Genomic DNA, 57671 nt, shown 5'->3' on the forward strand with positions numbered 1-57671 from the left:
ATGAGCGATAAAAGCATGCTTACCAACTCTACAGAACTGATGAACACCAACATTCGAACTAATTATAACAAAATCATCAATATGAACATGCCCTGCTAAGCCAACGCCATTAACTAGATTTATATAATTACCTACTTTACAATCATGTCCTATATGCACATAGCACATAATAATATTATTACTTCCTATCGAAGTTACACCAATTTCCTTAGATGTTCCACCATGGATTGTTGCACACTCTCTAATAATATTATTATCACCTATAGTAACTTGTGAAAACTCACCTTTCTTATAAGTATAATCAATAGGATCATCTCCAATTGACGCATATTGAAAAATACGATTATTTTTACCAATAATTGTATTATCACCAATAGTTACATGACTTTTTAGTTCTGTACCTTCGCCAATAACAACATTTTCTCCAATAACACAGAATGGCCCTATTATAGCACTATCTGCTATCTTGGCACTTTCATGTACTACTGCCAAACTATGTATCACGATTAATAATCCTTATATGCTGCCATTAATTGAGCTGAACAAACTACTTGCCCATCTACTTTTGCTACAGACTCTGCCGTACAAATAATATTTTTCTGTTTTACCATTCTTGATTCAATTATTAGCACATCGCCAGGCACTACAGGTCTTTTAACTCTAACTTTATCAATACCAGCTAGCATAAAAGTTCTTCTACCTCCACCAGCTTTTGCTACTACATGAGCAAATAAGGTTTCAGCCATTAGTTCACCTAATATGGCTGTTGCTTGAGCCATAGCCTCAACAATCAAAACCCCAGGCATTACAGGAAAATCAGGAAAGTGTCCATTAAAGAAGTCCTCATTTATTGTCACATTCTTTTGAGCTGTAATAGATCTTTCTTCAATATTCCAATCAACAATTTTATCTAAAAGGGCAAAGGGATATCTATGAGGTAAAATCTCCCTGATTCCCATGATATCAATCTGCTTGTTATTTTCATCAAAATGGCTCATTAAACAATCCTTACTTATTTTAATTTTTCTTCTAATTCTTTTACTTTTGCCATTAGTTTATCTATCTTAGATAACTTAGCTACAAATCTACCCCACTGAATCCTTGGTTTAGCTTCAAATGCTGCATAATACATGCCTGGTTTAGTTATAGATTTACCTATATTTGAAGCACCTCCAATTACAGCATTATCACAGATAGTTATGTGCCCAGTTATTGCAGATTGTCCACCAATAAGACAATTATTGCCTATTTTTGTACTTCCTGCAACAGCGGTAACTCCTGCCAGGGCAGTATTTCTACCTATAGTTACATTATGAGCTATCTGTACTAAATTATCAATACGAGCGCCTTCTTTAATGACCGTATCATCAATAGCTCCTCTATCAACTGTAGTGCCTGCTCCAATCTCAACATTGTTTTCGATAACAACTCTACCTAGTTGAGGAATCTTTGTCCAACTACCATCTTCATCTCGAGCATTACCAAAGCCATCACAGCCGATTGTAGAGTTTTGATGAATTATACAATCAGAACCAATCTCAACATCATGAGCTATTGATACATTACTTTTTATAATTGTAGCTTTGCCTATTCTAGTGCCGTCATGAATTGTAGCACAAGCACCAATAGTTACATCATCTTCAAGCACTACATTTTCACCTATCACAGCATTTGCATCTATTGTTACATTCTCACCTATAACTGCACTTGACGCTATTACTGCTTTACTATGAATCTTACCATTAGGCTGCGGCGACTTATCAAACAACTCCATAACTTTTGCCAAAGCCATATATGGATTAGATAAAACCACAGCATTAGTATTACAATAGTCTAATGCCTCTTCAGTTATCAAAACTGCTGATGCTTTTGTTTCAGATAAATCTTTTAAATACTTTGGATTAGTACAAAATGAAATATCACCTTCACCAGCCTGAGATAAAGTTGCAATCTTTTTTATCTCAACACTGCCATCACCCTTAACTACACCATCTAAATTCGATGCTAAAAAATCTAAACTATACATTCAGAAAATTCCTCTAATTAGAATCCTTGTTCATTAAAGTAATTACATCACTTGAGATATCATCAACACCATTTACATAAGCAAGAGCTTGTGTTGTCATTACAGCATTATAACCTTTTTGTTTAGCTATAGTTTTCACAGCACTGTCAAATGAAGCTTGGAATTTTTTAGCTAACTTATCTTTTGCTTCGCTTTCTTTTTTCTGTAGTACCATTGCTTTTTCTCTAAAGCTTTGTTCTTCTTTCTGGATCGCCTGTTGCTTTTGAGTTAATTCTTGCTTAGTCATCGTAGCCGAATTTTGTTGTAATGTTTGCATCTGCTGAACGATGCTATTTTGTTCTTGCTTTAACTTAGTAGCTTCTGGTTTAAGATCATTCTCTAGCTTTTTAACACTAACAGATCCTAAATCAGAATCATTAAAAATCTCAATCGGGTTAACTACAGCCATTTTTGTATCAGCATAAGCTCCCGTGAAAGCTGCCGTTATAACAGATAGTGATAAAATTATTTTTTTCATACTATTTAATCTCCTTGATTATTTTAATATATTTTAAAAATTTTGTCCCAGTGAGAACTGGAACTGCTGAGTTACATCTCCTGCCTGTACATTGAAAGGCTGAGCAAATGAAACTGCTAAAGGACCCATTGGTGAATCCCATCTAAATTCAACACCTACTGAATATTTCAGGTTAGTAAATGATGGTGAAGTTGGATGCGGTGGCGTTGGAGATAATACTCCAGGTATATCATAAGTAAGATATGTATTACCCAAATCAAAAAAGGCACCTACTCTCATTTTCGAACTATCCTTAACAAAAGGTACTGGAAACAGTAAATCATAATTGTTATAAATATTAAGGTTACCACCAATTGAGTTCCCTGTCGAGTGTGGATCGGTAGCTAAGTTCATATCACGTGCACCTAATGAACCTTGTAGGAAACCACGTACACTTCCCCAACCACCACCATAGAAGTTCTCATAAAATGGAAGTTCTTGAGTTTTACCGTAACCTCCACCATAATCAACACCTGCTCTAATTTGTAGGGCCGACTGATCTGTATTTGGAATTGCTATATTATAAGTACCAGAAACTTTTACTATATATGCTTGAATATTACTCACGCCAGGTATGTTTATAGAACCATTTAATCCAAATGATCCACCTGCTGTAGGGAATATATATCTATTTGAATTATCATACGTCCAGCCTGCTGTAAGTGCAGTTTCATAGAAACTATTGGTCCCTTGCTGTCCAGTAAACCAATCTACAACTGCTGATTGATATCCATCAGATTGCTTAACTTTATTATTTGCAAATGTAAGTCCACCACTAAAATTACTAAAAGTTGATACTGGTACACCATATATTAATCTAGCACCCCATCTATCTAACTGGTATGCTGCAATTGCATTTGTTTCTGCAAAGTTTGAGCGACTGACATATGCTGAAATACTTTGACTAATACCTGAAGTAGTAAAATATGGATTAATATAGCTTACATCTAAATTTTGGTAAGGAACAGCTAACTGAGCATTTACATTAAATGTGTTTCCTGTACCAAAAACATTTGGCATATTTAGCCTACCACCAATCATAAATCCATATAGATCTGAATATCCTAAACTACCACTGACAGAGTTAGCATTTCGCTCTTTAATATTATAATTAATATTAACCAAATCATCAGAACCTTTTACAGGAACAAGCTCCATATCAGCAGAACCTACATAAGGTAGCTGTTCTAGTCTTCTTTGTGATTTATCTATTTGTTTTTTATTGTATTGGCTTTGCTCATAATATTGTAACTGTCTACGAAAAACATAATCATTCGTTACATTATTGCCAAAGAAATTAATCCTATTTACATAAACTTTCTTACCTGCATCAACAACAAATTTAAATGAAACTGTTCTTTTCTTTTTATCAACACTTGGGATCGGATTAACTGTAACAAAAGCATAACCTTTACTACCGAGTAAAGTTTTTATCGCATCGACACTTTCAACAAGTTTTTTCTTAGAGAAAACTTCACCTTGCTTTAACTTAATTAAAGACTCAATTTCAGATTTTGGCAGTAGAAACTTACCTGTTAATGAAATACTACCTACCTTATATACCTTACCTTCAGTAACACCAAAAGTTATGTATGAATGCTCGCGATCTTTTGACATTGAGGCTTGTTTAGATTTAACTTTAAAATCTAAATAACCTCTATCTAAATAATAATTAGTTACTCCTTGAACAGATTGCCCCATCCCTTGAGGAGAATAATCATCAAATTGAGCTAAAAAACCCCATAAGTTCCATATAGAAGGAACCGCAAAAGCTACACTACTTTTTAGATCACTATCATCAAACTTTTTATTACCAATAAAGTTTATAGCACTGATCTTAGCTGGCTCACCTTCTTTAATATCTAAACTTATATCAATTCTATTATTTGGAAGTTTTCTTATATGCTCTTCAATCTTAGCACCATATAATCCCATTGATGAATATTGATTCAATAAAGACTGCTTTAGCAGGAACATTGTATTTGGATTATAAACGTTACCAACATAAATACCTGCATCAGTGAAAACTTTCTGCAAATCTTCTTTTTTAAGCTTCTTATTACCACTAAAAGTAAAGCCTGAAATAATTGGCCGCTCTTTTACATTAATAAAGAGATTACTTCCTTTACGATAGAGGTTTACACTATTAAAAAATCCTGTCCCATAAAGATTGTTAATAATCTGGTTTGTATCTTCAGGTGTGATATAGCTACCTTTCTTATAACCTATGCGGCTTTTAACTACCTGACTTTGTAAGCCTTGCAAACCTTCTATAGACACATTATTTAAGACAAAGCTACTATCATCTGCTAAGCCATTTAATGCAATCCCCATAAGAAGAGAGGCTAATACAAACTTCTTTCTAAAAAAAACCACTCTAATTTACCCCAAAATAGAATCCACATATTCACGAGTTTTTTTATCAATTTCAAAAACTTCTTCTATACTACATGGATTCTTAAAACTCAATTTCTCTGTTACTTCTTTATTTAATCTAATAATTTCTAAATATTTAATTTTACCACTTAGAAAAGCATCTACTAATTTTTCATTCGCAGCATTAAAAACTATATTGGCCGCATATTTTTTAGCTTGAAGATTATCAAAAACGATCTTTAAAGCTTCAAATCTTTTAAAACATGCTTTTTTAAAAGTTAATTCTTGTTTTGTAAAGTCAAGCTCCTCGACATTTACAAAGCCTCTAGTTGGATAATATAAAGCATTTGCAATTGGAGTCCTCATATCCGGAACGCCTAATTGAGCTAAATAACTACCATCAACATATTTCACCATCGAGTGAATTACACTTTGAGGATGAATCAAAACGCTTATTCTATCAATTTCAACATCAAAAAGCCAATATGCTTCGATCACTTCTAAAGCTTTATTTACCATTGTTGATGAATCAACGGAAATTTTCCTTCCCATATCCCAGTTTGGATGTGCACAAGCTTGTTCTGGTGTCACATCAACAAGCTCATCTAGATTCTTATCTCTAAAAGGTCCACCAGATGCTGTCACAACTATATGACTAATATCTGAAGTATATTTTTTTGTATTATTATCAATGCATTGAAAAATTGCATTATGTTCACTATCAACAGGTATTAGTTGAGCATTATTCTTCTTTACCTCATTAACAAGCAAATGACCAGCTGTCACCAAAGACTCTTTATTTGCCAAGAGTATTTTCTTGCCTGCTTTAGCTGCTGCAAAAGTAGGTTTAAGACCTGCTATCCCAACTATAGCAGACATAACAATATCAACATCGCAAGAGCTAGAAACTTTTTCAAGTCCTTCATCGCCAACTAAAATATCAACATTAGAAACTATTTTTGCTAACTGTTGTTTTTTACCTAAGCTTGGAACTACTGCATATTTAGGCTTAAATTCCTGACAAAGTTTTGCTAACTTCTCAATATTACTAAAAGCAGTTAATGCAAAAACCTCGAATTCTCGACTATCTCTAATGACAGCAAGAGTACTATCACCTATAGACCCAGTTGCTCCTAATACAGTAACCCTACTAACTTCAGACATATTATTCACTTTCTAATAGGTTATCTTGTGAAGATTCTTCTTCTGCTATTTCTTCATCTTCAAGACTCTCATCATCTTGCTTAACCACTTTTAAACTAATAAGTCTTTCATTATTTCTTAGGTTTATTAATCTAACACCCTGAGCAGAACGACCACATTCTCTAACCTGATCAGAAGATGTTCTAACTAAAGTACCATTATCTGTGATTAAAACGATATCTTCATCATTGCCAACAAGTACTGCAACCACAACTTTACCATTACGTTCTGAAGTTGATATTGCGATGACACCTTGACTCGCTCTTTTAGTTTTTCTGTACTCAGAAACAGCAGTTCTCTTACCATAACCATTTTCTGTAGCTGCCAATACAACTCCTTCATCAGGATTTGTAACAATCATAGATACTATTTTTTGCTTAGGCTGTAAACGCATACCAGTCACGCCCGCAGCAGAACGTCCCATAGCTCTAACATCTGACTCATCAAAACGAATAGCTTTACCTGCATCTGAGAATAGCATAACTTGCTTATTTCCATCAGTAAGAGCAACGTATGATAACTCATCACCATCGTTTAAACCGATTGCTATCTTACCTGTTGATCTTGGTCTAGCAAATTGAGATAAATCAACCTTTTTAACCCTACCTAACTTAGTAGTCATAAATACAAACCAACCTTCTTCAAATTGTGAGATAGGCATCAAGGCTGTAATTTTTTCATTTTTCTCTAACGGTAAAATATTATTAATTGGTCTACCTTTAGAAATTCTACTTGCAACAGGAAAATCATAAACTTTCGACCAGTAAACTCTACCTAAGCTAGAAAAACATAGCATAGTATCATGAGTAGAAGCTAGCATTAACTTAAAGATACTATCTTCTTCTTTAGTCTTAGTTGCTGATTTTCCTACTCCACCACGTTTCTGTGCATTATACATACTAAGAGGTTGTGTTTTAACATAACCATCCATAGAAAGTGTTACAACCATATCTTCTTCAGCGATTAAGTCTTCTCTTGTTAAGTCAAGCCTAGAGGTAATTATTTCTGACTTTCTTTCATCTCCATAATTATCTCTAATCTCAACAAGCTCTTCTTTAACCACTCGAATCAACTCATTAGTATCACTTAAGATACCAATCAAATATTTAATTCTTTCAATAAGTTCTTTAAACTCATTTGTAATTTTATCTTGCTCAAGTCCAGTTAATCTATGCAGTCTTAAAGCTAATATAGCCTCAGCTTGCTCTTGAGTTAAGTTATATGAGGTATCTACTTGAATACCATAATGTGACGCTAAAGTTTCTTTACGATACATTTTCACATCAACACCTTCAAGCATACTTTTTACTAAAGTACCATTCCATGATCTTGCCAGCATTGATTCTTTAGCATCTGCTGGAGATGGTGATGCTTTAATAAGCTCGATCATCTCATCAATATTTGCTAATGAAAGTAATAGTCCTTCTAATATATGAGCTCTTTCTTTTGATTTTCTTAGCTCAAAAATTGTTCTTCTAGTAACAACTTCTTTTCTATGCTTAATAAACTGTTCTAAAATCTCTTTAAGATTTAAAAGCTTAGGTCTATTGTCACTAAGAGCAACCATATTAATACCAAAACTACACTGAAGTTGAGTCTGAGAATATAGGGTATTTAAAACAACATCAGGAGACTCGTCTCTTTTAAGATCTACAACAACCCTAATACCGTCTTTATCCGACTCATCTCTTAGCTCTGAAATTCCCGTTACTTTCTTATCCTTAACTAACTCAGCTATTTTTTCAACAAGCTTAGCCTTGTTTACCTGGTATGGAATCTCTGTTATAACTATTTGTGACTTACCTGAGGCTTCATCTTCATGGATATCCGCTTTTGCACGCATAATCACACGACCACGCCCTGTCTTATAAGCTTCTAAAATACCATCTGTACCATTTATATATGATCCAGTAGGAAAATCTGGAGCTGGTATATATTGTATAAGATCTTCTATTGTAAGCTGTGCGTTATCAATAAGTGCGATAGTACCATTTATAACCTCAGTCATATTATGAGGTGGTATATTTGTCGCCATACCAACAGCGATACCTGAAGAACCATTAACCAAAAGATTTGGTACTCTAGTTGGTAATACATCAGGAACTAACTCTGTATTATCATAGTTAGGAGAAAAATCGACTGTTTCTTTATCTATGTCTATCAAAAGCTCATGGGTCAGCTTTTGCATCCTAATCTCTGTATAACGCATTGCTGCTGGAGAATCTCCATCAACAGATCCAAAGTTACCTTGTCCATCAACAAGTGTATAGCGTAATGAAAAAGGTTGCGCCATTCTAACGATAGTATCATAAACTGCTGTATCACCGTGTGGATGATATTTACCTATAACATCACCGACAACCCTAGCAGACTTTTTATATGGTCTATTGTAATAGTTTGATAGCTCATTCATTGCAAAAAGTACACGACGATGCACTGGCTTCAAACCATCTCTAACATCTGGCAGAGCTCTACCGACAATTACACTCATTGCATAATCAAGATATGACTGTCTTAATTCTTTTTCTATATTTATAGATGATTCTTTAGTAGCTATAGACATTACTTACCGCTTTTAATAAAGATAAAACATATAGTCGATATTCTATCACATCAAGAAGCAAAAAAGTATCCCTTAACAATGAACAAGAAATACTTCCTAATCCAGTTTCCAATCAATCTGTTCTAAGTTATTTTCAGACAAATAGTTATTACATTTATTAAAATGGTCACAGCCTAAAAACCCTCTATGGGCAGATAATGGAGATGGATGTGTTGACTCTAAGATTAAATGCCTTGAACTATCAATAAGATTTTTTTTCTTGCGAGCATGAGATCCCCACAGCATAAAGACAACATGCTCTTTATGTTGTGAAATTTTTTCAATAACAGTATCAGTAAATATTTGCCAGCCAATATCCTTATGAGAGTTTGCTTTATGGGCTTCTACAGTAAGAGTTGTATTTAAAAGAAAAACGCCTTGTTCCGCCCATTTTGTCAGGCATCCATGATTAGGGATTTCAAACCCTTTTACACTATTTGATAGCTCTTTATACATATTGCGTAAAGATGGTGGCACATCGACACCTTTTTGCACAGAAAAAGCCAAACCATGCGCTTGATTATAGTTATGGTAGGGATCTTGGCCAAGGATAACAACTTTTAGATTATCTAAATTAGTATATTTAAAAGCATTAAATATATCTTCTTTTTTAGGGAAAAGAACCTTACCACTATTCGTCTCATTAGCCAAAAAATCCAGTATCTGTTTGAAATAAGGTTTTTGTTTTTCTTCTACTAAAATATCTGACCAACTCATTACTGGTTCCTCATAAGATCTATACTAACCCCACATACTTAATAGCTTTTTAGCCTTAGTACTGCCCATCTCACTAGCAGTTTCTAACATTTGCTTGCCCTTTTCTTTATTTGAATCAGACACTAGGCCTTGGACATTCTCCTGACCGTACTGAGTAAATAACTGTTCTGCTATTTTTTTAACATTATCACTATGAGGTGCCTTAGGATCGTAGTGATCCGTAAACATTTTGGCATATTTAGAGCCTTCGCCTAAGTTGCCTATTTTCATATTTGATAGAGCTGTAACACCAACAGCATAAAGATCAGTAGGATTTGCCAAGGGCTTACAGTAAGTTATAGCATCCATATACTGCTTATTCTGCCACGCATTCATACAGCTTTTCATTGCCGTTTCTGTAGTTGCAAATGCACTTAATGAGGTCGTTACTAAAATAGTTGATAATAATATTTTTTTCATGATTTAATATGATATAAAAGTTGAACACAAAGTTTAGTATATCAAATCATTTATGATTTTTAAGACTTGCATTTTGAAAAAACTCATTGTGAATCAAAAATCTACCATTTTGAAAAATGGTGGGTGCAGAGGGGTTCGAACCCCCGACCCTCGCCTTGTAAGGGCGATGCTCTCCCAGCTGAGCTATGCACCCGATTTTGAAAAAAGATCGAAAACTTTAATGGCGGAGAGGAAGAGATTCGAACTCTCGATAGGGTTTAACGCCTATACTCCCTTAGCAGGGGAGCGCCTTCAGCCACTCGGCCACCTCTCCTAAACCATGTGAGAAACTATTATATCTAGATAAAACATAGTGTCAAGAGCAATATAGTATTTTTCAAGGCAATTATTTAATATAGGAGACTAGGTGAATTTTCTGAGCAAAATAGTTTGAAAATCATTATAATATTTAAATCAACGTAAAATTTTCTAATTAAATATATAATTAAGATGCGAAAAATTCTAGTTACTAACGCCCTTCCTTATGCAAATGGAGACCTACACTTAGGTCATATGCTTGGCTATATACAATCAGATATTTGGGTTAGATTCCAAAAGCTACAAGGAAACAAATGTATATTCGTCTGTGGTAGCGATACTCACGGTACACCAATTATGCTAAAAGCAAAAAACCTCGGCATAACTCCTGATGAATTAGTAGAAAAATACTCAAACAATCACCAAAAAGATTTTGCTGATTTTGAAGTTGCTTTTGATAACTATCACTCTACACATAACTCTTTAAACAAAGAAATTGTAGAAGATATATACGATAAATTAAATAGCCAAAACCTCATATCAAAAAAAGAAATAGCTCAGGCATACGACCCTGAGGCTAAAATGTTTTTGCCGGATAGATTTGTAAAAGGTACATGTCCAAAATGTAAAGCCGAAGATCAATACGGGGATAGCTGCGAAGTTTGTGGTACCACTTATGATCCAACCGAATTAATAAATCCAAAATCTGTTGTATCTGGTAAAGCTCCTATACAAAAAAATTCAGAACACTTCTTCTTTGACTTACCAGCATTAGCAACCGATATAGAGGACTGGATAAAATCTAATAAAAACTTACAGCCTGAGGTTGCAAATAAGTTAGCTGAGTGGTTTGACCAAGGCCTACAAAGCTGGGATATCTCACGTGATGCACCATATTTTGGTTTTGCAATACCTGGAACTAATGAGCAGAAATTCTTCTATGTTTGGCTAGATGCTCCTATGGGTTATATTGCAAGCTTTAAAGATTTTTGTAGCAAAAATGATGTTGATTTTGATGAATATTGGGGAGATAACTCTAGCCAAAGTGAGCTTTATCACTTTATTGGTAAAGATATTATTTATTTCCATGCATTATTTTGGCCAGCGATTCTAGCTTCTACAGGTTATAAGACTCCAACAAGTGTATTTGCTAACGGTTTTTTAACTGTAAATGGTAAGAAAATGTCTAAGTCTCGCGGAACTTTTATCCAAGCGAGAACATATTTAGATAGCCTTGAACCTAGTTATCTAAGATATTACTTCGCATCTAGACTAACATCCCGTATAGATGATATAGACTTAAATCTAGAAGAGTTTGTTACCAAATCAAATTCTGATATTGTTGGGAAGGTAGTAAATATTGCTAGCCGTTGTGCTGGATTTGTTTATAAAAAGTTCAATGCCACTTTAGCTGATGAGGTTTTTGATAGGGAACTAGAAAAAGAATTTGCTGAGAGCCACAATACTATAACTCAAGCTTTTGAAAAAAGAGAATTTGCAAATGCTGTACGTTTGATAATGGCTCTAGCTGATAAAGCTAATCAGTTCATTGACCATCATAAACCTTGGCAACTAGCTAAAGAAGAAGGTCAAGAGCAAAAGGTTCATCAAGTTTGCTCGCAAGGTATAAATATGTTTAAGGTTTTAGTTTCATACCTTAAGCCAATTATCCCCAGCATTGTCGCAAAAGCTGAGAACTTCTTAAATGTAGAGCTTTCTAACTGGAATGATGCTCCAATATTTTTAAGAAACCACAAGGTAAATAAATTTAAACCTCTTGCTACTCGTATAGAAAAAGAGAAAGTTGACAAAATCATAGAGGACACTAAAAGTATGTTAGCAAAAGAACAAACTACACAACCAAAGAAAGAAGAGCCTAAAATTGATATAGCTGATGAATGTAGCTTTGATGATTTTATGAAAGTTGATCTTCGTGTAGCCAAAATTGCTGAAGCTTCACATGTTGAAGGCGCTGACAAATTACTCAAGCTAATACTCGATTTAGGTGGTATTAGAAAACAAGTTTTTGCTGGTATAAAATCCGCTTATAATCCTGAAGATTTGGTTGGAAAGCATACCGTAATGGTTGCAAACCTTGCTCCTAGGAAAATGAAATTCGGAGTTTCTGAAGGTATGGTACTGGCAGCTGGAGATGGTGAAGGAATATATATATTAGAGCCGCACGAAGGTGCTCAACCAGGCATGCGTGTCAAATAAATATTATAGTTATGAAAAAATCTTTCTATATAGTAATAGTTCTTTTAATGTTTTTTTTAGCATTATTAAACTATCTTGATCGTTCGACTTTAAGTATTGCAAATACAGAAATTGCAAATGCTTTTAACCTAAAGCCTACTGAAATGGGTATTCTACTGTCAGCATTTATGTGGCCATATGCTCTAGCAAGCCTACCAGCAGGATATTTAGTCGATCGCCTTGGCATAAATAAAGTGATGCTAACAAGTATGATTGCATGGTCTGTTGCTTGTTTACTTGGTGGTTTAGTGATTGGCTTTTACTCAATATTATTTACCAGACTCTTATTAGGAGTTGCTGAAGCACCTTTTTTCATAGTTGCGACAAAGATAATTCAACAAAACTTCCCTACCTCACAACGTGGACTTATATCCTCAATTGTCTCACTAGGTCCAAGACTTGCTAATATCCTAGCTCCATTAGTTCTAGTTGCACTTATGTTATTGATAAGTTGGCGTGGAATGTTTATCCTACTTGGAGTTGTTGGGTTAGCTGCTGCTCTATTATGGCAACGCTTACAAAAGAAAGGGGTATTAAAAGAGCCGCAACATTTTAGCAGAACTCAAAAAGTATCGTTTAAGCAAGCTTTAAAAAATAGAAATGTTATTTTCTTATGTATAGGAAACCTTTGTTCATCCTATGCATACTGGCTATTTTTAACATGGCTACCTTATTATTTTATAAAGGTAAAAGGCTTAAGCTTATCGCAAATGAGTATTGCCACATCCGCCTCATTTATTTCTGGTGTCGCATCAGTTATGCTTGGTGGGATAATCTCAGACTTTATGATAAAACGCAACTTTTCTGCAGTCCATTCACGTTTAACCCCAATAATTATTGGTTGCTTAATTGCCTCTATAGCTATCCTTACTCTACCATATATACAAAACATCTTTTTAATTGTTATTGTCATTGGTATAACAATATTTTGTTTGGGCCTTAGAGTTTCACCAACTTGGGCTCTTGTGGCGGATATTTCACCGAGACATTTAGTAGGTACTATTGGTGGTGCACAAAATTTTGCCAACTTTATTGGTGGTGGACTAGCTCCATTAATAACTGGCATAATTCTACAAGCCACAAACAATAACTTCCTTATCGTCTTCATCTTCAGTGGAATAGTTTGCCTATTTGGATCAGCTATATATATGCTAATTAGAAATCGTAGAGTTATTTAACTATACTCTAATCAATAATCTCTACTTTAATCTTACCTTTAGTAACACTATTTAACTCTTCTAAAAAACTCTCTTTATCTATCCTACTGATTTGAACCATTAAAATGACAATATCTGAATATTGCTGACTCAGCACCTCTACATTATGATGCCTTATAGCTACATCCACATTAGCTGTTTCACTATATCTATGCTTTATCTGAACATAACAGCTAGGCTCTACATCTATAATATCTACTATATCTAAAGCCTCTTTAGCTGCTTGGCCATAAGCTCTTATTAATCCACCAACACCAAGTTTAGTTCCACCAAAATAACGTACAACTATTACTAAAACATTTACTAGCCCACTACCCTGTATATGAGCGAATATCGGTTTACCGGCTGAACCACTAGGCTCTCCATCATCACTAAACCTAAACTTATTATTTTCAATAAGTGCATAAGCCCAGCAGTGATGATTTGCATCATTATATTTTTCCTTAATAGTCGTGATACTCTCTAAGGCTTCCTTCTCGTTTTCAATACGAAAGACATAAGTAATAAAGCGAGATTTCTTTATAGGTTCGATCTCAAGCTGTATATTTTCAGATATAGTTTTATAAGAATTCATTTATTAATATTTTATTTTTCTAAATAAATTATAAATCTATACTACCGGCACCTTGCCTTAATATTTGATAAGGTAACTCTAGCATCTCTACAACAGTTGTTGACTCATAACCACAATAATCAGATTCTATAACCGCATCAATATTATGCATAACTTGATCATCAAGCTCAGAGCAGTCTGTAACTACATAGTCCTGCCCAGGCAAAATAAAAGTACTAATGACTAAAGGCTCTCCAATCTCAGCAGATATAGCCTTAGGAACATAATGTTCACTAACTCTGATTCCCACTGTATTTTTAGACTTAGTAACAAGTAATGATGATACTTTTTTTGTAGCATTTAAAATAAACGTATATGGACCAGGAGTATATCTTTTTAATAGCCTATACGCATTATTATCAACCTTTGCATACTCCGATATTTCAGACAAATCTTTACATGATAATGTAAAGTTATGACTATTATCTAGATCTCTTATTTTTATAATTTTATTAATTCCTTTTTTTGACTTCATCTTACAAGCTAGGGCATAGCCCGAATCAGTAGGAATAGCAATAACCCCATCATTTTCTAAAATATTATCAATATCTTTTAGCTCTAAATCATTATTACCATAACTATATAATTCAATTAATCTCTTCATAATCTCTACAACAACCGTTATACTTCTAGGACATTATACAATACTTATTATTAATAAAAATGAATAAAATGATTAATGATTTGCTTCCAGCAATCGTATTTTTCACAGTTTACAAATTTTATGATATCTTTTTTGCCACTGCTGCTTTAATTATCGTAACCCTAGCTCAAGTTGCTTGGGAGTATATTGCTCATCGCAAAGTTGCTAAAACACAAATCATTATTGCTATACTTGTTGTAATATTCGGTGGTGCAACATTGTATTTCCACAATGAAGAATTTATTAAATGGAAAGTCAGTATTATCAACTGGTTAATGGGTGTTGGTTTAATAATAAGCACATATACGATGAAAGAGACTCCTATGCAAAAGATTCTCAAAGAAAATATTGAACTTAAAGAACATAAGTGGAAAGAACTTAATAATATGTGGGGAGCTTACTTTACAGTTCTTGGTACATTAAACTTATTTGTAGCATATTTTTTTTCAACAAATGTTTGGATGAACTTTAAGCTTTTTGGTTTATTAGGTATAACCTTTATCTTTTTGATAATCCAATCTATTTATTTATCCAAACATATTAAAAAATAATTTTTAGTTTGCAAAGAATTCTTTTACAAATGTATAATAATAGCACAATAAGAAATTTTTAGAAAAATGAGCGAAAATAACCCTGAGATTAATACAAATGTTATCTCTAAAAAATCCACATGTACATATAAAAGCTTTTTAGGTTGTGCCTGCCTAGTATTTATATTGGCTGTTTTTAGCTTAACAGAACTAACTATACTAGTTGGAATATTTATGTTATTTATATTTTTCTACGTAGCTATTGTAGTACTTGGTGGCATATATTTATTATTTCTTACGATCATGAAACTATCGGAATATTTAAAAGAAAAAAAGAAAAGTAAAAAATAGAATAAGATACCGATTTTAAACCTTCACTCAAAGCTAGCTTAGATGCTTAACTACAAAAAGTATTAAACATCTAAATCAAATTAAGTAACGCTAATTATTTGAATATTGTTTCTATAATAACTTAAAAATAATAATTAAATCATCCTACACCCAAACCAGTCAGGCTTTAAATCATATTTTTTATCATCTTTATGTAAATGTATATGTTTCCCATTAATACTATTAAGCTCTAAAAGATCATCAATATTCATAAGGTCATCTTTGTGTTGACGGATAGTATTTTTTAAAAGAACTTTTTGAGCTTTTTTTCTAGCCTCTGTTTGATTAGTGGCAACAAATAATCCAAATTCATGCAGTTCATTTAATCTATTCTCATCATAACCACCAAGATTAACAAAATATAATTTTTCATCATAATTCTGAGGGATATCTTCAATAGATACTCTATAACCGTCGACTCCTTTAACAGACTTATAACTATCTAGATGCAACCTATTAGTTGTACCAAACCAGTTCTTTTTAAGTTGCTCATATGTATCTTCGATACTATCACCAACTACAAACTGTACATCATGTAATTCAATATTTGCTTTTGGAGCTCTACCTCCTAAGTATACTATAAATAATTGATTCATTATAAACACTCCTTACTTTAACAATTTTCCTATAAATAATATAGATTTAAGTATTTATATTCTTTTAAAAAGATCGCCTTCTTTTATAACAACTACCACGTTATCTTGATTTTCAAAACATTTCGCTATTCCATCTAAAGGATTCGACTTAACAGCAATAATATCTGCATAATAGTTCTCTTTAATTTTACCTATTTTATCTCCCATATTTAAAAGCTCTGCATTTACTGATGTAGTAGAGCATAGAAGCTCATATGGAGTCTGTGCCGACTCATGCAATGCTAAACCTTCTAATTGTCTAGCTTGCTGCACCTCTCCAAGTAAGTCAGTTCCAAACCCTATTTTAATATTATGCTTCTTAGCTAATTTAATCGATCCTAGTCCATATTTTTGAACTTCCTCAAGTTTTTTTATAACATTTGCATTTAAATATTTCTCCTTACTCAGCAACTCCTTCATTGCTTTAAAGATCATTAACGTAGGCACTAAAAAAGCTTCTTTTTCTTTCATTAATATAGCAGTTTCTTCATCAAGCATATTGCCATGTTCAATTGATCTAACACCTGCCTCTAAACATCTCTTTATTGCCACAGGATGATATGCATGAGCCATAACATAAGTACCATGGTCTCTAGCAACATCAACAATCGCTTTCATTTCCTCAAATGAGTACTGACAACCATCAATCCGATCTGTTGGAGAGTTCACTCCTCCAGATGCCATAATTTTTATTTGACTAGCACCTTTTCTTAACTGCTCTCTTGCTGTTTTTTGAACAGCTGCTACTCCATCACATATCGTACTAATATTACTTCCCGATTGATGACAAAAACATGGCTCAAAATTTTCAGATTGATCCCTAAAATCCCCATGACCTCCTGTTTGACTTAGAGCTTTACCAGAATATAAAAGCCTAGGTCCTTTAACTAACCCTTGGTTTAGCACAAATGCTAGACCCTCTCCAGCACCACCTGCATCTCGAACTGTAGTAAATCCTCTAGAAATCATATTTTCCATAAATTGCTTAGCTCTAATTGATACTTCTTCATCAGGGATATTTATATTAGCTACTTGAGGCCGAGCTGCAGTAACATGAACATGAGCATCTATAAGCCCAGGCATTACATAATACTTACTCATATCAATTGATTTTATGTTTTCAATAAATATATTTTTCCCTATTTTTGCTATTTTTTTATCTTTAATAAGAATATCGACAAGTTCACTTGGCGATTTATGATCAGCATCTATTATCTTACAATTTTTGAGTATTAGCGTGTTAGATTTATTAATTAGTTTTTCCATTTTCTTGCTCTTATCTTTTTTTATATTATGTAATAGTTTTATCAGCCATATATGCTCCTAATAACTTAGTTGTATCAATTATAGGTAAAGGACTGTTTTCTTCTTTTATAACCAATGGCAACTCTGTACAAGCTAAAGCTATAGCATCACAAGAGTCTTTATATTTCTCAACAATCATAAGTAATTTATTTTCTACTTCTTCTAAATTATCAAAATATACAAGCTCATTTTCAATAAACTTATTTATAATATTAATATCCTCAGATGATGGATATGTTATTCTATATCCATAAGATTTTGCTAACTTATCATATAGTCCACCTTCTAGAGTCCATTTAGTTCCTAAAAACAAAACATTTTCATAATTATTTTTAATTATAAATTCAGATGTTACATCTAAAATACTATATATAGGTGTTGATATACTTTCTTTAACGTTATCTATCACATAGTGCATAGTGTTAGATGGAATAACAATATGATCAACATTATTTGATTCTAACTTACGTAAATCTTGTATAAGCAAATCAGTTAATAAATCAGTATTTTGATTTATCCAAGCTTTTTTAAATGGAGTTAAGTTTGCTTGAAAAATAACTATTTCAGGATTATCCAATAACTCAGAACTATTAACATGCTCTATAATTGCTTGATAACACATTATAGCTCCTGGAGCTGTAATTGCGCAAATACCAATTCTTTTCATTATAGTTCTCCAATAGGTTTTTTAATATTTATTAATGGAGATATATCCTCTATCTGTATATTAAGAGAGTTCGCAATCCTTCCTACACAACAGTAAAAGCTTATTGATATGATTAACTCAAAAACTTCTTGCTTAGTAAAGTAGTTATGTAGTTTTTTAAGAGTAACTTCACTTAAGTTAGCATTTTCTTCAATCTCATCTGCAGCATTAACTACCAACAGCTCTTTTTCCTGTAATTTAGCATTAGGCTTATCAGATAAAATAGCATCTATAATTGATTGTGGCACTTGATTTTCTTTTGCCAAAGAAATATGGTGATGCTTCTCATATATGCAATTACCCTTATACGCCTGTCTTAATATAGCTATTTCCCGAAAATAAGGAGATATTTGTGATTTATATATAGTTGAGATTAGATCTGTGAATGGAATTACCATATCCGGCTTATATCCTAGTACTCGAAAAATATTAAGAGCAGGAATATCTAACAATCTCTTTTTTGCACCTTCTGGTAAATTACTGATATCAGGTATTGAATACTCACTATCACTATGATGCTCTTTATTGTATAAGTGAGTATTCGTATGACTCCATTCACCTATTAAGTCAAAGCCATATTTATCAATACTGTTAGCCTTAATTTCAAAGATTATTCCATTACAATCTTTAAAAAAAGTCATGTATTCTTCCACACCATTACTTTGATCATAGATATTTGGTCCAAATACTATTTCTACATTATTTTTATCAAACTTATCCAACATATCAAAATATTCTTGATTTGTTATAAATGCACCAAAATGAGCTGATGGTAAAGTACCATTTTGATTAGTTTTTGGTATTTGAACTTTAATATCAGATGATTTAACCATAGCAGAAGAGCCTACTTCATGAAATGCGATATGCTGATCAAAGAAGTCAACAAACAACTCTGATGGCGAAAAGTCTAGCGATCTAAATCCTAGACTCGTATAGAATTTTTGCGTTTCTTTTTTATTTTTCATTGGAAGTGCTATATGTACTTTATGTTCAAAAGCTTTCATAGTATTTCTCCTTTGTTTTTTGCACAATCTTAAATTAAATTGTGTCTACACTAGTGATTATATAACTAGATATTTTCAAAAATAAGACTTCATACCTTTAACTTCTGTTAAAAAAAATTTGACTTACTATAATTAAACAATTGTTTAGAAATATTTTACAGAATGAGACTTGGAAATGTTAAAACAGTACTGTAACATTGAATTACAAGAAAACGAGCTTTAAGGAGTTCAAAATGAATAAAATTAGCACAAAAGAATCAATGTATAAATTCTACAATGCCTTTTCTGATCCTAATTATTCTTCTGAAAAAATAATTGAAGAGTGTGTTGCTGATAACTTCATGATGTATACAAATAACAAGACTCTAAATCAACAGGATTTCTATCAGCACATGAAATTTATACGCTCTAATATACGTGTTGCTATCTCTATTGAGCACCTTATTGTTGAGGATAACTATACATACGACATACACTCAGCTTTTGGATTCACAAAGGATGATACACCAGTACATCTAAAATATATTGCCAAAACGTTCTTTAACGAAGATGGTAAAATGGAAAGAATTGAGTCTATGTCTTATCCTATTACTGGAGATATGTCTCATATCAATATATCAACAAACTTAGTAAAAACTAAATAATAATAACATTTAAAAGAATATATAGTTGATAAGTCGTTTAAAATAGAATTCAAAAGTCTCAGAAGATTTACTTAACTAAACCTGCCGCATAAGTACGGGCACCTATTAAGCCAACATCAGTATTAGTTATTATGTGAATTGGAAAGTCTTTCATCATATTAGACATTCTTCCCTTATCTCTAAACTTCTCGAGAAACTTACTTTCTTTTATTTGTTTAATAAGTCTAGGAGCTATGCCACCAGCAATATATAACCCCCTAAATGGCAAGCTTGTAAGCGCCAAATTTCCTGCCACAGAACCATAAATACTTAAAAAGATATCTATAGTTCTCAAAGCAGAGGGTTCTCTGTGCTCAATTGCATATTTAACAATAACCGCTGCCTTATCTGAGTCTGAAACACTAAATAACTCTCTTCTTAATCGCATACATTCAGGCTGATCATATAATGGATTACGCACAACATACTTATAAATATTGTAGATACCATAACCACTACAGAATCTCTCTGGTGAGATTCTATGAAAAGTTTTACGCATAAATTTAAATAACTCTACTTGCTCATCATCAACTGGAGAAAAATCAACATGACCACCTTCAGTCTTATAAACTCTAGGAGTATGATCCTTATCATAGCTAACTAAACACATTCCTAGACCTGTACCAGCTCCAATAACAGCACAAAGAGTATCTTCATCTTTTTGACCATCTTGGATAGTTATAATATCCTTATCTTTATCAAGCGATTCTATCCCATACCCTATTGCTTCAAAATCATTTATCACTTTGACCATGCTTTTATCAACACCTAGACTCTCTGATATATATTGCTCAGAAACCATCCATGGCAAATTAGTAACCTCTACTTCACCATTTGATACAAAGCCCGCAACAGCTAAACATGCAGAGTCAATTTTCCCAACCAAGTCAACCTCAGAGAGAAACTTTTCTATAATAGCTGATAAACAGTTATAGTTAGCTCCTTTATATTTTCTAATAGCTATACTTTCTGTTACACCATTTTCTAAAAAAGAAACCTCTAATCTAGTATTAGTTCCACCAATATCTCCAGATAATATATACATTTTTTTATACTCCCATTTAGTAGTATCTTGTCAATACAAATAAATCATATTCTGCTATAATGAAGCAATAACTTAATATCATAATTTTTAGTTTAAATGTCTAAAGAGAATAAAACAACTGATTTTGGCTTTGCAGAAGTGCCTTGGGAAGAGAAACAAAAGAAAGTCGCTGGAGTATTTCATTCAGTAGCAGCTAAGTATGACTTAATGAATGACCTAATGTCTTTTGGCATACATCGGATCTGGAAAAAACAAACTCTTGCAAAGACAGGGGTTCGTAAAGGAGATAAAGTCCTTGACCTTGCTGGTGGAACAGGTGATTTAGCATATAAATTTTGCCAAATGGTCGGCGCACAAGGTAAAGTTGTTTTAAGCGATATTAACTCTTCTATGTTGGAAGTGGGTAAAGAAAAGCTTACTAACAAGGGATGTGTTGGTAATATCGAATATGTCCAAGCCAATGCCGAATGTTTGCCTTTTCCTGATAACTATTTTGATTGTATAACGATCTCTTTTGGACTTCGAAATGTCACAGATAAAGCAAAAGCGCTAGCATCTATGTGTCGAGTGTTAAAACCAGGTGGCCGTCTTTTAGTTTTAGAGTTCTCTAAACCTATAGTACCTTTACTATCGAAAGTTTATGATGAATACTCCTTCAAAGCATTACCATTTTTAGGCAAGATTATTACTCAAGATGCTGAAAGCTATAAATATCTTGCTGAGTCAATCCGTAAACATCCAGATCAAGAAACCCTAAAACAAATGATGTTTGATGCTGGTTTTGATAATGTTGAATATCAAAATATGACCGGTGGAATTGTAGCATTACATATTGGATATAAGTATTAAAATGATACAAACAATAAATAAAGCTCTTAGTTTTTTGCCGAAGCTCGATCCTCAAGCAAGTGCTTTGTTATCGCCACTAAAAGATAAAGCTTTAAGTGTAGTTATTAGTGACCTTGATTATACTATTTCGCTAAAAGTAGAAAATAATAACCTACATGCTACAAATGAGCTTACAGATAATATTTTAAAAGGGAAACTAGCATATATTCTCGAGCTTGTCTTCAATAAAAACTTACAGGAACTAATAATTGCTGAAAAGCTTGATTTCCAAGGTAGCCTAAAAGATCTAAATGAATTTAATACATTTTTAAATGCTATTGATATAGATGTGGTTTATAAAATTTCTAGCCTGACTAGCCCAGAGTTCGCTAGTGTTATAACTAAGCCTTTTGATAAAGTTAAAGAATACCTAAAAACCTCTCGTCAAGAAACGATTATAGACATTAAAGATTATCTAACTGAAGAAAAAAGAACTCTAATTTCTCAAAATGAAATCAATATCTTCTATAAGCATGTACAAGAGTTAAAGCAAGCTACAGATAGAGTAGAAGCTAAGCTAAAACTATTACAAGGCTCATAACATGATTAGAAAGTTTTTAAGAGTTATATATATTTTTTATATTATAAATAGATACTGCTTACTTAATGAGCCTATCCATGCTACAAATATAAAACTCTTACAAGCTCTGCTATTACTAAATCCTTTTTATTATTCAAGAAGAATTCGTAAGTTAGAACATGGAGTGCGTATCAGAGAGGCTTTAGAGAAGTTAGGTCCAATATTTATAAAATTTGGTCAAGCTCTATCAGTTAGAGCAGACTTACTTCCTCCAGAAGTTATAAAAGAAGTTGCTAAACTCCAAGATAACGTCCCTCCTTTTGACAGTAATATAGCTACTACCCAAATTGAAAAAGCTACTAAGCAATCTATTAGCGATATATTTAAAAATTTTGATAGTTCTCCTCTAGCATCAGCTTCGGTTGCACAAGTTCATAAAGCTACGCTTAAAAATGATGAAGAGGTAGTTGTTAAAGTATTACGCCCAGGAATTGAAAAAATATTAAAGCTTGACACCTCTTTAATGTTAATATTTGCCAAAGCTTTAAATCAATTAAAAGAGATTCGCCGCTTTAAACCAGTAGAAATTGTCAAAGAGATTAATCAAAGTTTTTTTGATGAGTTAGATCTTGTTCGTGAAGCATCAAATGCCTCTCAAATCCGTAGAAATTTTGAGAATTCTTCTATCCATTACGTGCCTAAAATATACTGGGAATATACAAGTTCAACTGTAATGGTAATGGAAAAAGTTGGTGGTGTAAGAGTATCAGATATAGAAACCCTAGATGCTTTAGGTGTTGATCGTCGCCTACTAGCTCAACGTGGTGTTGAAATTTTTTACTCTCAAGTATTCGATGATTGTTTTTTCCATGCTGATATGCACCCTGGCAACATGTTTATTGATGTGTCAAACCCAGCAGATCCGAAGTATATTTCTATTGATTTTGGAATTGTGGGAACTCTAAATCGTGATGACCAACGCTATTTAGCAGGTAACTTCTTAGCATTTTTCAAACGTGATTATAGAAAGGTAGCTGAGCTTCATATTGAATCTGGCTGGGTACCAAGTGATACTAGAGTTGATGTACTTGAGTCTGCTATTAGGACTGTATGTGAACCAATATTTGAAAAGCCTATGCGTGAAATATCATTAGGATATACCTTAATGCAGCTTTTCTCAGTTGCAAGACGTTTTAACATGAATATCCAACCTCAATTAACTTTGTTACAAAAGACTCTTTTTCATGTTGAGGGATTAGGCCAAAGACTTTGTCCTGAACTAAATATATGGGAAACATCTCGCCCTATCTTAGAAAAATGGATGAAAGAGCAAATGGGATTAAGAGGTTTTTATCATCGTTCTATCGAAAATATGCCTAGAGTTAGTGACAAACTTCCTGAATTACCACGTATGGTTTTTGACATATTACAACAAACACAAACAAACCTAAAGCAAGTAACATCTAGCCAATATAATACCTCTTCAAAACCAAAGAAAAAGTACACATTTGCATTAGCAACAGGTATTATCCTAACAGGCTTAGGTGTTATATATACTTTACATAATGATTTGTCGCCTCTAGTTAAGCTACAAGGATTTATAGAAAATCATAGCACTGGATTTATTGTAGCAGGTATAGCATGTTTAATTTATTATGGCTTTAAAAAGGAGAAATAAATGTCTAACTGTATTTTTTGTAGAATTATTGCTGGTGAGATACCGTGTAAAAAGGTTTATGAAGATGAGAACGTATTAGCTTTCCATGATATTAATCCAGTAGCAGATGTTCATGTTTTAGTTATTCCTAAGAAACATATTACCAGCTTAAATGAACTATCTACTTCTGATGAGGGGCTTATAGGAAAATTTATGCTAAGTATTCCTAAAGTTGCTAAACAACTAGGACTAAAAGGTTTTAAAACAGTTTTTAATACCGGGAAAGAAGGCGGACAAACTGTTTTTCATATTCATGCTCATATTCTTGGTGGCACTATTCATTCTATGCCTCAATAATACTCTTTATTCTTATTCTTAAGCAAAATTCATAACCGGTGGAGGAAAAGAAGCATTAGCAACTCCTCCAACCTGATGCAATTCAGATCCAAAACTTACTGTTATTATACTTATCATCAATCCTGTCATAATAGTTATTTTTTTCATAATCTTTAACCTTTTACAATACTCTTTTCTAATCTTATGTGAGTATTATGGCAGGCATCTACTATAAATAAAAATATATAGTATTTATTTAATCAATAAGTTTTTCTTATGCTGAATGGAATTTTCTGAATCCTTGAATATATTCACTATTCAGGACGCACTAATGTCATTATAGATATTTTTTCTATTTGGCTATTCTTCTTGATAGTTTGAATAAACTCCTGCATTGTTGAGCCAGTAGTCAAAACATCATCAAATACTAACAGATGCTTAGCAACTACTGGCTTCTTTAAAACAAATACACCCTTAATTTGCTCAAGCCTTTTTTGCCTTGTAGATCTAGACTGTGATCTTGTATATCTAGCTCTTGAGTAGTTCTCAAAAGTCTCAGGAATATTCGTATATTGAGACAACTGCGTAATTAAGACTTCAGCTTGATTAAATCCTCTATATAAATATCTAAGACGATGTATAGGAATAACTGCTAAGGCATCAACATCTTGTAAATGCTTTTTTGTAATATTGTCCCACCAATATTTAATAACTGTTGAAAAAACATTTGCTGATAATAAATCTTTTTGAAACTTAAACTTTTGTAGAAGATGCTTAACTTCTGCAGAATACTTAAGCAAATGATAATAATCATACTCCTGACCCAAATCAACTTGTTGTTTTTGAAAGTTTAAATGACTTAATAAACTTTCAAAACAATAACTACAAACAATATCATCTGAACTTTGTTTACACAAAAGACAATTTTGCTTAAAAAGCAATTTATATCTTGGAAGCATACTTGGCAATAAAACTTTTTAATTGATCTATTTCAAGACCTTTAGAGTATAGATATCCTTGACCAATATCACAACCGTATTGGGTAACTAATTTCTCTAATGACTCGTCCTCAACTCCTTCAGCAACAACTCGAATACCTAATTTTCGTGCTACTTCAATAATAGCCTCTACAATAATATTATTCTTATTACTATTCTTTTCAGCTAACCCAAAGATAAATGATTTATCAATCTTTAATGTATCAATATCATGCTCAACTAATCTTTTAATTGAGGAGTGATCAACACCAAAATCATCAATTGCTAATCTTATACCATTCGGTTTGAGAAGCTTAGAAATTATCTTTATATCTGAGCTTTCAATATTTTCAATAAATGAACTTTCAGTTAGCTCAAATTCCATTACATTATTTTTAATATATGAGCTTGATGCTACAATATTTACAAGTTCTTGAATATGTTCTTTAAAATTTCTAACTCTAGGGGATATATTAACTGAAATACTAACACTCTCAAGCTCAAGACTATCTAAATCTTTTATAATCTTATTAAACACATACATGTTTAATTCTTCTGATAAAGAAAGTAACTCTATTCTTTCAACAATCTCTGCTGTTGTAAAATCATTATCTGAATACCTTAATAACGCCTCAAACCCTTTTAGTTTTTTAGTTTTTAAGTCAAACTGAGGTTGATATACAAAATAAAACAACTCTTCTTTAAAACCACTATGAATAGTATTTACTAAATTATCTAGCCTATCACTCTCTTGTTTTAGATCCTGGTCAAATAACACATAGTCAAGCTTTTGCGTCTTACTTTTATATAGCGCTAAGTCTGCATATTTTAATAGCTTAGTTATACCTATACCACTATTATATCTACAAACTCCAATACTCATTGAAGTAAGTAGTCTTTCATTATCACGAGAATATGGTATGTCTTTTAGATCACTTACTCTTTGAGCAATTTTTTTAATCTCACTATCATCTTTTATATTATTACAAACTATTACAAATTCATCTCCACCTAGTCTTGCTACCACATCCGTTTTTTTAACTATAGATTTCAGCCTTGCAGCAAGCTCTCTAATAACATAATCACCAAAATCATGACCATATTTATCATTTATCCCTTTAAAATCATTACAATCTATCATAATGATGTAAAAATCTTTTTTAACTATATTATTTTCACTATCATATAGGCTTATTTTTTTCTCTAAAAATTGAGTTACATAAAAACGATTATAAATTCCTGATAGAAAATCTTTATTAGCCATATCTTTTATATATGCCATATCTCGATTAGATTCTATCAACATTGAAATCACATATATCATTTTAGACAATTCTTTGATTATATTTTCATCATAGCCACTATCCCTATTAGCAATGCCAACCATACCTATACATTTGTTATTTTTACCAATAATAGGAATTCCAGCATATGATCTTAAAGGCGGATGCCCCGTAGGAATACCAGTAGATTCAGGATGATTTGCAGGATCATTTGTAACAAGAGTTTTACCTGTTTTTATTGTATATCCAAATAATGTATCTAAATTTGTAAACTCTAATCCTTCCTGCCTTTTACTTTTATAAAGATCTTTGGTCTCTTTATTCCAAGATATATCTGTTATAGCGTATGTTCTTAAGTATTTATTATCACCAGAGTCTTTAAATATCCCACCAATAAAACCATATTCACTAGATGTATAATCAAGTAAAAAATGTAATATATATGAGAAAATTTTTGAGCTTTTCGTTTGCTTAATATGTAGTTCTTGTATTTTTGAGATAACTCTTACATATTGCTTTGACTTATACTCTTCTGTAAGATCCTTTATTGTACCTACAAAGACTTTTTCGCCATTATTTATCATTTCAGAAACTGCTAGCTCTATGGGAAAAATTGTGCCATCTTTTTTCATCCCTTGAACAGTTCGAGATGAGTTAATAATATTTTTTTTGTTAGTTTTAAGGTATTTTTCAAGATACTTATCATGCTTTGTCGAATATCTCTGAGGCATTAAGACTTTAACATTTTTATCTATAATCTCCTCAGAATCATATCCAAATAAAGTCTCTACAGCAGGGTTTACATAAGCTACATTACCCTCTTGATCTATAATAATAACACCATCAAAAAGAGTTGATAATAGCTTTTTTAACAGAGGATTTGTTTCAATATCTATTCGCACACAGAACCTTCCTTTAAAACTCTAACCAAAGCTAACTATCTAACATAATAAGCTTACTCATATAATAAATAATATCTTCATATACGATTTACATCAATCTCCACAGGTACATTATTAATATTATATTCCTCTGGGATTTCTTGCGTTGGCTTTACAATAATAACAACTTTTGATTCTTTTGAATCAAACATACTTGTATCATTATTCATCTCAGCAAATACAGGTCTGGAATCAACAACTCCCTTAAATTTTGCTCCATCTTGGAAACGTATAGTAACCTTAGTCCCTTTTGAAACATATGAGACAAACTCAGAATCTAAATATGCCCGAATAAAAGGCTTATCAAATAGTGAGAGTAAAGCCAATTCTTGACCTTTTTGCACAAACTCACCTTTATAAACATAGACTCTATTAACTACAGCATCAACATCTATTTTTATATCAAGACTTTTTATTTTTTCTTCTAAAATACTCTTCTGTAAATTAAGTTGCCTTAATATTTCGGCATAATTGTTATCTTTTTCCAAAGAATACTTTTGTTTCTCTACTAGAACATTACCAAAATCCATCTCAGCATTATGTAACACCTGTGATGATTGCTGAAGCTCGATAATATTAATAATATTTTTCTTTCTTAGCTGAACCATAGCATTATAAAACTTCTCATTAATATCAACATATTTTTTAGCTATAGCATACTTATGCTCTAGAGCTTTTAGATCCTTTTTATATAACTTATCTTGTAAGCTTTTTACATCTTTTATCTGACTTTTAATCTCATTAAGTTCAGTATTTAGAAGAGGCGATGACATTATAAAAACTTCTTCACCATTTTTAACAAGCTTTCCAGGATGAATATTATTTTGCTTGATAAAACCATCTTCATGAGCTCGAATTAGATACTTCTCAGTAACGACTGTACCATCTGCAACTATAAACCAGTTGCTACTAAAAATCATCCAACCTATATATATCAAAGGCGAGATAACTATGACGACAACCATATACCATTGTAACTTTGAAATGTTTTTCTTCACAGGAGATGCTTGGGTCTGCATTATCTGTTTATTTTTTGGTGGTTTGAACTTCATATTTACACTCTTACTTAACCTTTTTATTAATCCAAGTTGGAGCCATGGTACTATCTCTATGTGTTTTTATAAAAAGTTCACTTAATACAGCAACCGTTGCAACAAATTTTAAAAATATCGAATAAAAAGGCATCAAAGGAATCATGTACCACATTGCCAAATCCTGCTTTTTTCTTTCTGAAACCAAAACTATAAATGTCATAAATAAGAAAGCAGTAATTACTAGATAATAAAAATATACCGCAATATAGATCGGAATAATAATATAAAAGGGAAAAATAATCATGCTATATATTAAGCTAATAACTATTGCAATTGGTTGTACCGCATGAAAAAACAAACCAGAGAAAACTGTAATTAAGAAAGTTTTCCAGCCCAAGTATCTAGGTAATAATCTCTTAAGATGCCTTCTTATATATATAAAATAAGTATCTCCATCCCAACGCATTCTCTGCTTAATTAATTCCCAAATTTTCTCAGGAACTTCAGTATGAGCAATACTATCTTGAGAATGTGCTATCCTAAAATTAGGATGTCTTTTGAAAAAAAACTGTAATCTAAGTGTCAAATCAAGATCTTCAGCAGAACCATTTCTCCATAGTGTAGTCTTTTTTAACAATGATTTTCTAAAACAACCATAAGCACCAGATATATTATTTACACTATTGGCATTAGATAAAGCAATGCGCGACATATGTATCCCAAGCATATACTCTATGCCTTGCATGCGTGTAAGGATATTCTTTTTTATATTTCGTGCTCTGAGAGTTCCTGAGCATGCTATCACATTTGGATCTGCAAATTGTTGTACCATATTACTAATCATATCATTATCACATGAGGTATCGGCATCAAGAGTTATAACTAACTCACCCGTACTTATCTTAAAACCGAGATTTGATGATGAGGCATAGCCACCTCTTTGCCATTTTGGAATAACTTTTAGTGATCTCATAGGTATAGCTGTAAAATCCTTTTTATAGCTCATTGCCACATCAAGAGTTTCTTTATTAACACTAGCTCCATCTATTATAATTAAAACTTCAATATGTCCTTTATATAGCTGCTCCTCAAGACTTCTTAGCGTTATTAAAATATCTTTGCCTTCATTATATGCTGTGATGATACAACTAACCTTAGGATAATATGGTGCTCTATGGTCCGGACTAACAATCTGTCTAAAATAACTAGCCACTATGCTTAAAAATATGAATATATTAAAAGGTATTTCCAAGAATAAAACAAAACCAAAACCAAAAATAAAAAGCTCCCCTGGATTTGAAAATATCAATAAAGTTTGTTGATAAAATACATATAATATATCCAAAAATTCACCTTTTGTTTGCTAAATCCTTCAATAAAGTCTGTGCTTTTTTAGCCGTATCAATAGCTGTTGAGTGAAAAGTCTCAACCCGTATTGATTTTTCAGCTATCATATCTTCTGATACATTTATTTTCCTTAGTTTTTGGGCAACTATCTCAGCTCCTGATATATTTGTACCTGGAAGCCAAACCCATATGTTCTGACTATCTACTCTAGTTAACATATCTGTTTTTCTAAGGATATCTCTTAGTTTCTTTGATATATTAGATATCCCTATCATGGTAATATAGTCAAAGATATTTATATGTAGCAAAGAAAATTCATATGCTGAATTTCGCTTCTGCATCGAGCAAGCCCATTCAATCAAACTATAAAAAAACTCTGTTGCAATATAGTTAACATCATCAAATATCGACATCGAATACTCAAGCAAATTCATTTTTATAAAATGATGGGCTTTTTTTGTCAGATCATAGTTACTAACCCTTTGCTTTATCATTTTTTCAGTTAATGTTTTAAAACCACAATCCAAGCATTCTGTTATAACCTCAGGCTCCACAAAGATACTTCCACAGTCATTACATGAGTAACTTTCTAATGGCCTATCATAGTCATGTCCAATATGCTTAAGTTTTGTTTTACACTGAGAGCAAACCAGCTCATCATCTAACATAAACTCCCTCTCTGGCGCAATATTACCACAAGTATAACAATGTAAAAAATCTGCTAGAAGTATATTTTCACTTTTACAATCTGGACACCTTTCTGAAAATAGCGCTCTGGCAGAGTGACAACTACTACAACAAAAAAATGATTTAACAAAATTCTTAGATTTAATAATCTGTCTTTCTGCAAGCTCTTTTATCCAACCAAAGTAGTCAAAATCTTTTGTTTGACAAAAAACATCAATAATAGGGTAACTAAAAAACGACTTCCTTGATAAGTCACTTCGAACATCAAGTGTTAACACACTCCTTCTTGTATATAGATATATCAAAAACCTAGCTTGCCAATCTTGCTTTATGTTGTCTTTTTTTTGAGAGATCTCTTCTATAGTACTAATCTCAGCATTAACCATTTCAATAAATTCTGCTAATGCTGCACAAGTTGTAAATACAGTTGCTGTATAATCAACAAAACTAGCATCAACACAAAAAACTGGCTTTAGGTATGTATAAATACTGGCTCTAATTCTCTTTATAATATGCAAGAATTCTTCTAGATTATTTGTATTTAAAACAAAAGCATCAATATCTTCAAAAGACTCATCAATTTCATCATCTAAAGAAACTGCCAGCACCTCGCAGCTAGATAACTCTTGGCTAAGTTTTTCGCTTATTTTATCTAGTGTAACAACCTTAATTATATTCTCCATATATAGAAAAAAAGTCTCTTGTTATATTAATAAACAGTATATTTTTTGCCAAATAATGTAAATGCTTTTTATATTTTTAAACAAAATAACATATAATGTAGTTAAGTAATACATATTCTTAGGATAGTCTATAATGTATTTACCCCAAAGAAGAGCGCAAACAATTGTTAGCCTAGTTGTTCTTGTTATAGCTAGTGTTGTTATATTTGGTTGGCTAACTGGTAATGTAAGTATTGTTAAATTAAACAAAAGCTTTCCCCCAATGCAATTTAACACAGCTCTATGCTTTGCTATCCTGGCAATCGTTAACTTTATTCCTAAGACATCAAAATTTAGTTATAGCCGTTGTATACTCTCACTTATCGTATTAATAATTTCTCTGCTAACGCTATTAGAATATTTATTTGGATTAAACTTTGGTATCGATCATATAATAAGCGCAAAGACCCTTGATCATTCACTATATCCCGGTAGAATGTCACCCAATACTGCAGTCTGTTTTCTACTTCTGGCCATTGCTAATATACTACCTCGCTTTAAGAAAAATGTTCTTCTTTTAAGAGGATTATTTTTTGGAGCAAACCTAATAGTGCTCACATTAGCATATATCTCTCTATTTGGATACTTCTTTAATATTTCATTTTATTTTAGCTGGGGTCATATTACAGGTATGGCGTTACATACTTCTGTATGTTTGCTTATGCTGACACTCTTTAGAACTTCTTTTAAAGGAGTAAAATCTAAAGCTCATATTATAGGAATTATATTAAGTTCTGCTTCTTTTGTTATATTTTTCTTAGTTTGGCCATATACATTTGACCAAGATTCTAAAGCTATTAAAAACAATGTACATAAAGAAATCTCTCTAGTAAATATAAACTTAGAGAAAAAACTAGATTTAGAGGCAACAGCTATAGACAGGCTCTACAAACGCCTAAGCACATCATCATACTCAAGTAAAAAAGCTATAATTGCAGATATGCAAGCTTATGAAGATGATTATCCAAATATATACTTTATATACTACATACAGGATAAACAGCAAAAGCCTATTTTCTTATCTAACTATGACATAACACAAACTCAAGCTTTAGATGTCTTAAAAGAATGTAGCTCAAGCAAAACATTATCTAAAACAAAGACAATTTGTATTAAAGAAGAAAATAATAAGTTTAATGTTGTATTTAAACCCAACTTTTCAGAAAAAGTTATGTCTGAAATAAATCGCAACCACTATCCTATAGAGATTTATCTTGAAGGCCATAAGATATACTCAAACCTAGATCCTAAAAAATATTATGGTATGTCATACTCTTTCGAGTTCACTGGAGAAAAGCACTGGCACATCAAGGTTTTCTTTACAGATAAACAATATGAACAGTTACAAAAATTCTTCCCGACAATATTTTTCTTACTAGGTATAATTATATCACTAATGATACAAGGGCTATTTTACTTCATTGGTATTAACTTTAGAAAAAATAAAATACTAATACAAAAGCAAATAAAACTCAAAAAACTTAGCTCTATTGATTCTTTAACAGGATGCTTAAATAGACATAGTTTTGAGAAAAAACTAAATGCAATATTAAGTAGTGGACGAAATTCTGATAATGATAATATTGCTATACTATTTATTGATTTAGATAATTTTAAATATATCAATGATAAATATGGTCATGAAGTAGGAGATTTGATACTAAAAGAAGTAGCCTCTAGATTGATAAATAATCTTAGAGAGAATGATTTAATCTCAAGAATCGGTGGTGATGAATTCATCGCTGTTCTAAGAAATATAGATAATGAGGATATGGCTACAGATATTATTAAAAGAATAATTACTTCATTCAAAGAAAAAATAATTATTTCTAGTGAAGTTCAAATCACTCAAACGATTAGTATAGGTGCTACTCTAATTGATGCAAAGAATAATGATATAAATAGTGATAAGTTAATCACTAAAGCTGATATGGCTATGTATAAAGCCAAGAAATCAGGTAAAAACCAATTTAATTTTTCTGACTAATTTCTCTATACTTCTCTCTAAAAATTGTTACAACTGACTTTATAGTTTATAATTTTTAGATATACATTGACTGGTTTTTTATAGCATTATGAGTCATTATCTTAAAAAAGAGCTCTATGATCTAATAAGTGAAAATCATAAAATTTTTGACTCTTTACAAAAGTCTAGCCTAGACGGTCTATGGTATTGGGATTTAGAAAATCCCGAAAATGAATGGATGAATGATAGATTTTGGGAAATACTCGGCTATGATCCTAAAGAGAAAAAGCCACTTACATCAGAATGGCAGCATCTAATTTTCCCAGAAGATCTTCAAACAGCTACACAAAACCTAGAAAAACACCTTAAAGACCCAAATCATGAATACTCTCAAATAGTTAGATATAAACATAAAAATGGCTCAACAGTATGGGTTAGGTGTCGTGGAATGGCAATCCGTGATAAAAATGGTAACCCCATTAGAATGTTTGGTGCACATAATGATCTTACCGCACTAAAAAATATACAACAAGATTTAAAAGAATCAAAAGAATTCTCTGAATTAATGTTTGATGCTAGTGAAGATATTATGTTTGTTAAAGATAAAAATTATCGTCTTATCAAAGCAAATAAAGCCATGCTTAATCTATACCCTAAAGATATACAAGAATCTGTTATAGGGACAACAACAGTTGAGAAATTCTCTGCTGAAGATGCTAAACTTTTCCTCAAATATGACAAGATTGCCTTTAAAAAAGGCTCATCTAGAACAATTGAATATATAACCACCCCTACTGGTGAAAAAATAGTCATCGATACTTATAAGGTTAGATTCTGCAATAAAGCAGGAGAACCTTTTATCTTGGGTATAGCTAGAGATGTCACAGAAAGAGAGGCTTTACTTCAAAGCATAAAGGAAAAAAATACCAAACTTAATTATATTGCATATAACGATGAACTAACCAAGCTTTTAAATCGTAAGGGGTTTATCAAAGCTGCGGAAAGATCTCTCAAAAAAGCCAATAAAAATCTCCTAACTGCCCTAATTATGATAGATCTAGATAATTTTAAGTTTATAAATGGCTCTTTTGGGTATTCTGTAGGTGACAAGCTTATAGTTACTATAGCTAAGATCTTAAGATCTTGTTTACCTGAAAATAGTATTATTGGTAGATCAGGTGGCGACGACTTTTTAGTTCTAATTGAAAACCAAAATAACTTTCAAAAAATAGAAGATATTACTAAAAGTATAATAAAAAAAATATCTACTCCAATTGATATAAGTAAAAACAGCATAACTCAATCTGTTAGTATAGGAATCGCAACATATCCTGACATTGCACCAAATATAGAAAAGCTACTCCAAAATGCTGATACAGCTATGCACAATGCTAAATCTATGGGTAAAAATATATACTCAAACTATAGCTTTGATTATGATGAAGCTACAAGACGTCGTAACAGCATAGAACGCGAACTATTAAATATTGATATGCGTGAGTTTAATATTGTTTATCATCCTCAATTTGATGCTGATATGAACATTTACGGCGTAGAGGCTTTAATACGCTGGAACTCACCTAATCTAGGTAATGTTACACCAGATGAATTTATACCTATAGCAGAAAAAAACCAAACTATTGAAAAAATAGGTCAGTGGATATTTAAAAAAACCATATCTGATTGGCAGAAATTATTAAAAGCTAATTTAATAGATAACATTAAACTATCCATAAATATATCTAGCATACAACTCATCAACAATAAATTTTCTGATAAAATAATTAAATTCTTTGATAAGATTGATAAAAAATTAATCACTTTTGAAATTACAGAAACATACTTATTAAGTGATATAAATCATACAAGATCCATTATTAACAAATTAAATAATAAAGGCTTTAGTTTTGCCTTAGATGATTTTGGTACAGGCTACTCCTCATTGAAGTATCTTGCTAATTTACCTATTAAATACCTAAAAATTGATAAATCATTTGTTAGTGACTTTGATAGAGAAAATAATAAAGCTATTATAAAAGCTATAGTACAATTAGCAAATAACTTAAATAAAAAATGTGTAGCTGAAGGAGTCGAAACAGCCGAACAGCTTGAATTTTTAAAATCAATAGGTTGTGATTTTTATCAAGGATTCTATTTTAGTAGACCTATACCTTTTATAGAGCTTAAAAAACTATTACAATCTCTCCAACAAACTAAACCTAAGAAATAAAAATGTTTAACTATAATCTTTTTCTACAACAATTATCACATAAGAAACTTTATCAAACATCATTTATAAAAAATGAACTCGCTCAAAGACTTCTAAAAAGATTAGATTTTATAAACCTTGATCCAACAGATATTTTAGTTGATGGATATCAAGATACTAACTATTTAGATATTTTGAAAAGTCGTTTTCCTAATGCTAGAATCCATAATAACCAAGATACTAAACAACAGTTTGATATTATAATATCAAACTCTATTATCCACCTTACAGATAATTTAGTCCAAGAATTAGATAATTATTATGAACTTCTAAACAATGATGGAATCTTACTTTTTTCAACATTTGGTGATAAATCGTTTAGCACGATGAAACAAGATTTTGCAACTGTTAGTAATAAAAAACATACAAATGATATGATCGATCTATTAACATGGGGAAACACTCTACAATCAAGTAGATATAAAACCCCTGCTATAGAGTCAGACTTAATTGTTTTTACTTATCAAAGTACAAACACTCTTTTTGAAGATATTAGAGCATTAAATGAGCCACTAGCAGATACTACCATGCATACAGGTTTAACTGGCAGAAGCTTATGGAGCAATTTCATAAAACAGTTTAAGCAAAATCTACAGCTAGAAATAGAAGCTCTATATGGTTATGCAGTTCGTAAAGATGATGAAAATATTAGAATTCGTAGTAACCCTAACAGAATAAGTTTGGATGAATTAAAAGAACAAATTGCTAATTTCAAAAAATCTAACAATACATAATTGCCATTGTTGATAATTGATTCCAGTCATAATCTGGACATTGAGTTGGTTTCTTAAGTGGCTGGCAATATGTACGCCACGTACCACCTCCATAAGTTTTCATAATCAAACATTTCTTCAAACGTTTATCCTGCCCAGTCAATGAGCCTACAGTTGTAACATCCTCAATAGAATAACCATCAGATAACTTATACTTTGATTTAGCTTTACTGTTATCAATCTCATCAAATGACTCACCGATCTCTTTTGGAGTCTCTAATTTCACGCCACCCAAAAGATTTTTATAGTTTTTCATCTGATAAGCCTCAGCATCATTATAACCTTGAGATTCTTTAGTTATATAATCTTTCGTTGACTTATTACCCTGATATGCACCATAAGAATCTTTGAACTCTTCATTAATTTCATCATGACGTTTTAAAATATTTCCAGCCGCTTTAACATCTTGTTTCATAGATTCTTGTTGTAATTGTTTTTTCTCAACCACAACCTTATTACCAACATGTTTATTAATATGAGCTATCCTTTGCGCTATTTCTTGGTCTGACGGTTTCTTAATTTGAGCTATTTTTTTTGCTACTTCTTGATCTGCTGGCTTTTTAGTATTATCACGATCTGCCAGTATCTTCTCAGCATCCGCCAAGAGTGCATCATAACTAGCATTACTTGTATCAACCATAATACTTAGATCATCACCTTTATGAGTATCTTGTGATTTTGGAGTATTAGATTTATCCTGTGACTTACTAATCTGTTTGACTGCTGTTGAAGCTTTTTCTTTGCTACTTATATTTGTGGCTACCTGATCAGCTTGAGTAACGCTAGCATTAACATTAGTAGTATCTGCTAAGACAACACTATAGCTTAATGACATAGTAGATAAAAAAAATATAACTTTATTTCTCATAACTCTATAAAAAAAATTTTCCTAAGCAAAGTATATTAGATATTGAGCATATAAAAAAGTATTTTGTACAAACACTTTAAATAACTATCTGCTCCTCATGGAGTTTTATATTATAGTTTTCCAAAACCGTGGTTTTGATAAATTCAATAAGCTGTATTATGTCACTCCCAGTAGCATTGCCATTATTAACAATAATGCCACCATGTTTAGGTGAAATCTGTGCATCCCCAATTATTTTACCCTTAAGTCCAAGCTCTTCAACCATTACTCCTACAGGCATATTTGCTTGAGGTCTTTTAAATACGCTTCCTGCTGTGGGCTTTTGTGGTAAATTAGCTAAACGACGCGAATAAATATCATCTAACTTAGCTTTAATCTCTTGCTTTGTTTTTTTCTCAAATTCAAATTTTGCAGATAATATACAAATATTACTATCATTTTTAAACATAGAAAATCGATAGCCATACTCTATATCTTCTTTTCTATACTCGATTATCTGTTTCTTATTAAGATCTAAAACTCTAACACTTTTTACATAAGTATAAATATCATCACCATAAGCTCCAGCATTCATTATTAAAGCTCCTCCTAAACTAGCTGGGACATCATAAAATGTCTCAATACCACTTAAGCCTGCATGGTATGTTTCTAATGCAAGATCCTGCAATAAAGCCCCTGCTTGAACATCTACCTCACAATCAGAAACACAAAAAGAGTTAAAATTTTTACAAAAAATAACGAAGGCTATTTCATCATCATAATATTCTTTAGAAAAGATTACATTACTACCATTACCAAGAAAAAATAATTTTTCATGCCTATCTACAATTTCTAGAAGCTCATTTTCATTACTAGGAAAATAAACATGTTTTGCAAATGATTTAATTCTATAAGTGTTATATTTTTCTAAAGATATATATTGTGACATTATTTACCTAAACATTATTATCTAAAATCTCTATTTGCATAAAATGAGACATATTCTGTATAAGGTTATTATACCCTCTAAATATCTGATGAGCATTATTTATAGTTGAGAACTCATCAAGTAATGAACCTGCCATCAGACATGCCATTCCAGCACGCAGATCTTTTACACTCATTATAGCTGGACGAATATCTTTAAGGCTTGTTACAGGTCTTATCTCAATCAAGTTATTATCTATGGAAATATCAAAGCCCATCTTACGAATTTGATATACATAATTTATTCTTTCTGGATAAACAGTATCTTGAATAGTGCTAGAACTATTTGCCATAAATAACATTACCGCATATATAGGCTGTAAATCTGTTGGAAAATGAGGAAATGGTGCCGCTATAATATCAACACCTTTAATATTGCTATCTTTACCGAAAAACTTTAGAGATTTATTTTTTTGATCATATTCCCATTTAGCAGTTGCATTAGTCAGTTTTTCTAACGGTTTTGCAATACTATATGTGTCTTTAGTATTTATATTTGTAATAGTTACATTTGTTTTGTATAAATATGCCATTGCAGCATAAGTCATTGCTTGAATCCGGTCAAAGATTATTTCAAACTCACAGCCTAATAGTCTTGCAACTCCTAATATTCTAATCTTTCTACTCTCAATATCAAATTTAATATTAGCGCCACACTTATTTAGATAATCGATTAATGTGACAACTTCAGGTTCAAGAGCAACATTCTCAAGAATAACTTCAGAATTACCGATAACAGCATACATAACTAAGTTCATCGTTGCCCCAACAGAAGGAAAAGGCATCTTAAACTCAGCATCTTTTTCTTCTTTATAAACAACTTCAATATGCTCTTCTGCTAGTGTAACCTTTGCACCTAAAGCTTCTAGCCCTTCAAGATGAATGTCAAAGGGTCTTTTCTCACTAAAGCTACAACCACCAGGAAATCCAATTTTTACACGCCCTTTTTTCTTTAGCATTGAACCTAAAAGCATTAAAGAACAGCGTGTTTTTGAAGTCATTTGACCGCATAATTCTAATGTTTCTGTTGATATTACTTTTGTATTAATCGTTACATCTTCACCTTTTTCTGTAACAACAGCTCCAACATTTTCGAGTATTTCCTTTGCACCTTTATAATCTAATAAAGTTGTTGGAACATTACTAAATGTAGTTTTTGTATCTGGAATTAAGCTTGCGAATATTAAATGCAATAAAGCATTCTTTGCACCACTAATATTTATTGTTATTTCATCAGCAATATTATTTAACTTTTTTACTCTTACTGCCTTCATCTTTTGATCTCTTATTTTTCTTAGTCGCAAATGGATTTTCTGATTGCTTAAACTCAAATACTATAGGAGTTCCTCTAAATTCTAAAGCTTCTCTAAAGAAATTTTCTAAATATCTTTTATATGAATGTGGTAGTTTACTTACTTGATTGCCATGTATAACAATTACAGGAGGGTTATGACCACCCACATGAGCATATTTTAATTTGATTCTAAATTTACCTACCATTGGAGGTGAATGAGCATCTATAGCAAGTTGTAATAGCTTTGTGGCATCTGCTGTAGTTATTTTCTTGTTTGCACACTCATAAGCAGTTTGTATAGACTCAAAAACATGACCAACATTTGTACCATGAAGAGCTGATATAAAGTGAATATCTACATAATCCTGCAAGAAATATAGTCTTCTTTTGATATCCTCTTTTACTTTATTACGATCCTCCTCTGTCATGCCATCCCACTTATTGACAGCTAAGACAAGAGCGCGGCCATTTTTAATTGCAAAATGTATCAAACTTAGATCTTGATCTGAGATACTTTGTCTAGCATCAACCACAGCCACAACAACATTTGAATCTTGTATAGCTTGAAGAGTCTTAACCACTGAGAATTTCTCTAGTGTTTGTTTTACCTTACCTCTTTTACGCACTCCAGCGGTATCAACTATGGTGTATTTTTGCCCATGTCTTTCAAATGGAATACTAACACTATCAATGGTTGTTCCAGGCATATCAAACACTACTACTCTGTCTTCTCCAAGCATCCTATTTGTAAGAGTAGATTTACCTACATTAGGTCTACCTATCAATGAAAAATGGATCCCATGACGAAGCTGTTCTTTATGTTCGCCTGTTTGAGTATAATCTTGATAATATTCATTCAATGGTTTTTTCAAAAACTTGTCTATTAGTTTTTGAGTATTTCTACGATGTGCAGCAGATATTGCAAAGACTTTTTCAAAGCCAAAGCTATAGAATTCAGCCATAGCAGCCTCTTCATCTACTCCATCAACCTTATTAACTACAACTATTACTTTTTTATCTCTTTGACGTAATAAATTAGCTACATACTCATCACCTGCTGTTAGTCCAGATCTACCATCGACAACAAAAAATACTAGATTAGCCTCATCTATAGCCATCTCAGACTGCTTAGCCATAAACTCATCAAACCCTGCATCTTGATCTGAGATACCTCCTGTATCGACTACTAAATAATCAAGATCATCATACTTTGCTTGGCCATATTGACGATCACGCGTCACACCTTCAAAATCGAAAACTAAAGCATCTCTAGAATTAGTAAGCACATTAAATAATGTTGATTTACCAACATTTGCTCTACCTACTATAGCAACTAAAAAAGACATATTTGTCCTTATATTTTATAACTTATATATTTACGCTAATGTTACTCTATTTATATTAGTTTATAAAGCTATATCTCTTTTTATTAAAAAGTTAAAGATATTTCTTTTAGTTATTTTCAATAGGTAAAATTCTTTTAGAACAATAATTATATATATACTGACATATCCAGTGTAATAGTATTCATATACTGACCACTGTATAATTTTTGATATGAATATTCTGGGCCAAATAAAACATTATTATCAAAGTACGCTCTGTTACCACTGATAATAAGCTGTTCTTTTATTCCTGAGGTTGTACTATTACCATTTATTGGAGATGCTGATAAGCTCATTGGTAAGGTTGCAGCATTATAAGATTGACCATAAGAGACACCAAAACTGGTATTTCTACCACCTAACAACATTGAGTAGTTAGCAGCACCATACCATGCACCTGCTAGCACATTACCGCCATCTCCATTAAAATCTTGTGAATTTGTAGTTGTTGACCAACCAGCACCTAAGTTTAAGAAGCCACCCCATAAACCATAAGTTAAGTTTCCATCAAAGTTAAATGCACCTATTGGTGTTGCTGCTGAGAGACCTTGATTTTTAAGGAAAGTACTCAATGAAGTATTACCGGCACCCGCCATATTATAAACATAACCAACGTTAAAAGCACCAATTAAGTTATCTGTCCAGCTATCAACATAGAATAGACCAGTTGAAAAGTCTGCAGTCTGGTCATCTGAGCCAAAAACAGTAATATTGGCGTTCCATACTTGATCTTTATAGTTTACAGAGACATTAGTGACCTTATCTGGAGATAAGAAGTCGGTGATACCTGACGTCCAAGGACCACCACCGCCATATGTACCTACAGATAGCTTATTCCTACCTGCTGTTACAAAGAATGGTGAAGTATCTAAATTACCAAAGATTACAAAAGCGTTACCTAAGCCAAAGGTACCAGATTCAGATGTATCAAAATCAAATTGTGCTGTTACATAGTGTCCAAGATTCGATAGGAAATATAGTTTAGCATTTGTTAAATAAATATTTTGGCCATTACCTGATATATTAGTAGATGCATTACTACTACCCCACCAGGATTGTGCATCTGCTTCAATAAAGCCACCAAAGAAAACTGAGTAATCATCAAACTTTTCTCTTTGACTTAATAAGGTTGAAGCAAAAAGGTTTGATGAAATCTGTCCAATTGGAATACTGTTGTTACCAGAATATGAACCTAGGAAAGTAACTTGACCTTGAGTTGTAATTGCTGGAGCTCCTCCGACATCAATACCACCGTTTTGGTTAAACACACCTCCTAAGGACTTATTTCCTAAGTCAACTATCGAGTTACTATCATTAACATTCTCCATAATATCTGAAGCACTTTGACCATCAACTAATGTCTGACTTAAATCATCTCCAGTTATTGCCTGTGGAGTGTTAGGCTGATTATCATATACTTTGGTACTATATGTGGCAAACTGGGAGTTTCCACCTGACATATTTTTAATTTCACCATTTTGGTTTTGACTTTGTTGCTTAATCTGCTGTAGTTGACCTTGTAACTTTTCAACTTGCTTTTGCAACTTTAATAAAAGTTCTTTCTCATTGACACTCTGATCATTTGATCCTTTACTTGAAGGTTGTGATGATTCAGAATCTTTAGCTTGTGAAGTCTTTTTAGCTAAGGAATTATTAAGGTCCTGTTGACCAATGCTCGTTGCACCTAAAGGCCCTCCTTGAGAAACGACATCTGGAGAACCATCCTCTGAATAACCCAATGTAAAACATATAAACATACCACTGATTAAAATAAAGGTTTTTTTAAACTTTTGCACTAAAACCACGCCTCCCCAAACATAAAAAATAAAGCCCTATGAAAAGTTAATCATAAAGCCATCATCTTGGCCTATTTAGACCTAGAGCATTATCAAATATACTATCTGCATTTTGCTGTATCATATTGACAACTATGTGTTATAAATTTAAAATTTAATTGCCAAACTATGACTTCATGGAACTATATAATAGACAAGATTAATTTACTAACCCCAATCTACAAAATAATGTCGAGAAAGTCACATCCGCTTAAATTTTACAATTTCTAATAATACAAAAATGCTAGTTTCGCTTAAACATATTAAGCTCAAATTTACATGATCTTATAAACATTTCAAAAGCTTACTTAATCACTAAAAACACTAACACTTCGACTTTTATTTTACTGACTAGATATTATAAATCAATAGAAAAGATAAATATTTTGAATAGCTATCAAAGACGAGACAGCCAATAATGAAATGGCAAATATTATACAAATATAGACAGATCTAGAGTAATAGTGTTCATATGTTTGCCACCATATAACTGTTGATATGAATATTCTGGACCAAATAAGACATTATTGTCAAAATAAGCACGCTGACCTGAAACAAGAAGCTGTCTACGTATCCCGATAGGTGATTTAGCACCATTTATAGCAGAAGCTGATAATGTCATAGGTATATCTTTTGCATTATATGATTGACCATAAGAAACACCGAAGTTAGTATTTCTACCTCCTAACACCATTGAGTAGTTGGCCGCACCATACCACCCTCCAGCAAGCACACTTGAACCATCCCCATTAAAATCTTGGGTATTTGTTGTTGTTGACCAGCCAGCACCTAAGTTTAAGAGTCCTCCAAATAAGCCATATGTCAAGTTTCCATCAACGTTAAAAGCACCCACTTTCGCAGAGGTGTTATTTCCATACTGCTCCTTCAAAAAGCTAACCACATCACCATTTCCAGAACCATTTAGATTATAAACATAACCAACGTTAAAGGCTCCTACTAAGTTCTCAGTCCAATTATCCGCATAAAATAAACCAGTTGAAAAATCAGCTGAATTATCATTTGTACCAAAAACAGATACATTGGCATTCCAAACCTGACTTTTATAGTTTACTGATATATTACTAGCTCGACTAGGTTTCAAAAAGATAGTCATACCATCTGTCCAGGTACCACCACCACCATATGATCCAACAGATAGCTTGTTTCTACCTACTGTTACAAAGAAAGGAGAAGTATCTAAGTTACCAAAAATTGCAAGGGCATTACCAACACTAAAATTACCTGTTTCATCTGTATCAAAGTCAAATTGCATAGTCACATAATGACCAACATTTGCTAAGAAATATAATCTAGCTGCTGTTAGGTAGATATTTTCTCCAGTTGGAGATAATTCAGTATTTGAAGGTCCATATTTCGCAATACCACTATTACCAAACCATGTTTGAGCATCTGCTTCCAAGTATGCACCGAAGAAAATTGAATAATCATCGAACTTTTCCCTTTGACCTAATAATGTTGATGCAAAAAGGCTCGAGCTAATCTGTCCAATAGGAATACTGTTGTTACCTGAGAATGAACCTAGGAATGTAACCTGACCTCGAGTAGTAATTGCAGGAGCTCCCCCTACGTCAATACCACCACTTGAATTAAATACCCCACCCAAGGCCTTATTATTTAGATCAACAATCGAACCTTTTGTATCAACATTTTCCATAATATCGGCAGGATTTTGGCCGCTAGCCAAATCAGATAAATCCTGACCGCTAAGAGAGTTAGGCTTATTATCATAAACTTTTCTACCATATGTAGAAAACTGTGTATTCTCATTAGATGTATTTTGGATACTAGTTTTTTGTGCCTTAATTTGTAATAACTGACCTTGCAACTGCTTAACTTGCTTTTGCAACTCTAGTAACATCTCTTTTTCATTTACATTTTGAGCATTTGACTGCTGTGATGCATTTGATCCAGCGTTTTTTGAAGTACCTGAGCTAGCAGTAGCGTTATTTACATTTTGAGCACCAATACTAACTGCTCCTAAAGGACCTCCTTGAGAAACAACCGCTGGAGAGTTCTCAGAATAACCAAGCCCACAACATAATAATAAACTACTTAAAATAAAGCTTCTCTTAAACTTTCCTGTCACAATTACATCCTCAAAATTAAACAAAAGTTAAACTAATCTTAAAGAGATTGCATGACGAAAAATTCACTTTCAATATTTTTTACAGCAAATATTCAATTATAGATTTACTCTCAAGACTCTTAGAGTTAAATAGAGTAAAGTCTTATATGGAAGCCTTTCCAGGCACTTTCATATTAGATATGAACAAACCATTCTCACACTACAAACAATTTTTTTCAATAGCTTTATAGTAGGAAAAATTAATATAAACTTAATGACTAAAAGCATGAGGAATCTAAAAAAAGAGAAGATAATTTAAGAAAATATTAAATTGGCATATATGGCGCATATGTTGGTGTCCATGAAGATAGATTAATCAATCTAGTAATCTCATCATCAAGCTCTTCAGGCGTAAGATCTTCCAAATCCACATCAACACCATGAACATCTTCTAATATAGCTTGTTTTGCTACTGCCTTTGTAATCTCTTTACTCACACCAACCAGATCAGATATATTTGCTAATAATGGTTGTGTTATATCTTCATTAATTACCATTGGTGATAATTCACTTAATCGATAACACGCAGCCCTAATCATACCATTAGTCAAGACTTTAGCATGGACTGCTACAGAGCCAAGGCCTAAACCAGGAAATATAAAGGCATTATTACCTTGAGAAATCCTATACTCTCGACCATTATATTCAACATCAGCAAAAGGACTTCCTGCTGCTATAAGAGCCTTTCCATCAGTCCATCTGATAATATCCTCAGGTAAAGCTTCACATAATGATGTTGGATTTGATAACGGCATTATAATAGGGTAATTGTTGCACTCAGCCATTGTTTTAACAATCTCTTCTGTAAATGATCCTGGCTGACCAGATGTACCGATTAGAATGTCTGGTTTTGCATTCTTCACAGTCTCTTCTAGAGTGATATAGTCAAAATCCTCAACTTTCCACTTATCTATCTCAGCACTTGTCTTAACAAAAGGCTTCTGTTCCGGAGTGATTCGCTTAGCTCTTAACTTATCACAAACTAAGCCATATCTATCAACAAGATAAATACTCTTTCTGGCCTTCTCAATTGTAATCCCTGCTCTATCTGCGATTACATCAGCAAGCTGTCTTGCAATACCACAACCAGCACTACCAGCTCCATAGATAACTATCTTAAGATCACAAATACTTCCTATAGCTTCCTCTTCGGTCAACTCACCCGAGTTAACTCTAATTGTCATCGCTGTCTTAATTGCCGCAATACAATTAGCCGCAGCTACAATACCTGTACCTTCGATATCATCATTAAAGGTACATAGTTTTTCTTTATATTTTTCTAATATACGAGTAGCGTTATCTCTACCTAAATCCTCCCAGTGTAAAAATACATTAGGAAATCTAGCTTTAACCTGAGTAACAAACTCTTCGATGAACTCATCATATGTCTCACCAGAAACTCTTGGTAAACGCACCCCTAAATATCCCGGAGCAGAAAGTAGATCATCATTATTAGTTCCCATATCAAGCTGTACTGGCAAAACTCTTGCAGGATCTATACCACTAGCCGCAACATAAACCATAATCTTACCGATACTGATATTCATTCCACCAATACCTTGATCGCCTATACCCAGAACTGCCTCACCATCTGTTACAAGAACAAGGTCAATACTATTATATTCATATCTCTCTAAAATCCTAGAGATATGCCTTTTATGGTTAATTGATATAAACAAACCACTTTGTTTTCTAAATGAGCTACTATATTTTTGTACTGCTTCACCAACAGTAGGAGTATATATAATAGGCATAATCTCCTCTAAGTTCTCACGCACAAAGTGATAAAATAAAGTAGTATTTAGATCATGTAGCCTATTTAAGAAAACATACTTTTCTAATGCTGTTGGTTTTATTTCAAGCTGTTTTTTAACTCTTACAGCTTGCTCTTCTAAGCTTTCAACCTTTTCAGGAAGATAACCAAGCAAATCAAATGCTATTCTTTCTTCTTGGCTAAAAGCAACATCTTTGTTCAAAACTCTATTATTGAGTAGTTGCCTACCCGTAAGGTTTGTTTCAATCGCAAAAACCTTACCGCTTTTATTTCGTAATTTTCTTATTCTCTTTACACGTCTTTCCATGACAAAACCACTTAAAAATATTTTACACAAGTATATTAAAAAACTTCTAACTAATAAGTATCTAACAGTAGTTGCTTTTTTTCAACAAAAAATGAATACTATTAGGTTATTATATCCCTTTAAAAAACTGCTTTAAACTATCTTTATAATGAAAATCATCACTAACTTTAAAAAAATCAAAAAATCTAACCCCTCTGCAGTTGCGATAGGATCTTTTGACGGTGTCCATTTAGGTCATCAAACAATCATAGAAAAATTAAAATCTATTGCTAAAGAAAACCAACTAGAAACTTATATTTTATTTTTTGAACCCTTACCAAAAGAGTTCTTCCTAAAAGAAAACGCACCTACAAGAATTTATGACTTCAGAAACAAAGCTATTAACCTATACGAACTTGGATTAGAAAATATAATCTGCCAGAAATTTAATTCCAATTTTGCAAACATTGAGGCTGGAACATTTATTAAAGAATATTTAGTAGATAGATTAAACATAAAGCATATAATCGTTGGCGATGATTTTAAATTTGGTAAAAAGCGCAAAGGCGATTATGAACTTTTAAAAAAATTCTCTAACGAATATGACTTTAAGGTTGATAAGGTATCAACACTAAACCTTGATAATCATCGTATTAGTAGTAGTCAAATACGCCAAGCAATTGCAGATCATGATCTAGAGCAAACTCGTAAACTACTAGGCAAAACTTTAAAAATTAACTCACGTGTTATTCATGGACAAAAAAATGGCAGAAAAATTGGCTTTCATACAGCTAATCAAAAACTACCAAAAAATTCAGCTTTAAAAGGAGTATTCCTAACTAAAGTTTATTTTGAAAGCAAAGAAAGCTACTACGGTATTTCTAATGCAGGAACCAGACCTACTGTAGATGGTAAGAATAATCTTTTAGAAACACATATCTTTAATTTTGACAAAGATATTTATGGTAAACATATTACTACAGAAATTATAGACTTTATTAGGGAAGAAAAAAAATTTAAATCTTTTGAAGAGTTAAAATCTCAAATATCTCAAGACATAAAAAAAGCAAAAAATTTAATTACTACATTGTAGACTATTAACATAGCCTTCTTTGTACATTATAATTTGTGCTTAAGTAATTTTTTTAAATCTCAATATTAACTATTTTAAATACCTAAGGAATTCAAATGAGTGACTATAAAGACACACTAAATCTCCCAAAAACATCCTTCTCGATGAAGGGTAACTTAGCCAACAAAGAACCAATGATTCTTAACAAGTGGGAAAAACAAGGTATTTATAAAAAAATTAGAGAGCATTTTGCAGGGCGTGACAAATTTGTTCTGCATGATGGACCTCCGTATGCAAACGGTAGTATCCATGTTGGCCACGCTGTAAACAAAATCTTAAAAGATATAATTGTAAAATCTAAAACTCTAAGTGGCTATGATGCTCCATATATCCCAACATGGGACTGTCATGGCTTACCAATAGAGCTTCAAGTTGAGAAAAAACATGGAAAAGCCGGTCAGAAAATCTCTGAAGACTCTTTTAGAAAAGAGTGTCGTAAATATGCAAAAAAACAAGTTGAAATACAAAAGAAAGATTTCAAAAGACTTGGTGTTTTAGGCGAGTGGGATCAACCATATCTAACAATGGATTTCAGCTATGAAGCCAATATGATTAGAACATTAGCAAAAATTATAGAAAATGGTCATTTAAGTAAAGGTTTTAAGCCTGTGCACTGGTGTACTGACTGTGGATCAGCTCTAGCAGAAGCTGAGGTTGAATACGCCGATAAAGTCTCTCCAGCTATCGATGTAAAATTTAAAATCAAAGATCAGTCTAAATTAGCTGAGGCTTTTGGCATAGATTCTTTAAATCACGAAGCTTTTGCTATTATCTGGACAACTACTCCTTGGACACTACCTGCTAACCAAGCTATAGCTGTTCGTAACGACCTAAGCTATAGTCTAATCAAGATTGATGATTCATATATAATACTTGCAGAAAACTTAGTAGAACAAACATTAAAAAGATACGCCATAGAAGATGCTAATGTAGTTGCTTGTACTTCTGGTGAGAGGTTAGTAGGAATTATTGCTGAGCATCCTTTCTATAGTCGCCACGTGCCAATACTACATGGAGATCATGTAACTGACGACTCTGGTACAGGTATGGTACATACAGCGCCTACACATGGTGTCGAAGATTTCGCTTTAGGCAAAGAACATGACTTATCTATGGAGATTTATGTCAAAGGAAATGGTTGTTACAGTGAAAATACCAAACTATTTGCCGGTGAATTCATTTTCAAAGCCAATGATAGAATCGTAGAACTTTTAGGTGAGAAAAAACGCCTAATGAACTCTGATAAAATAAAGCACAGCTATCCTCACTGCTGGCGTCATAAATCACCTCTTATGTTTAGAGCTACACCTCAATGGTTTGTTAGCATGGAAAAAGAAGGCTTACGTAACAAAGCTTTAGAGGCTATCAAAGAAACAAACTGGGCTCCAAGCTGGGGACAAGCTCGTATAGAAGGAATGGTCAAAGATAGACCTGACTGGTGTATATCTCGTCAAAGAACTTGGGGAGTACCTCTACCTTTATTTATTCATAAAGAAACTGAAGAGCTACATCCAAATACTATTGAGATCTTACATAAAGTAGCAGAAAAAATAGACAAAGGCGGTGTTGAAGCATGGTTTAACGCTGATGACAGTGATTTCATATCTGAAACAGATGATTATAGATCTGTAAAAGATACTCTAGATGTTTGGTTTGACTCTGGTGCATCTAGTATGTGTATATTAGATTTAGATAAACGCCTTAGCTACCCTGCTGATTTATATCTAGAAGGTTCAGATCAACATCGTGGTTGGTTCCAAACATCATTATTAGTTGGAATGTCTGCTAAAGGTAGCCAACCATATAAAGAAGTTTTCACACATGGTTTTGTGGTTGATGAGCATGGCCGTAAAATGTCAAAATCTTTAGGAAATGTAACGTCTCCTCAAGATATTTATAATACTCTTGGCGCTGATATCTTGCGTCTTTGGACAGCTTCTACTGACTATAAGAGTGAAATGGCTGTCTCTGACCAGATTTTAAAAAGAACAGCCGATACTTATCGTAGACTGCGTAATACAGCTAGATTTTTACTATCTAATCTAAATGGTTTCAACCCAGAAACAGATATTATAGAGTTTGATAAGTTAGTAAAATTAGATCAATGGGCGATTGCAAAGACTAAAGAGTTCCAAGATAAAATCATAGATGCTTATGAGAAATACCAAACCCATACAGTTGCTCAATTGATACACCACTTCTGTTCAGTTGAAATGGGAAGTTTCTACTTAGACATTATTAAAGATAGACAGTACACTGCAAAAACAGATGGGCATCCACGTAAGTCTGCTCAAACAGCTATCTACCATATTGTTCATGCTTTAGTTAGATGGATGGCTCCGATACTATCGTATACAGCTGATGAGATTTGGGAAGCTACTCCAAAGACAACTGACTTACCTATACAGCTTTGTGAATGGTACACAGGGCTTGAATCATTTAGCCCAGATGATGAGCTGAACTTAGATTTTTGGACAAAAATACAAGAAATTCGTTCTGAGGTAAATAGAGTACTAGAAATAAAAAGAAATGAAGATCTAGTTAAAGCTTCTTTAGAAGCTGAGATAACTCTATATGCTGACCAAGAAAAATATAATCTTCTTAAGAAGCTAGAAAGTGAGCTTAGATTCTTATTAATATCTTCTAAAGCAAACTTAAGACCTATAGAAGAAAAATCTACAGACTCAACTGAAGCGCAAATCTCAGGTTTATTTATTGACATTAATAAAGTAGAAGAGCCAAAATGTGAAAGATGTTGGCATCGTAGCTCTACAGTTGGTCAAAATGAAGAATATCATGATATATGTAGTCGTTGTGTTGAAAACATCACAACAGAAACTGGAGAATCTCGTGAGTTCGCTTAAACCTAAAATAAAGTATTTTGTTTTAGCAATTGTTATTATAGCTGCTGATTTATATACAAAACATCTTGCTAATACTTCTTTAGAGTTTGCACAACCAGTTAAAATAACTAGTTTTTTCAATTTCACACTTCTATATAATCATGGTGCTGCATTTAGCCTCTTAAGCAATAGTCATACATCATGGCAAATGGTCATGTTTTCAATAATATCATTGATAGCTGCGATAGTTCTTACCTATTTGATCATTAAACAACCCATTGAAGCAAAGCTAAATCTATTTTCTTTTTCTCTTATATTAGGTGGTGCTTTAGGTAATTTTTATGATCGTGCCTTTAGAGGATATGTTATTGATTTCCTAGATTTTCATATTGGGAATTATCATTGGCCATCATTCAATATAGCCGATTCTGCTATTACATGTGGTGTTATATTACTGATCCTTGCTTCGCTATTCAGCAAGAAAAAATCATAAAGTCTTTTTGTAATTATTATAAAATTGGCGCGCTTTAAATTTATTGCCTCCATAGGAGATATTATAAACAGTTTGTTGTAAACGAGTGCTCTGTTGCATTATAACGCCTATATACTTAAGGTCTGGCATTGGCTTATTAACCTCAGCAATCACCGTTGCTGTAAGAGGAAGCTTCTCATTAGACATAATTGTATAACCATTATTTTTTAGATAACTAATTAGCTTGTTGTATCTTTTATTAAAATCATCATTCCCATCAAGCTTAATTATCTGATCTGGATAGTTTGCGACTAGAAAATCAACCCCAGCAACATTGTTTGTATGTGTTGAATACTCAACTGGTTTTATCTCGCTATATCTAGTTAACTTTTTATAATGGGTCACATTATCATCCCAACCTTCTTGTACAGTCGTGCAAGAACTTATAACCAGTGAAACTAAGCACATTGTCAAAATTTTCTTATTCATATTATTAAAAACAATATATTTGATACAGTAAATTATATCGTCAAAGCCATTTTTTTAATATAGCTATCAACACAAATCAATTATAAAAACTTTTAATTTAAAGCTTAAATTATTTATAATATAAGATCTAAAACAAAGATCATGAACTATACCAACAAATGTCAAAAGCCTCAAACACTAAACGCTGGATGCAAGATCACACTTCTGATTTTTATGTTAAACAAGCAACTAAACTAGGCTATCGTAGTAGAGCAAGTTTTAAAATCCTTGAAATTCAAGATAAATACAAAATTTTCAAGCCAAATGCTTTTGTAGTAGATCTTGGCGCAGCTCCAGGAGGATGGTCTGAACAAATCGTAAAATACATTGGTAATAATGGCAAACTTATTGCTCTTGATCTACTAGATATGGCTCCTATAGCTGGTGTTGATTTTATCCAAGGTGATTTTTCAAGTGATGAGATCTATGAGAAATTAAATGATCTCGTTAATGGACAAAAAATTGATTGTATCGTCTCAGATATGGCACCTAACCTTAGCGGCAATAAGACTTCAGATCAAGCAAAATCAATATATCTTTTGGAGCTAGCTTTAGATTTTGCTAACAATAATCTTAAAAATAATGGAATATTTGTGGCAAAAGTTTTCCAAGGTCAAGGAAGTGATGAATACCTAAAACTAGTCAAAGAATCTTTTGTTAAAGTAATTCAATTTAAACCTAAATCTTCTAGACCTAAATCAAGAGAGTTTTATATAATAGCAAGTGGCTTCAAAGGTTAATGTTTATTATACTTTTGCTATAGTAGGTTAAGAAACACTTCACAAAACTAAGGAAAAAACTAACTATTTAAATAGATTAAAGAAAACCCTTAAGATTAAAAATTATCATTTTTTTTACAATCGAGTAAAGAAACAAAGCATAAAATACGTACTTTATACTATAAATGTTAACTATTAAAGAAGTTATACTTCGGTCATACTAGTTTTTCCAGAGGTTAAAGAAGCTTAAATATGTCTAATTTTATGATTTATAGTATGGAGTATGTATTATGTTAAATGATGATAGATATAATTTTTTTTTAGAAAAAAACAACTACATACTAAATACCATACAAAACCTAGGTTTTCTTAATATTAATAATGTTTTAAAAGAATATAAGAATTTAGATTTTAACAGATATCTAGACGCCCAAAAAGCTTTTAAAAAACATAACAACGCAAAAAAAGTTGTAGAAAAATATGAGAATTTAGATTTTAAAAAATATCTATACTCGAGAGAATTTTTAGAGAAATATTCTCACGCCGAAGAAGTTTTAAATGAATATAGTAGTGAGTATAAGACTATTATGTCTAAAATGGCATCTATATACCCTATTTTAAAAGCTGCAGTTGATTATTCCAATAAAACAGAGATTTTTTTTAGAAATGGAACATTCACCGCTTTTAGACATACTGTCAGTGATTCAAAATTTAAAGAAAAACTTCGTCACGTATTATCATATGCAAATAATAAATTACAAATATCTGATCGCCTTAATTGGGAAGAGTTTTTTAATATGGATAAGAAATATATGAAAGGATTAAATAACCACTCATTTTTAAACTTATGCAGTATTCATTGTGGTTATGGGGATCAACTACTTATACCTAAAGATGATGATATATACTTCTATTATTCTGATATAAGAATTAGTAAATTAACAAGAGCTAATGTTATGTCTATAATTAGAAGGTTAAAAAGATTAGCTAACAAATACACTAGTATTATCAATTTATACACAGGCAAAGAAGCCGCTCAAACAACTAATAATTCTTGGCTTATAGATTCAAATTCTGGAGACATGGAGTATCCATGTTTCCTAATAAAAGCTTCAAGCAATCCAGAAAATATTAGAGAGATAGATAATATTGCTAATAAAGCTTGGAAGAGTTTGGGTTTCCACAGCATGAAAGGTGAATCTATAGAACAATTTATGAAACCCAGCATAGATAATAGAAATACTCTTATAGAAAAAGAACACGCATATATATTACAATATTTTTGTACAGGTATAGTTACATCTTTGCTAGACCCCTTAATGCAGTATCTTAATGATGAGATAGATATTAAGGAACTCAAGGAGAGTCTTAAAGCATATAACATGACCTATATCATAAATCTTAATATACTTTCTACTATATATACAAGTCATTGGGCAAATAAAGCTGTAGAGTGTATAGATAAAAGAAAACCTACCACACGTGGACGTCTTTATCAAAGAGGATATTTTCCAGAAGTACTTAATCAAGCTATAACTAATTGCCAAACAATTAATAACTTATAACGACATTGCTCCTTTACTATCATAGCAGCAAAATATAAATATACGCAAACCTATAGCTCCTGAAAAGTCAGTAGTTCTAAACTGGATAAAAAATAATTTCGCACAGTCATGGGCAGATGAAGCAGAAGCGGCCTTCATGAATACTCCAAAGTCTATATTTATAGCTACTCAAAACAATAAAACTATCGGTTTTGCTTGTTATGATGCAATAGCACTTAGCTTCTTTGGTCCAACTGGGGTGTGAAACTACAGAAGGCCTTAGTATCGGTAAAGCCTTATTAAAACCCTGTCTCGTCGATATGAAACTAAAAGGCTATGCTTATACAATTATTGGAACTGTGGGTCCTGCTGATTTCTATGAAAAAGCTGTGGTGCAACTAAAATGAAAAAACTCATAGTCAGGTATTTATAATGATCTCCTAAAAAACTAATATCAGACACTTCTTAAATAAAAAATGTCCTCTAAACCAAATAAACAGTCTCTTCTAAAAAAAAGTAAACATCATAATATACAAATACAGCAAAACTTATGAATAATCAGATGAAAAATACTAAACATATATTTATTTGCCTTATTGGAATTATTCTAGTAGCATCTATTTTAAGAGCTCCTATTACATCAATATCACCACTACTTACAAATATTGTTGATATTATTAATATTTCTCCCGTAACAGCCGGACTGTTAGTTAGCCTTCCATTATTAATTTTTGCAACATTATCACTATTTATATTTTCTTTTGCAAAAAAACGTTCTATAGAAGTAAGCCTAATGATATCTATAGTATTAATAACTCTTGGCATATTAGTACGCTCATATATTAATATATATACAATGTTTTTAGGTACTATTATTATTGGTATTGGTATCACGGTATCTAACGTTCTTATGCCAGTATTTATAAAACAAAAATTTCCAAATAACATTCCTGCTATGATTTCAATATATGGATTAATGATGGGGTTAGGATCTTGGCTAACGATTAGCTTAATGATACCAATTATGCATCTAGCACAAAAATTCTCTTACTCAGGAAATTCTAGCTTAACACTAGCACTATCAAGTATTGCTATACTTAGCATAATAACTTTAGTTATATGGCTACCCCAGCTCAAAAATAAAACATTATTACCAAAAAATAACAATTCCACAAATCTTCATAGCCACATCTGGAAATCTAAGATTGCATGGCAAATAAGTATATTCCTATCATGCAGTGGTATACTTATGTATACTTTTTCCACATGGATTCCTTCTATTCTAGAAAACCAAGGATACTCTATTCAAGATGCTGGTTATTTAGCAGGGTTATTTCAAATGTCATCAAGCCTACCCGTATTAATAATAACTCCACTCATGAAAATACTAAAAAACAAGAATATTATTACTTTACTATTTGCATTATGCAATTTTTTAGGAATTTTATTTCTTTTACTTAATATATTTACCTTTATTGCAATTGTAGTCTTAGGAATAGGTGTTGGTGGTGCATTCATGGTTAGCTTAATATTAATAGGCGTCAGAACTAGCAATACACAACTAGCAGCTGTCCTTTCTGGAAAGTCTCAGTCAATAGCCTACATATTGGCTGCTTTAGGTCCAGTTGTAACAGGTCTATTCCATCAAATAACTTCAAGCTGGGAGATACCTCTTATTATCTGTATTTGTGTATCAATAGTTATGATTATTTTCTCACTTTTTGTTGCAAACCCAGAAAAAATAACATTAGATAATGTTTAAAAAAACATATACTTAACAATAACTTTTAATATACTTTTTAGGTGAACATTTAAAAACTCTTTTAAAAAAAGTAACAAAAGTACTTGTTGATTCATAACCCAAATATTCTGACACCCAATCTACTGAATAACCCTCATATAATTTTTGTAGAGCTACAACAATATGCAACTGTTTTTTCCAATCACTAAAATTCATTCCTATGTTTTTTTTAATTTTCCTTGCTAAAGTCTTACTACTAACTGAACATTCATAAGCCATATCAGATATATATTTATACTTTGTTGGTTTACTAAGCCATTTAAGAGCCACTTCTTGTAAAATCTTCTCTGAAGGTAAAGAAAAGTTATAAAATGTTGGCAACATTTTTGATAATTGATTAATCAGAACACTCGCTATTTTTTGATTTTCATAATTCAATTGGTCTAAAACTCTCTGTTGTGATAAATATAAAATCAACTCTCTTATTAAAGGGGATATGTACAGTACACAAGCTTTCTTCGGCATATTGACAAGCATTGACTTATCGACAAAAGTCATACACATTTCACCACCTTTCGTTATTAGATTACTATGATAAACATAGCTGGGAATCCATAATGCACTACCTAAAGGTACTGCCCAAACCTTAGATTCAACATTTGATTGAATAAGTCCTTTAGTTGGCAATATTAACTGTGCTTTAGAATGACTATGATATTCAGACTCTTCATTATAGTCTTTAATTTGAGATTTTAATACAATTAAAGCATTTGGATAACTTTCCGGATCAAAATCTATAGTTAAAATATCTTTTTGCATAAACAATTAAAATACTTAAAAAAACTTATAGAATTTTTATATTATACTTCTCTTTATATAAATTATATTAGAAATTTATACTTCCTTATTATTAACTCTTTCTATTTTTTGTTTGTTTTTTAATTTCACTCTTATTGCTTCTTGCTTATCTGATGATATGTACATATACATAACTGGTAATATAAATAAAGAAAATACTGCCCCGACCATTAAACCAGATGCTATAACAATACCAATACATTGACGGCTGACCGATCCAGCTCCTGAAGCTACAACTAAAGGTAAAACTCCTATGATCATTGCTAATACAGTCATCAATATAGGTCTAAATCGCTGTGAAGAAGACTTAACTATTGCATCATATTTGCTTAGATTATCTTCTACTTGTAATTTATTAGCAAATTCAACAACCATAATCCCTTGTTTAGATATAAGACCTATTAATGTGACTAGACCAAGTTGTGTATAGATATTTAAAGATGCCCAATCTTTATTAAAAAACTGTCCCAAATATAATGGTATTAATGCTCCTGATATAGCCATAGGTACAGTAACAAGAATAACTAAAGAATCTCTAAAACTCTCAAATTGCGCTGCCAAAGCGAGGAAAATGAGAACAACTGCAAACCCAAATGCAATCATCATAGTATTACCAT

At 32.1% G+C, this 57671-nt stretch carries 52 protein-coding genes and 2 tRNA genes (2 of these 54 cut by a window edge); 19 read left to right on the top strand and 35 right to left on the bottom strand.

Annotated elements, in window-relative coordinates:
• From lpxA to F3D62_RS02290, 11 genes are all read right to left on the bottom strand, one after another.
• Positions 1 to 504 carry the 5' portion of an acyl-ACP--UDP-N-acetylglucosamine O-acyltransferase gene (gene lpxA, locus F3D62_RS02240; protein ID WP_150466630.1) on the bottom strand. 276 nt of this gene lie to the left of the window's left edge, so only the first 504 of its 780 coding nucleotides appear in the window; the start codon lies at positions 502 to 504; its stop codon lies off the left edge, out of view.
• Positions 505 to 506: 2 nt separating this feature from the next.
• Positions 507 to 998 (bottom strand): 3-hydroxyacyl-ACP dehydratase FabZ, encoded by a 492-nt coding sequence (gene fabZ / locus F3D62_RS02245; RefSeq protein ID WP_150466631.1) that lies wholly within the window; start codon positions 996 to 998, stop codon positions 507 to 509.
• Positions 999 to 1012: 14 nt separating this feature from the next.
• Positions 1013 to 2026 carry a UDP-3-O-(3-hydroxymyristoyl)glucosamine N-acyltransferase gene (gene lpxD, locus F3D62_RS02250; RefSeq protein ID WP_150466632.1) on the bottom strand — a complete coding sequence of 338 codons (1014 nt, stop codon included), beginning with the start codon at positions 2024 to 2026 and terminating at the stop codon, positions 1013 to 1015.
• Positions 2027 to 2039: 13 nt separating this feature from the next.
• Positions 2040 to 2543: an OmpH family outer membrane protein gene (locus F3D62_RS02255; RefSeq protein WP_150466633.1), complete on the bottom strand. Its 504-nt coding sequence runs from the start codon at positions 2541 to 2543 to the stop codon at positions 2040 to 2042.
• A gap of 33 nt (positions 2544 to 2576) precedes the next feature.
• Positions 2577 to 4958 carry an outer membrane protein assembly factor BamA gene (gene bamA, locus F3D62_RS02260; protein ID WP_150466634.1) on the bottom strand — a complete coding sequence of 794 codons (2382 nt, stop codon included), beginning with the start codon at positions 4956 to 4958 and terminating at the stop codon, positions 2577 to 2579.
• 6 nt (positions 4959 to 4964) lie between these two features.
• Positions 4965 to 6122, bottom strand: coding sequence for a 1-deoxy-D-xylulose-5-phosphate reductoisomerase (gene dxr / locus F3D62_RS02265; protein ID WP_150466635.1), 1158 nt, complete (start codon positions 6120 to 6122; stop codon positions 4965 to 4967).
• A gap of 1 nt (position 6123) precedes the next feature.
• A complete protein-coding gene (gene gyrA / locus F3D62_RS02270; RefSeq protein WP_150466636.1) occupies positions 6124 to 8724 on the bottom strand; it encodes a DNA gyrase subunit A in 2601 nt (866 codons plus the stop codon).
• A gap of 96 nt (positions 8725 to 8820) precedes the next feature.
• Complete coding sequence (ung, locus tag F3D62_RS02275) at positions 8821 to 9480, bottom strand: uracil-DNA glycosylase (RefSeq protein ID WP_150466637.1); 660 nt, start codon at positions 9478 to 9480, stop codon at positions 8821 to 8823.
• Between the two features lie 24 nt (positions 9481 to 9504).
• The gene (locus F3D62_RS02280; protein WP_150466638.1) at positions 9505 to 9939 is read right to left on the bottom strand and encodes a hypothetical protein; all 435 of its coding nucleotides are present in this window, start codon (positions 9937 to 9939) and stop codon (positions 9505 to 9507) included.
• Between the two features lie 117 nt (positions 9940 to 10056).
• Positions 10057 to 10132 (bottom strand) — tRNA-Val (locus F3D62_RS02285).
• 28 nt (positions 10133 to 10160) lie between these two features.
• Positions 10161 to 10252: transfer RNA gene (locus tag F3D62_RS02290), tRNA-Ser, on the bottom strand.
• A gap of 176 nt (positions 10253 to 10428) precedes the next feature.
• On the opposite strand from F3D62_RS02290, the gene metG reads away from it, so the two are divergent.
• Together metG and F3D62_RS02300 are read left to right on the top strand one after the other, a co-directional pair.
• Entirely contained in the window at positions 10429 to 12453 is a 2025-nt protein-coding gene (gene metG, locus F3D62_RS02295; protein WP_150466639.1) for a methionine--tRNA ligase, read from the top strand.
• Positions 12454 to 12464: 11 nt separating this feature from the next.
• Positions 12465 to 13670, top strand: a complete 1206-nt coding sequence (locus F3D62_RS02300; RefSeq protein WP_150466640.1) for an MFS transporter — start codon at positions 12465 to 12467, stop codon at positions 13668 to 13670.
• A 7-nt stretch (positions 13671 to 13677) separates the two neighbouring features.
• On the opposite strand, the gene F3D62_RS02305 is transcribed toward F3D62_RS02300, so the two are convergent.
• Complete coding sequence (locus tag F3D62_RS02305) at positions 13678 to 14283, bottom strand: YigZ family protein (protein ID WP_150466641.1); 606 nt, start codon at positions 14281 to 14283, stop codon at positions 13678 to 13680.
• 28 nt (positions 14284 to 14311) lie between these two features.
• A complete protein-coding gene (locus F3D62_RS02310) occupies positions 14312 to 14926 on the bottom strand; it encodes an L-threonylcarbamoyladenylate synthase (protein WP_150466642.1) in 615 nt (204 codons plus the stop codon).
• A 59-nt stretch (positions 14927 to 14985) separates the two neighbouring features.
• Between F3D62_RS02310 and F3D62_RS02315 the strand changes: the two genes are divergently transcribed.
• Entirely contained in the window at positions 14986 to 15516 is a 531-nt protein-coding gene (locus F3D62_RS02315) for a septation protein A (protein ID WP_150466643.1), read from the top strand.
• A 66-nt stretch (positions 15517 to 15582) separates the two neighbouring features.
• Positions 15583 to 15846 (top strand): hypothetical protein, encoded by a 264-nt coding sequence (locus F3D62_RS02320; RefSeq protein WP_150466644.1) that lies wholly within the window; start codon positions 15583 to 15585, stop codon positions 15844 to 15846.
• 134 nt (positions 15847 to 15980) lie between these two features.
• On the opposite strand, the gene F3D62_RS02325 is transcribed toward F3D62_RS02320, so the two are convergent.
• From F3D62_RS02325 to F3D62_RS02340, 4 genes are read right to left on the bottom strand one after another with little or no spacing between them, the layout of a single operon-like run.
• On the bottom strand, positions 15981 to 16481 hold the full coding sequence (locus F3D62_RS02325; protein WP_150466645.1) for a DUF1543 domain-containing protein: 501 nt from the start codon (positions 16479 to 16481) through the stop codon (positions 15981 to 15983).
• Between the two features lie 54 nt (positions 16482 to 16535).
• On the bottom strand, positions 16536 to 17786 hold the full coding sequence (locus F3D62_RS02330; protein WP_150466646.1) for a metal-dependent hydrolase family protein: 1251 nt from the start codon (positions 17784 to 17786) through the stop codon (positions 16536 to 16538).
• A 25-nt stretch (positions 17787 to 17811) separates the two neighbouring features.
• Complete coding sequence (locus F3D62_RS02335) at positions 17812 to 18492, bottom strand: aspartate/glutamate racemase family protein (RefSeq protein ID WP_150466647.1); 681 nt, start codon at positions 18490 to 18492, stop codon at positions 17812 to 17814.
• Positions 18492 to 19535, bottom strand: a complete 1044-nt coding sequence (locus tag F3D62_RS02340) for a hypothetical protein (protein ID WP_150466648.1) — start codon at positions 19533 to 19535, stop codon at positions 18492 to 18494. Before F3D62_RS02340 ends, F3D62_RS02335 begins: the two co-directional genes overlap by 1 nt.
• A 233-nt stretch (positions 19536 to 19768) precedes the next feature.
• On the opposite strand from F3D62_RS02340, the gene F3D62_RS02345 reads away from it, so the two are divergent.
• Positions 19769 to 20179 (top strand): hypothetical protein, encoded by a 411-nt coding sequence (locus F3D62_RS02345; protein ID WP_150466649.1) that lies wholly within the window; start codon positions 19769 to 19771, stop codon positions 20177 to 20179.
• A 67-nt stretch (positions 20180 to 20246) separates the two neighbouring features.
• Here F3D62_RS02345 and glk read toward each other — a convergent pair whose 3' ends face one another.
• The gene (gene glk, locus F3D62_RS02350; protein WP_150466650.1) at positions 20247 to 21263 is read right to left on the bottom strand and encodes a glucokinase; all 1017 of its coding nucleotides are present in this window, start codon (positions 21261 to 21263) and stop codon (positions 20247 to 20249) included.
• A gap of 96 nt (positions 21264 to 21359) precedes the next feature.
• Between glk and ubiE the strand changes: the two genes are divergently transcribed.
• The 4 genes from ubiE to F3D62_RS02370 are packed head-to-tail and all read left to right on the top strand — an operon-like array spanning position 21360 to position 24685.
• Positions 21360 to 22112, top strand: coding sequence for a bifunctional demethylmenaquinone methyltransferase/2-methoxy-6-polyprenyl-1,4-benzoquinol methylase UbiE (gene ubiE / locus F3D62_RS02355; RefSeq protein ID WP_150466651.1), 753 nt, complete (start codon positions 21360 to 21362; stop codon positions 22110 to 22112).
• Position 22113: 1 nt separating this feature from the next.
• Positions 22114 to 22692 (top strand): SCP2 domain-containing protein, encoded by a 579-nt coding sequence (locus F3D62_RS02360; protein WP_191092512.1) that lies wholly within the window; start codon positions 22114 to 22116, stop codon positions 22690 to 22692.
• A gap of 1 nt (position 22693) precedes the next feature.
• Complete coding sequence (gene ubiB, locus F3D62_RS02365; RefSeq protein WP_150466653.1) at positions 22694 to 24349, top strand: ubiquinone biosynthesis regulatory protein kinase UbiB; 1656 nt, start codon at positions 22694 to 22696, stop codon at positions 24347 to 24349.
• On the top strand, positions 24350 to 24685 hold the full coding sequence (locus F3D62_RS02370) for a histidine triad nucleotide-binding protein (protein ID WP_150466654.1): 336 nt from the start codon (positions 24350 to 24352) through the stop codon (positions 24683 to 24685). It begins immediately after the preceding gene.
• Between the two features lie 18 nt (positions 24686 to 24703).
• On the opposite strand, the gene F3D62_RS13025 is transcribed toward F3D62_RS02370, so the two are convergent.
• The 6 genes from F3D62_RS13025 to F3D62_RS02395 form a co-directional block, all read right to left on the bottom strand.
• The gene (locus F3D62_RS13025) at positions 24704 to 24832 is read right to left on the bottom strand and encodes a hypothetical protein (protein ID WP_263478748.1); all 129 of its coding nucleotides are present in this window, start codon (positions 24830 to 24832) and stop codon (positions 24704 to 24706) included.
• A 146-nt stretch (positions 24833 to 24978) separates the two neighbouring features.
• Entirely contained in the window at positions 24979 to 25623 is a 645-nt protein-coding gene (locus F3D62_RS02375) for a ComF family protein (RefSeq protein ID WP_150466655.1), read from the bottom strand.
• The gene (locus F3D62_RS02380) at positions 25607 to 27826 is read right to left on the bottom strand and encodes an EAL domain-containing protein (protein WP_150466656.1); all 2220 of its coding nucleotides are present in this window, start codon (positions 27824 to 27826) and stop codon (positions 25607 to 25609) included. The genes F3D62_RS02375 and F3D62_RS02380 overlap by 17 nt, the downstream gene beginning before the upstream one ends.
• A 77-nt stretch (positions 27827 to 27903) precedes the next feature.
• The gene (locus F3D62_RS02385; RefSeq protein ID WP_150466657.1) at positions 27904 to 28917 is read right to left on the bottom strand and encodes an HlyD family secretion protein; all 1014 of its coding nucleotides are present in this window, start codon (positions 28915 to 28917) and stop codon (positions 27904 to 27906) included.
• Between the two features lie 10 nt (positions 28918 to 28927).
• Entirely contained in the window at positions 28928 to 30244 is a 1317-nt protein-coding gene (locus tag F3D62_RS02390; protein ID WP_150466658.1) for a glycosyltransferase family 2 protein, read from the bottom strand.
• Between the two features lie 4 nt (positions 30245 to 30248).
• Positions 30249 to 31616: a hypothetical protein gene (locus F3D62_RS02395; protein WP_150466659.1), complete on the bottom strand. Its 1368-nt coding sequence runs from the start codon at positions 31614 to 31616 to the stop codon at positions 30249 to 30251.
• Positions 31617 to 31749: 133 nt separating this feature from the next.
• Between F3D62_RS02395 and F3D62_RS02400 the strand changes: the two genes are divergently transcribed.
• The 3 genes from F3D62_RS02400 to F3D62_RS02410 all read left to right on the top strand — a co-directional run bounded on the left by F3D62_RS02400 (position 31750) and on the right by F3D62_RS02410 (position 36624).
• Positions 31750 to 33642 carry a GGDEF domain-containing protein gene (locus tag F3D62_RS02400; protein ID WP_150466660.1) on the top strand — a complete coding sequence of 631 codons (1893 nt, stop codon included), beginning with the start codon at positions 31750 to 31752 and terminating at the stop codon, positions 33640 to 33642.
• An 88-nt stretch (positions 33643 to 33730) separates the two neighbouring features.
• Positions 33731 to 35851 carry an EAL domain-containing protein gene (locus tag F3D62_RS02405; RefSeq protein ID WP_150466661.1) on the top strand — a complete coding sequence of 707 codons (2121 nt, stop codon included), beginning with the start codon at positions 33731 to 33733 and terminating at the stop codon, positions 35849 to 35851.
• Positions 35852 to 35853: 2 nt separating this feature from the next.
• Positions 35854 to 36624: a methyltransferase domain-containing protein gene (locus tag F3D62_RS02410; protein WP_150466662.1), complete on the top strand. Its 771-nt coding sequence runs from the start codon at positions 35854 to 35856 to the stop codon at positions 36622 to 36624.
• Here F3D62_RS02410 and F3D62_RS02415 read toward each other — a convergent pair.
• The 7 genes from F3D62_RS02415 to F3D62_RS02445 form a co-directional block, all read right to left on the bottom strand.
• A complete protein-coding gene (locus F3D62_RS02415; protein WP_150466663.1) occupies positions 36611 to 37531 on the bottom strand; it encodes a hypothetical protein in 921 nt (306 codons plus the stop codon). The genes F3D62_RS02410 and F3D62_RS02415 overlap by 14 nt on opposite strands.
• Before the next feature lie 76 nt (positions 37532 to 37607).
• Complete coding sequence (gene murB, locus F3D62_RS02420) at positions 37608 to 38459, bottom strand: UDP-N-acetylmuramate dehydrogenase (protein WP_150466664.1); 852 nt, start codon at positions 38457 to 38459, stop codon at positions 37608 to 37610.
• 7 nt (positions 38460 to 38466) lie between these two features.
• On the bottom strand, positions 38467 to 39771 hold the full coding sequence (locus tag F3D62_RS02425; protein ID WP_191092513.1) for a UDP-N-acetylglucosamine 1-carboxyvinyltransferase: 1305 nt from the start codon (positions 39769 to 39771) through the stop codon (positions 38467 to 38469).
• Positions 39740 to 41137 carry a ribosome biogenesis GTPase Der gene (gene der / locus F3D62_RS02430; protein ID WP_150466666.1) on the bottom strand — a complete coding sequence of 466 codons (1398 nt, stop codon included), beginning with the start codon at positions 41135 to 41137 and terminating at the stop codon, positions 39740 to 39742. The genes F3D62_RS02425 and der overlap by 32 nt, the downstream gene beginning before the upstream one ends.
• Before the next feature lie 146 nt (positions 41138 to 41283).
• A complete protein-coding gene (locus F3D62_RS02435) occupies positions 41284 to 42981 on the bottom strand; it encodes a DUF3573 domain-containing protein (RefSeq protein WP_263478749.1) in 1698 nt (565 codons plus the stop codon).
• Between the two features lie 463 nt (positions 42982 to 43444).
• Complete coding sequence (locus tag F3D62_RS02440) at positions 43445 to 45118, bottom strand: DUF3573 domain-containing protein (RefSeq protein ID WP_150466667.1); 1674 nt, start codon at positions 45116 to 45118, stop codon at positions 43445 to 43447.
• A gap of 305 nt (positions 45119 to 45423) precedes the next feature.
• Positions 45424 to 47238, bottom strand: coding sequence for an NAD-dependent malic enzyme (locus F3D62_RS02445; RefSeq protein ID WP_150466668.1), 1815 nt, complete (start codon positions 47236 to 47238; stop codon positions 45424 to 45426).
• Positions 47239 to 47386: 148 nt separating this feature from the next.
• On the opposite strand from F3D62_RS02445, the gene ribF reads away from it, so the two are divergent.
• The 3 genes from ribF (at position 47387) to lspA (ending at position 51685) form a co-directional block, all read left to right on the top strand.
• Positions 47387 to 48310 (top strand): bifunctional riboflavin kinase/FAD synthetase, encoded by a 924-nt coding sequence (ribF, locus tag F3D62_RS02450; RefSeq protein ID WP_150466669.1) that lies wholly within the window; start codon positions 47387 to 47389, stop codon positions 48308 to 48310.
• A gap of 95 nt (positions 48311 to 48405) precedes the next feature.
• Positions 48406 to 51213 (top strand): isoleucine--tRNA ligase, encoded by a 2808-nt coding sequence (ileS, locus tag F3D62_RS02455; protein ID WP_150466670.1) that lies wholly within the window; start codon positions 48406 to 48408, stop codon positions 51211 to 51213.
• Positions 51200 to 51685, top strand: a complete 486-nt coding sequence (gene lspA / locus F3D62_RS02460; protein WP_150466671.1) for a signal peptidase II — start codon at positions 51200 to 51202, stop codon at positions 51683 to 51685. Before ileS ends, lspA begins: the two co-directional genes overlap by 14 nt.
• Here the strand turns inward: lspA and F3D62_RS02465 are convergent.
• Positions 51680 to 52153, bottom strand: a complete 474-nt coding sequence (locus F3D62_RS02465; RefSeq protein ID WP_150466672.1) for a hypothetical protein — start codon at positions 52151 to 52153, stop codon at positions 51680 to 51682. The genes lspA and F3D62_RS02465 overlap by 6 nt on opposite strands.
• Before the next feature lie 158 nt (positions 52154 to 52311).
• On the opposite strand from F3D62_RS02465, the gene F3D62_RS02470 reads away from it, so the two are divergent.
• Positions 52312 to 52932: an RlmE family RNA methyltransferase gene (locus F3D62_RS02470; protein WP_150466673.1), complete on the top strand. Its 621-nt coding sequence runs from the start codon at positions 52312 to 52314 to the stop codon at positions 52930 to 52932.
• Positions 52933 to 53201: 269 nt separating this feature from the next.
• Entirely contained in the window at positions 53202 to 54476 is a 1275-nt protein-coding gene (locus tag F3D62_RS02475) for a hypothetical protein (protein ID WP_150466674.1), read from the top strand.
• Here the strand turns inward: F3D62_RS02475 and F3D62_RS12695 are convergent.
• Positions 54471 to 54614: a hypothetical protein gene (locus F3D62_RS12695; protein WP_191092514.1), complete on the bottom strand. Its 144-nt coding sequence runs from the start codon at positions 54612 to 54614 to the stop codon at positions 54471 to 54473. The genes F3D62_RS02475 and F3D62_RS12695 overlap by 6 nt on opposite strands.
• An 86-nt stretch (positions 54615 to 54700) precedes the next feature.
• On the opposite strand from F3D62_RS12695, the gene F3D62_RS12700 reads away from it, so the two are divergent.
• Positions 54701 to 54862: a hypothetical protein gene (locus tag F3D62_RS12700; protein ID WP_191092515.1), complete on the top strand. Its 162-nt coding sequence runs from the start codon at positions 54701 to 54703 to the stop codon at positions 54860 to 54862.
• 155 nt (positions 54863 to 55017) lie between these two features.
• Positions 55018 to 56217 (top strand): MFS transporter, encoded by a 1200-nt coding sequence (locus F3D62_RS02480; protein WP_150466675.1) that lies wholly within the window; start codon positions 55018 to 55020, stop codon positions 56215 to 56217.
• Between the two features lie 12 nt (positions 56218 to 56229).
• On the opposite strand, the gene F3D62_RS02485 is transcribed toward F3D62_RS02480, so the two are convergent.
• Together F3D62_RS02485 and F3D62_RS02490 are read right to left on the bottom strand one after the other, a co-directional pair.
• The gene (locus F3D62_RS02485; RefSeq protein WP_150466676.1) at positions 56230 to 57015 is read right to left on the bottom strand and encodes an AraC family transcriptional regulator; all 786 of its coding nucleotides are present in this window, start codon (positions 57013 to 57015) and stop codon (positions 56230 to 56232) included.
• Between the two features lie 75 nt (positions 57016 to 57090).
• Positions 57091 to 57671, bottom strand: partial view of an efflux RND transporter permease subunit gene (locus tag F3D62_RS02490; protein ID WP_150466677.1) — the 3' portion only. The gene runs 2545 nt beyond the window's last position; 581 of the gene's 3126 nt are visible here — the last part of the coding sequence; its start codon lies beyond the right edge, outside the window; it ends in the stop codon at positions 57091 to 57093.

This window comes from Francisella sp. SYW-9, assembly GCF_008711465.1.
Taxonomy (GTDB): domain Bacteria; phylum Pseudomonadota; class Gammaproteobacteria; order Francisellales; family Francisellaceae; genus Francisella.

What these genes read in the sequence shown, in the direction of transcription:
- dxr (WP_150466635.1), bottom strand. Translation starts at nt 6,122, where the DNA reads ATGTCTGAAGTTAGTAGGGTTACTGTATTAGGAGCAACTGGGTCTATA.
- F3D62_RS02345 (WP_150466649.1), top strand. Translation starts at nt 19,769, where the DNA reads ATGAATAAAATTAGCACAAAAGAATCAATGTATAAATTCTACAATGCC.
- F3D62_RS02415 (WP_150466663.1), bottom strand. Translation starts at nt 37,531, where the DNA reads ATGAGAAATAAAGTTATATTTTTTTTATCTACTATGTCATTAAGCTAT.
- ung (WP_150466637.1), bottom strand. Translation starts at nt 9,480, where the DNA reads ATGAGTTGGTCAGATATTTTAGTAGAAGAAAAACAAAAACCTTATTTC.
- ribF (WP_150466669.1), top strand. Translation starts at nt 47,387, where the DNA reads ATGAAAATCATCACTAACTTTAAAAAAATCAAAAAATCTAACCCCTCT.
- metG (WP_150466639.1), top strand. Translation starts at nt 10,429, where the DNA reads ATGCGAAAAATTCTAGTTACTAACGCCCTTCCTTATGCAAATGGAGAC.
- der (WP_150466666.1), bottom strand. Translation starts at nt 41,137, where the DNA reads ATGTCTTTTTTAGTTGCTATAGTAGGTAGAGCAAATGTTGGTAAATCA.
- F3D62_RS02470 (WP_150466673.1), top strand. Translation starts at nt 52,312, where the DNA reads ATGTCAAAAGCCTCAAACACTAAACGCTGGATGCAAGATCACACTTCT.
- murB (WP_150466664.1), bottom strand. Translation starts at nt 38,459, where the DNA reads ATGTCACAATATATATCTTTAGAAAAATATAACACTTATAGAATTAAA.
- F3D62_RS12695 (WP_191092514.1), bottom strand. Translation starts at nt 54,614, where the DNA reads ATGAAGGCCGCTTCTGCTTCATCTGCCCATGACTGTGCGAAATTATTT.
- F3D62_RS02475 (WP_150466674.1), top strand. Translation starts at nt 53,202, where the DNA reads ATGTTAAATGATGATAGATATAATTTTTTTTTAGAAAAAAACAACTAC.
- F3D62_RS02335 (WP_150466647.1), bottom strand. Translation starts at nt 18,492, where the DNA reads ATGAAAAGAATTGGTATTTGCGCAATTACAGCTCCAGGAGCTATAATG.
- F3D62_RS13025 (WP_263478748.1), bottom strand. Translation starts at nt 24,832, where the DNA reads ATGAAAAAAATAACTATTATGACAGGATTGATGATAAGTATAATAACA.
- F3D62_RS02410 (WP_150466662.1), top strand. Translation starts at nt 35,854, where the DNA reads ATGTTTAACTATAATCTTTTTCTACAACAATTATCACATAAGAAACTT.
- lpxD (WP_150466632.1), bottom strand. Translation starts at nt 2,026, where the DNA reads ATGTATAGTTTAGATTTTTTAGCATCGAATTTAGATGGTGTAGTTAAG.
- ubiE (WP_150466651.1), top strand. Translation starts at nt 21,360, where the DNA reads ATGTCTAAAGAGAATAAAACAACTGATTTTGGCTTTGCAGAAGTGCCT.
- F3D62_RS02395 (WP_150466659.1), bottom strand. Translation starts at nt 31,616, where the DNA reads ATGGAGAATATAATTAAGGTTGTTACACTAGATAAAATAAGCGAAAAA.
- F3D62_RS02445 (WP_150466668.1), bottom strand. Translation starts at nt 47,238, where the DNA reads ATGGAAAGACGTGTAAAGAGAATAAGAAAATTACGAAATAAAAGCGGT.
- F3D62_RS02280 (WP_150466638.1), bottom strand. Translation starts at nt 9,939, where the DNA reads ATGAAAAAAATATTATTATCAACTATTTTAGTAACGACCTCATTAAGT.
- F3D62_RS02370 (WP_150466654.1), top strand. Translation starts at nt 24,350, where the DNA reads ATGTCTAACTGTATTTTTTGTAGAATTATTGCTGGTGAGATACCGTGT.
- F3D62_RS02425 (WP_191092513.1), bottom strand. Translation starts at nt 39,771, where the DNA reads ATGAAGGCAGTAAGAGTAAAAAAGTTAAATAATATTGCTGATGAAATA.
- F3D62_RS02330 (WP_150466646.1), bottom strand. Translation starts at nt 17,786, where the DNA reads ATGGAAAAACTAATTAATAAATCTAACACGCTAATACTCAAAAATTGT.
- F3D62_RS02385 (WP_150466657.1), bottom strand. Translation starts at nt 28,917, where the DNA reads ATGAAGTTCAAACCACCAAAAAATAAACAGATAATGCAGACCCAAGCA.
- F3D62_RS02340 (WP_150466648.1), bottom strand. Translation starts at nt 19,535, where the DNA reads ATGAAAGCTTTTGAACATAAAGTACATATAGCACTTCCAATGAAAAAT.
- F3D62_RS02405 (WP_150466661.1), top strand. Translation starts at nt 33,731, where the DNA reads ATGAGTCATTATCTTAAAAAAGAGCTCTATGATCTAATAAGTGAAAAT.
- F3D62_RS02360 (WP_191092512.1), top strand. Translation starts at nt 22,114, where the DNA reads ATGATACAAACAATAAATAAAGCTCTTAGTTTTTTGCCGAAGCTCGAT.
- F3D62_RS02305 (WP_150466641.1), bottom strand. Translation starts at nt 14,283, where the DNA reads ATGAATTCTTATAAAACTATATCTGAAAATATACAGCTTGAGATCGAA.
- ubiB (WP_150466653.1), top strand. Translation starts at nt 22,694, where the DNA reads ATGATTAGAAAGTTTTTAAGAGTTATATATATTTTTTATATTATAAAT.
- F3D62_RS02320 (WP_150466644.1), top strand. Translation starts at nt 15,583, where the DNA reads ATGAGCGAAAATAACCCTGAGATTAATACAAATGTTATCTCTAAAAAA.
- F3D62_RS02375 (WP_150466655.1), bottom strand. Translation starts at nt 25,623, where the DNA reads ATGCTTCCAAGATATAAATTGCTTTTTAAGCAAAATTGTCTTTTGTGT.
- F3D62_RS02255 (WP_150466633.1), bottom strand. Translation starts at nt 2,543, where the DNA reads ATGAAAAAAATAATTTTATCACTATCTGTTATAACGGCAGCTTTCACG.
- F3D62_RS02480 (WP_150466675.1), top strand. Translation starts at nt 55,018, where the DNA reads ATGAAAAATACTAAACATATATTTATTTGCCTTATTGGAATTATTCTA.
- fabZ (WP_150466631.1), bottom strand. Translation starts at nt 998, where the DNA reads ATGAGCCATTTTGATGAAAATAACAAGCAGATTGATATCATGGGAATC.
- F3D62_RS02300 (WP_150466640.1), top strand. Translation starts at nt 12,465, where the DNA reads ATGAAAAAATCTTTCTATATAGTAATAGTTCTTTTAATGTTTTTTTTA.
- ileS (WP_150466670.1), top strand. Translation starts at nt 48,406, where the DNA reads ATGAGTGACTATAAAGACACACTAAATCTCCCAAAAACATCCTTCTCG.
- F3D62_RS02465 (WP_150466672.1), bottom strand. Translation starts at nt 52,153, where the DNA reads ATGAATAAGAAAATTTTGACAATGTGCTTAGTTTCACTGGTTATAAGT.
- F3D62_RS02325 (WP_150466645.1), bottom strand. Translation starts at nt 16,481, where the DNA reads ATGAATCAATTATTTATAGTATACTTAGGAGGTAGAGCTCCAAAAGCA.
- glk (WP_150466650.1), bottom strand. Translation starts at nt 21,263, where the DNA reads ATGTATATATTATCTGGAGATATTGGTGGAACTAATACTAGATTAGAG.
- F3D62_RS02315 (WP_150466643.1), top strand. Translation starts at nt 14,986, where the DNA reads ATGAATAAAATGATTAATGATTTGCTTCCAGCAATCGTATTTTTCACA.
- gyrA (WP_150466636.1), bottom strand. Translation starts at nt 8,724, where the DNA reads ATGTCTATAGCTACTAAAGAATCATCTATAAATATAGAAAAAGAATTA.
- F3D62_RS02400 (WP_150466660.1), top strand. Translation starts at nt 31,750, where the DNA reads ATGTATTTACCCCAAAGAAGAGCGCAAACAATTGTTAGCCTAGTTGTT.
- F3D62_RS02485 (WP_150466676.1), bottom strand. Translation starts at nt 57,015, where the DNA reads ATGCAAAAAGATATTTTAACTATAGATTTTGATCCGGAAAGTTATCCA.
- F3D62_RS02310 (WP_150466642.1), bottom strand. Translation starts at nt 14,926, where the DNA reads ATGAAGAGATTAATTGAATTATATAGTTATGGTAATAATGATTTAGAG.